The sequence below is a fragment of the Gorillibacterium sp. sgz306347 genome, from assembly GCF_059735245.1.
Window position 1 is genome coordinate 57,672 of record NZ_JCAPET010000016.1, and the last position, 42,041, is coordinate 99,712.

The following is a 42,041-nucleotide window of genomic DNA, read 5'->3' on the forward strand; positions in this document are numbered from 1 at the left end:
GCTCACGCCGCTGTCCGTCCTGAACGACGGTCCGGACGAACGCCGCTGGCAAGAGGCGGCGCTTCCGGTCATCCATCATTTTCCGGGGAGATACGATTATGTCCTTGTATAACATGGTGAAAGCAATCCGACCGCTGATCGACACGCGGCCGAAGCACCGGCTCGCCGGCTTCGTCTGCATGCTGGGGGACGTGTCCTGCGCCCTCGGCCAGCCGCTTCTGTTTGCGCGCATCATCGACCGGGTGCTGGTGGACGGCCATCACAACGAGCTGCTGCCGCTTCTGGCGCTGTCGCTGCTGCTGGCCGCCGCCTCCTCCGCGTTTGCCGTCGGCCGCTGGACGGTTTTCAGCTACCTCGACATCCGCAACACGATCGACATCCGCGAAGCGCTCACCCGCCACATCCGGAAGATTCCCATTCGCCACATCGAGCAGGGCGGCTCGGGCAAGTACCTGGCGCTGCTCGGATTCGATACGGCGACCTTTTCATTCTTCTTCAACAAAACGCTGGTCGACATCATTTCCCAGCTCATGATGATGGGCGTGGCGCTTGGCATTTTGCTGTACGTGGACTGGCGGCTTGCCATTCTGGCTTGTGTCAGCACGGTGCTCATTCTGCTGGTTCCGCCCATGTTCCGCAAGGTCATCCGCCGTTACGCGGAGCAGGTGCGGACGCACAACGAGTCCATTGGCGGGCATCTGGTCGAGTGCATTGACGGTTCAAAGGAAATCCGCCTGTTCGGTCTGGAAAAATGGGAAGAGGCGCGCAACGCGAAAATGTATCGGGGGCTGGTGAAGGCAAGCTTTTCCGAAACCCTGTTCCGCTCCTCCATGAACCAGGCCAGCGCCCTTATTATCGGAGTGATCATCGTGCTGACTTACGCCATGGGGGGACGACAGGTAATCGACGGGAGTATCTCCATCGGGATGCTGATCGCTTCGATCTCCTACCTGAACAACGTGCTGAATCCGATCCGCGCCATCGCCGATTCCTATGGCGAAATCCGCCGCGCTGAGGTAGCGGCGGACCGCATCGGCGAATTTCTGCGGACGCCCGTCGAGGAAAGCTTTGCCCTTCCGCCGGCCGGTCCGGCCGCGCAAGAAGCGGCCCCGTCCGTGGACGCCTCACCGGCGGAGGAAGGGAACCCGGCCGTATCGGTACGCGAGCTGTGGGTGGCCGGCGACGGGAAGGACATTTTGCGCGGCGTTGAATTCGACGTGCCGAGAGGCCAGACGGCCGCATTTGTCGGGCGCAGCGGCTCGGGCAAGACGACCCTCTTCAAAACGCTGCTCGGTCTTGTGCAAAAACAGGAGGGCCAAATTGAATTGGACGGTGCTTCGCTGGACGGCATTTCCCGGAGCGAAATCAACTCCCGCATCGGCGTCGTATTCCAGGAAACGTTTCTTTTCAAGGGCACGCTGTTCGAAAACATTGCCATCGGAGACCTGGAGGCAACCGAGGAGGAGGTATACGCGGCGGCATGCGGGGCCAACCTGAAGGAATTTATCGACGAGCTGCCGCAGGGCATTCACACCCCGGTCGATTACAAAGGGGCGCAGCTTTCCGGCGGCCAGCGGCAGAGGATCGCCATTGCGCGCGTTCTGCTCCGCAAGCCCGACATTCTGGTGCTGGACGAGCCGACCTCCTCGCTTGACAACATTACGGAAGAAGAAGTGCTGAAGACGCTGCGCGAAGTGATGAAGGGAAAAACAATTCTGGTCGCCACCCACCTGCTGGATACGATCCGGAAGGCGGACCGCATTTTTGTGCTTGACGGCGGCCGCATCATCCAGCAGGGAACGCACGAGGAGCTCGCCATCGATTGCGAGCTGTACCAGTCGCTGCTTTCGGCCCACGACGACCGGGAACGCGCGCTGCCCGCTTAACGATAAACTGGGCAATACCCAGGAAAGGAGGCCATGCATGCAAACCGGTTTCACCGCAAAGGACGATACCCCCGAGTTCCGGCTGCATCAGCTTGCACCCATGGAATGCATCGCGTCCTGCATCATGACCGCGATGGACATGAAAGGGAAATCCCCGGACTGGTATCTGCTTGATTACTGGAACATCAACTATTTTTTTCGTGTGCTGGTTTCCAGCAAAAAGGGAATGAACCTGAAAAACCTGAGGACGCTCTACGGAGTCGAGGTGACCTTTACGAAGACCAATCCGGCCGACTTGTCCCGCCGGTTCGCCTCCGGCGGCCTCGCACTTCTGGACTGCAAGGCGTCGCGGCTGTCGTTCTTTCCCAAATCCATGCTGAGCTACGACGAATCCGGCTTTACGCACACGATTCTGCTCTGCGCCTACCGGGAGGAGGACGGCTGCTTCCTGACCGTCGATCCGGTCGCCGGCTATCAGGGCTGGTTTCCCGAAGCCGAGCTTCGCAAGGCGGGCACCTACAAAGGCGAGCTGTATGTGCATACGCTCCAGTTTGCGCCTGAAGCGCCGGCGCCCGATTCGCGTGCTCTGTTCCGGTATGCGGCGGAAAGCAACCGCGATTACTTCGAAAACGCCGACGCCCGCAGCGGACGAAACGCGCTGAACGCCTTCAGCCGCGATCTGGAGCAGGGGCTCGCGATGGAGCGGCCCGCGCTAACGGCATGGATCGGACAAAACATCGTGACGGTCTCGTCCATCATCACCATGCGGCGAAAGGTTTGGGAAGCGATCGCCGGGCTGGGCGCGATGTCCGCAGAAGAAACCGCCGGGCTGAACAGCCTGTTTGAGGAAATCATCCGGCAGTGGACGCGCTTCAATTACCTGCTCGTCAAGCTGAAGGTCGCGCCGGGCGAAGAGCTGGTCCGGCAGATCGGCCGCAAAAACGAAGACATCGTCCGGGCCGAGCGCGCATTTTTGGCTCGTCTGGCCGAGGCGGGAGGCGGATTCGCTTGAACGTCTTTTTGTGCACCATTTCCTTCCGCCACGAGTTGACCGACTTCGCCGGCTTGACTTCGTTTGCGCGGGACGCCGGGTTTCACGGCATCGAGCTGTGGGGCGTTCACGCCCGGTCCATGCTGGCGGCATCGCCCGAACGCACCGCCGCCCGCGTGAACGAGCTGTACGACAGCGGGTTATCCGTCAACATGATCAGCGATTACTTCCGGATGGCCGATGCCGCTGTCCATGGTGAAGCCGCAGCCGAGGAGGCGGACCGGAAGGAGATCGCGGCGAAGATTGCGGAATGGCGGGAGCTCGGCAGCTTTTACGGAACCGGTCATATCCGCGTGTTTGCCGGAAGCCGCGCCAGCGCGGATGCCCCGGACGCTTACCGTGAGCGGTGCGTCCGAATGCTGAAGCAGGCGGCGGAAGGACTGCTGGACAGCGGCATGCGGCTCGTCGTCGAAACGCATCCCAATACGCTGGCGGATACGCTGGAGAGCACGGAGCGTCTGCTTCGGGAGGTGGGGATGCCCAACCTGCGCGTCAACCTGGACGTTTTGCATTTGTGGGAAAGCGGCACTGAACCGATGGCGGGGTACCGCGCTCTGGAGAAGGACGTCTATCACCTTCACCTGAAAAATATCGTCTCCGAAGCTTATCTGTCCGTCTTTGAGCCCGGCAACGTCTATTCGCCCTTCGGTATGCGGGACGGAATCGTTCCGCTCGGACAAGGGAAGATCGACTACGCCCGTTTCCTGAACGCGCTGGCCGAATTGCCGTCCATGCCCGGCATGTCGCTGGAATGGTTCGGCGAAAAGCCGTTCCGGTATTTGCACGCCGAGCTCCAATGGATCAGGGAGCTTCGGAACGTCACTTCCTCTTGAAAGCGGGTGAATGAGAATGCAACCGGATTGGGAATCGTTTTTCCGGGAGACGGCGGTAACGGAACGCGGCGTCTGGCACCTTAACGGAGGCGAGCTGCAAAGGACGGACTATGGGGCGCTTTACGAGGGCGCTCTTGTCTGGGCCGAGGTCCTGCGCCGACGTTTTTCGAAAAAGGGTTCTTTTGCCGGCGTCATTTGGCTGGAGCAGACGCCGCTGTGCTTTCAGGCGTTTATGGCCGTCGTGCTGGCCGGCGGCGTCGCCGTGCCGGTTCATCCGCGCGGCACTCTGGCCGAAGTAATGGAAATTTGCGGCTTTGTCGAGGCGGAAACCGTTCTGGCTTCGCCCGCCCGCCGGTCGGAGCTCGAGGCGGCGGCCCATTCCGGTTATCCGCAAACGATGTTTGACTGCGGAAGCGGGTCGCTTTCGGAGCGTCCGTCACAGCCGGAGGAGGCAAGCCGGCCGGCGCGTTTTGCGGAAGGAACCTCCGTGATCTTTCTGACTTCCGGCTCGACGGGGAAGCCGAAAGGAATTCAGCTCGGCGCAGCCAATATTCTATCCAACGTCCGGGCGATCCAGGGCTACATCCGGCTGACCGGCGACGACCGTGTGCTGTTGACCAAATCGTTCGGGTACTGCTCAACCATAACCGGCGAATGGCTGGCGGCGCTCGGCGGCGGGTCGGATATCCTGTTATTTGACGGGATTGTCCATCCGCTGGAGCTCGTCCGCCTGATCAAAACGCACCGGGCGACCTTCCTGTGCTCCGTGCCGTCGGCCGTGCAGCCGTGGATCGGCTCAAGCCACTGGAAACCGGAGGACCTCGCCTCCCTCAAGCGGCTGCTCCTCGTCGGCGGGGGAGTTCCGAAGGGGATGCTGGGCACGCTGAAGGAGCGGCTTCCCTGGATCGAGATTATTCCCGGTTATGGCTTGACCGAGGCTTCTCCCCGCGTCGCTTATTTGCCCCCCGGCTGGGTGGAGGCAAAGCCCGAATCCGCCGGAATCCCCGTGGAGGAAACGGAGGTTCGCGTGCTGACGCCGGAAGGAGCCGCAGCGCGGCCGGGCGAGCTGGGGGAAATTTACGTCAAGGGCCCCGGGGTCATGCTGGGCTACTACCGGGACCCGGAGCGCACGGCCGCTGCCCTTACCGGACACGGCTTGCGCACCCGCGACCTGGGCTGGATGGACGAGGACGGGTTCCTTTACGTCACCGGCAGAGCCGATACGGCATTGAACATCGGCGGGCACACCCTGTACCCGGAACAGATCGAAGCAGCGCTGGCGGGCTGCCCCGGCGTGGCGCAGGCGGGCGTGACCGAGCTTGCGGCCGAAGCGGGAGCCCGGCTTGTCGCTTTCGTCGTGCCGGGTGCGGGAGCGGCGGAAGCGCCGGCGGAGCTGACAGGGAAGCTTCAGGACTACATGCGGCGGACGATGAATGTCATGTACCGCCCCCGCGACATCCGCGTGGTATCCGCGCTGCCCGCCACCCGCTCAGGCAAGCTGGACCGCGCTGCATTGCGAACGTTGGCCAAGGAGGGAAGTACATATGGAACCGAAAGCAGAATCGGTTGAGCAGGCGGTTCGGGAAATCGCCGCATCCGTCTGCCGCCAGCCGGCGGAACAGATCGCGATGGACAGCCGCCTGAACGAGGACTTGGGGTTTGACTCCGTCCAGTTCATGGAGCTGTTGGCGCTCCTGGAAGAGCAATTTCCGATCCGGGTGGACATCGACGACATCCGGCCGGAGCTGTTCCGCACCGTAGACGCGGTGGCGGAGTTTGTGCGGGAGCGGCTGCCTCATGATTGATCCCGTAAACGTGAGACTGGCCCGTCTCGCCGAGCGGCTGGTGGAGGAGCATCCTTTTTACCGCGCCTACAGCCAAAGCTTTGCCGGCTTTGCGTCCCTGCCGGTCATCGACAAGAAACGGATCAACGAGAACCGAAGCCTGTTCGTCCCGGAAACGGGGAACCAAGACCTGGTGGAATCGTTTACCTCCGGCAGCACGGGAGAGCCGTTTCGCGCCGTAAAGACGAAAGCCGAGCAGATGGCCCTCTCCATGGCGATTCAGCGGAAACGCCGGGCCTGGGGACTGCCGCTGCGCTACAAAACCGTTCTTATCGGCAATTCCGCGGCGATTCATCCGAAAATGCTGGCCAAATACGCCCAGGACATCCTGAACACATCGCCGGATATGATCCAGGGCAGAAGCTCGATCCTGTCCCGGCTGGCGGAGCTCTTCCGGGAGCGGGGGCTTGCCGCCCCGCCTAACCTGAAATTTGTGCAGGGGTGGGGCGAGCATGTCTTTGAGTCGGACCGGAAAACGGTCGAGGAGTGCTTCGGCGTTCCGCTGGTCGATTATTACGGCATGGAGGAGATCTGGATGATCGCCTTCACAAACCGGCAGGGCCGGCTCGAGGTGGACACCGATCACGTTTATGTGGAAGCGGTCGATCCGGGAACGCTTGAGCCGGTGGAGGAAGGAGAATACGGGGAGCTTCTCGTCACTTCCCTGGTGCTGACCTGCATGCCGTTTGTCCGTTACCGGACGGGCGACATCGGCCGGATCGTCCGGGACCCGGAAACAAATGCAGTCATTGTGGAGCTGCTGCCGTTCCGCAGCTCCCAGATCCGGCTCCCGGGCGGCCGTGTGCTGAGTCCGTCCGTTTTGCGTTACCTGGACCGGTTTTACAAACAGCTGGCGGATGAGGTGGGCCTACGGCAGTACCAGATGATTCAGGAGGATTACACGGCGTTTCGCCTGAAAATCGTATCCGACGCGATGGAGGAGGCGAAGCGGGCCGATATTGCGGAAACGCTAGCCCTCCAGCTTCGGCAGTGCCTGCTGGTTGACAGTCTGACCATTGAAGTCGAGGCGGTAGCGAGCATTCCGCCCCATCCCAAAAGCGGAAAGCTGCATCCGTTTCTTTGTCTGATCAACGAGCCGCAAACGGCTCCGCAATAACCTCATGAAGGAGGCCGAAAGCCAATGCTGCAAACCCTGGAGCTGCAAATTCCGAAAAAATACCATCACGGCAACCAGGTCATGGACTGCTACACCACACTGGTCAGCTCGTTTTACGCGTCCGTGGGGCTGCCGTACCAGTGGCTCTTTTGCAACAACTGGTCGTTTTATTATTTTTCCCCGCAAGGGTTGTTTCCGTATCCGTACATCAAGCGGTATCCGCTGGAGGAAACGATCGCCGAGGTGTTCGGAACCCCGCAGATAACCTACAACCAGGTTCCGATGATGGAGCTGGTCGGCAAGCCGCGCGGCCCCGAAAGCTGCCTGGTACTGTTTATCGACGGCTGGTACATTCCGTGGTCCGAAAGCAATTCCCGTACGCACGAAGCCCATTTTCTCGCGACGGCGGGCTACAACGAGCAGACCAATCAGGTTTACCTGATCGATCTGTTTCCGCATCCGTTTGAAGGCTGGTTTGATTACGACACGCTCCATATCTCCTACGTTTCCAACGGCCGTTATGCGTTCGAGCTGGTCAAGCCCGACCGGTTCGAGCCTTCGCCCGAGCTGGCCGCGCGCAAAGTGGCCGAAGTGGTGGAGCGAATCCGGGGGGCCAACCATCCGGAAGCGCCGACGGGGCTGTTCGGCATCCGGAAATTCATGGAGGACATGCAGGAGCTGCGGGAGCACGGCACCGTTTATGTGGATTCCTGGTACAAGCAGCTGAAGGCGCTCACGGACGCCCGTCTGCTTTATATCGAATTTCTGACCTACCTCAACACGGAGAAAAAGACGCCGTTTTGCGGCGAGATCGGAAGCACGCTGACCGATCTGTTCGACAAAACCATCAGCTCGTGGAACACGCTGCGCAACCACCTCATGCTGACCAAAATTAAAACACGCTACGAGCCGGGGAAATTCAGCGGCAAAATCCAGTCCATCCTTGACCTGGAAGCGCAATGCGCCGATGAGCTGGAAAAGCTGGCAAGGAGGGTGGGGCAGCTTGGTTAAAACAGCCGACGCCTACATGATCGATCTGGGAGAGCAGTTAAACTGGAAGATCGTCAACTGGCCCCCGCTGGACGACGACATCCGCATGGACCAAAGCGATTCCAGCCTGCCGGGCCCTGTGCTGCCAAACGGCCAGACCGTCGAATTCGACGGGGTTCCGTTTTATTTTCCCTGCACGGACAAAGGAAAAAACGATGTGCTCTCCTGCGAGGAACAAACCATTGAAATTCAGGCTCCGGCGGTGTACCGCCGGATGTCGGTGCTCGGACTCGCCGTAAACGGGTCCTTTAGCGAGCGGGTGACGGTAACCTACGCAAACGGAGAGACGGAAGACGTTCGGCTTTATGTTTGCGACTGGTACGACAAAGCGAAGTTCCCGGCCGGTGAGTATCCGTTCGGGACGAAGCCGGTGATCGACATCCCGTATCACCACCGGCGCGACATCGTTATGAACCAGCTGACCAGTATCTGGATGTATTCCTCGGAGCTCGGGACGGAGCAGCGCGTAGCCAGCATCCATTTTCCCGACAATCCGTTCATTTACTTGTTTTCGCTGACGCTTCACAATTAAGCCTTCCCGGTCGTAAACAACAGGCAGCCCGCCGGGCTGCCTGTTGTCATTGCCATTCCTTGCAAACGTCCACCCAGGCTTTGCCGCCCGCGTATTCCTCGATTTCCTCGCAGGTCAGCTCGATCGCCGAGTTCGAGCTGCCGCAAGCCGGATACAGCGTTTCAAACCGCCGCATGGACACATCCAGGTAAACCGGCAGTTCGTTCGCCAGCGCAAACGGACAAACGCCTCCGACGGCGTGGCCCGTCTGCTCCAGCACCTCCTCGGGGCTCAGCATCTTTGCTTTGAGGCCAAGGGATTGCCGAAACTTGGCGTTGTCAATCTTGGCGTCTCCCGCCGCGACCACAAGCAGGGCTTGTCCGTCCGTCCCGCGAAAAGACAATGTTTTGGCAATGCGGGCGGGAATAACGCCAAGCCGGTCCGCCGCCTGCTGCACCGTGGCGGTCGGTTCGTCAAATTCCAGAATGTCCTGCTCCCGGTTCCGGGACCGGAAGAAGGCTTTCACTTGCGCAATGGCCATCTCGCCCATCCTTTCCAAAAATACGTTTTTCCCAGTATAGCGGGAAGGGGGATGCGGCTCAAGTGAAAAAAAGAGCAGAACCGTTTGTTCCGCCTCGGTTCGCTGGTTTTGACTTCCCGATCCTCCGCGATTAAGATGGAACTGTCTTTGGCTTTTTGGACCGGCTTTCGTCGATACAGCGGACGATGATGAAAACGAGGTGACCCGTAGAGATGACAAAAGCGCGTATAACGGCAATCGGAACGTATGTCCCGGAAAAAAAGCTGACCAACGCGGACCTGGAGGCGCTGGTGGATACGAATCACGAGTGGATCATTCAGCGGACGGGCATCGAGGAGCGGAGGATCAGCGCGCCGGACCAGTTTACCAGCGATTTGTGCGCGGAAGCCGCACTTGACCTGGTGCGCCGGTACGGCAAGAGGCTGGATGACGTGGATTTTGTGCTGGTTGCGACCAGCACGCCGGATTATTATTTTCCGAGCGTGGCGGCACTTTTGCAGGACAAGCTGGCGCTGCCTGCGGCAACCGGGGCGCTTGACGTGAGCGCGGCCTGCTCCGGCTTTGTATATGCCCTGCAAATGGCATACGGACTGATCGCCTCGGGGCTGCACCGGAAGGTCCTGGTGTTTGGCGCGGATGCGATGTCCAAAATCACCGACTACACCGACCGGACCACCTGCGTGTTGTTTGGAGACGGAGCGGGGGCGGCTTTGGTAGAGGCGGATGATGCGGTTTCGGGCTTCGCCGCGTGGCATACGGCAACGGAGGGAAGCGGAGGGAGCCATGTTTATTTGCACGGTCCCGGCAAACGGGCTGAAGGCGAACGCCGGGAAACACTGGTGCAGAACGGCCGGGAGGTGTTCCGCTGGGCGGTGCGCAACGTGCCCGAAGGCATTGCCGAGCTGCTTCGAAAAGCGGAGCTGGACGGAGGGCAAATCGACTGGTTTGTGCCCCACAGCGCCAACCTGCGGATCATTGAGCCGGTTTGCGAACGGACCGGCCTTGCGCTGTCACGGACTCTGTACAGCCTTGTTACTTACGGCAACACCTCGGCCGCAACCATTCCGCTGGCGCTCGACCAGGGTGTCCGGGACGGAAAGGTAAAGGAGGGAGACCGCGTGCTGCTGTACGGGTTCGGCGCGGGGCTTACACAGGCGGGAACGGTGTTGAACTGGGCGCCTGATCCGGCTGTGGAGCGGTAATCAGCCGGCGGAGTCCCCTTTTGCGGGAAAGGAAAATCATGCCTGATGCTCCGCCGGTTCGGCAAGCAGGGAGCGGACGAGAAGGTCAAAAGCCGCTTTCACCAGCTCGTCGGGCTCCGTGCCGTGAATGTTGTCCAGGTAATGCTTCTTTTTGCGGGCGGTTGTAAAAACGCCGATCATGCTGGACCAGAGGACAAGCGTCGTTTTGGTCAGGTCGATGTCTTTGCGAATAACGCCCTTTTCCATCCCTCTTTGAAGCGTTGCAGTGAGCATGCCGAGAATCTCTTCTCCGAGCGCATAGCATTCCTCCCGCGCCTCGTCCGGGATGCCGGCCTGAAAATCGACTTCCCCGTTTTCATAGTACATAATCGCTTCAAAATAATCGGGGTGCTCCAGATTGAACCGGTACAAGGTGGAAGCCAGCATATCAAGCTCCGCGATCGGACCGGACGAGCCGTCCTGGAGGACGTTATCCACCAGCATGTCCAGCAGATGCTTGTACCCGCGAAGCATAATCTCGAAGTACAACTGCTCCTTGCTGCTGAAATAAGCGTACAGCGTCCGCTTGCTGCATTCCGCCTCCCGGGCCACGTCCTCCATGGTCGCATAGCGGTAGCTTTTGGTGAAAAAGACCCGTTCCGCCGCGTCGACGATATCGTTGCGGCGGACTTCCTTTTCTTTGTCCTTCCGTTCCTGTCCCCCCATCGGGTTCCCTCCGTTTGCACGTATCTGTTTCCCGGTATACGACCGGTTTACCTGGGGCGAATGTAACGCGGCCGGGCGGTTTTGTCAAGCTGCAAAGTTTTTAAAGCGAAAGGTGCGAAGTTGACAGCCTGCTGTCCGCATCCGGCTGATAAAGTGAAGGCTGAAGAAAGCTTACGATACAGAAGGAGTTGAACCGTTATGGCGGATGCCCTCAAGGACATTTACGACGAGGCGTTTTTGCGCGGCTTTGGAGAACGGATCCGGACGGCATGGAGCCGGTTCGATGCGGACGGGTTCGCCGCGGCAGTCATGGAGGAGCCTTGGCGCGATATGGCTTTGAATACGCGGATCAGGAGGGTGGCCCAAACGCTGGGCGACTTTTTGCCGCAGCAGTATCCGGAAGCGCTCCGGATTTTATATGAAGTCAGCGGCGCTTGCACCGGTTTTCCTTATCTGGTTTTTCCGGACTTCGTAGAGGTGTTTGGTCAAGAAGAGAAGGACTTTGCGCTCTCCATGGAAGCGCTGGAGCGGTTTACCTCCGGCTCCTCCTCGGAATTTGCGGTGCGGCCGTTTTTGCTGCGCGACCCGGAACGGATGATGAAGCAGATGCTGGCCTGGTCCGTCCATCCCGGCGAGCATGTCCGCCGCCTGGCGAGCGAAGGCTGCCGGCCGCGCCTGCCCTGGGGACAAGCGCTGCCGATGTTCAAGCGCGACCCTTCCCCGATCCTGCCCGTTCTGGAAAATCTCAAAGCGGACCCGTCGCTCTATGTCCGCAAAAGCGTGGCGAACAACCTGAATGACATCGCCAAGGATCACCCGGATGCGGTGCTGGCCCTGGCCCGCCGTTGGCAGGGAACGCACCCGGACACCGACTGGATCATTCGCCATGGCTGCCGGACCTTGATTCGGGCGGCCAATGCCGACGCGCTGGCTTTGTTCGGTTATGCGGAACCGAACGGCGGGGAACCGCTGGCGGCAGCCGCAGCCCTGACCGCGTTGCCCGGCGAGGCGGCAATCGGCGGCGAAAGCCGGCTTTCGTACGAGCTGCGCATCCGGGAAGGAGCGGCAGTGCGCGTCCGCATTGAATACGGCGTCGATTTCGTGAAAGCGCGCGGCCAAACCTCGCGCAAGCTGTTTCTCCTGTCGGACAAGACGGTGCCCGGCGGCGCCCGTTTGTCCGGCGCGAGGACGCACTCCTGGGCGGACCTCACGACGCGCCGGCATTACCCGGGCGAGCATCGCATCGCGCTGCTGGTCAACGGCCGGGAGGCCGCCTTCACTTCCGTCCGGCTGACGGAGACGGATGCCGACCGGGGGAACCCGGCCGGCTGATGGAGAAGCCGGGACATGCCCGTTCCGCTCCCGATGGTTCAGGGGAGCGGGCGGGCTATTTTGTTTGCCGGCGTTATGTTCGTTTCCGCAGGAAAAATCGGGTAAAATGGAAAGCAAATGCCGACAAGCAAGTGAGCGGCTGATACAGAGAAAGCGGAGGAACCGAATGAGCCACCCGAACCTGGAGGATCTGCTGCGGGAAGCCGAGGAATTTGTCCTCGCGTATTCCCGCGAACAAAACATCCCGGAGGAAGCTGCTGCGAAGCGTATTGCCGGGATTCAAGAAGAAGCAGCGGAGCGCGGCGTTTACACGCACACCGCCGATGAACTGGCCTATGGAGCCAAGATGGCTTGGCGGAACAGCGCCCGCTGTGTGGGCCGCCTGTTCTGGCCGTCGCTCACCGTGCTGGACGAAAGAAGCGCGGAAACGGAGGCGGAGGTGGCTGCAGCACTGCTCCGCCACATTGAGGCGGCGACGAACGGGGGCCGGGTGCGCCCGGTCATGACCGTTTTTGCGCCGGAGGAGAACGGCGTGCAGCCGGTGCGCATCTGGAACCACCAGCTGATCCGCTACGCCGGCTACGAGACTGAAGCCGGCATCGTCGGCGATCCCGCCTCCGTTGCCTTTACCCGCGAATGCCTGAAGCTGGGCTGGAAGGGGAAGGGCACGCGTTTTGATGTGCTGCCGCTGGTGATTCAGCTTGCGGGAAGGGACCCGAAGTGGGTTCCGATTCCCGAGGCGCTGATGCTGGAGGTTCCTCTGGCACACCCCGAGAATGAAGCCTTTGCAGACCTTGGCCTGCGCTGGTATGCCGTCCCGATGATCGCGGACATGCGGCTGTCGATCGGCGGCATTCATTATCCGGCGGCTCCGTTTAACGGCTGGTACATGGAAACGGAGATCGGCGCGCGCAATCTGGCGGATACCGACCGGTACAACCAGCTTCCCGAGGTGGCCGGCTTGTTCGGCCTGGACCGGTCCACCAACACCTCCTTGTGGAAGGACCGCGCCCTCGTCGAACTAAACCGGGCGGTTCTTCACTCCTTTAAGCAGCAAGGCGTCAGCATCGTCGATCACCACACGGCATCCGACCAGTTCATCCGGTTTGAAAAGCAGGAGAAAGCGGCCGGCCGTGAAGTGTCCGGGCGCTGGTCATGGCTGATTCCGCCGATGTCTCCGGCGACTACGGAAATTTGGCGCAGCAGCTACAAGGATTTGAAGCTGAAGCCCAGCCTGGAGTACCAGCCGGCTCCTTACCGCACGGAGGCCGAAGCCGCCGGCGTGCATCTGGACGCGTTTGCCGGAGCGGCGGCAGGCGGAGATGCGACTGCTTCGTCCGGCTTGGAGACGGCCGCCCCGCGCTGTCCGTTTCACTAAGGGGACGGGTAAGAAAAATGGCTAATCCAGGTATAAAGGTGATAAGTTTGAAGCAGACCATATATTGGTCTTGGATCTTGAAAAACCAAGCAAGAAAACACCGCCTACTAAACCGAAAGGAAGAAAAAAATGAAGCCTGTGATAGTAAATAAACAATTAAATAAAAGCATTTTATGGAGCGGTTGTATACTTGCATCCGTAGCACATGCAATAATGGTTGCTCACTATCCTGAATTATCGTACGAGCATTCATGGGATGGAGAAAACTATAGTGTTGTTGATGGTTCGGGAGGCAGAGGGACTATTTCCTTCAAGGGTAGCTACTTAGTGGGGGCGTTTCGAAATGACAACTTTACTCGAACAGATATCCCCACAGCAATAGATTTTTTTACTGGTGCACCGAAGGAAATACTTGAGTTAGCTAAGAATGAGACTTTAGAATACCTACTTGAAGAAAATGAAGATGGTACGACTTCACCATCTATCACTACTGCATTTTGGGGTGATAATCATACTATTACTTCAATTGATAATATCGTAAGAATTGTGCAAGGCGGTGGTTATTTATTAGAGAGACATTTTATGGAGAGTGATTCTGCAATTGATTCTTGGCGGGATTATTATGAGATGACTTCTGAACAAGTAGAATTGTTAAAGTCTATCTATACCAGGAAAGTGAATAATCCTGATGAAAACATCACGTTGACAAAAAGAGAGATTGAAATAATTGGAGCAGAAAGCCCCGAGGGTTTGAATGAAAGTATGGCTTCGTTTGAGGAAATTGGGATATACTGGGGGATATAATCTGATTCCGTGGCTATCCAGTGCCGAATGAACTCATCATTCAACCAATAACAGACTTAACCTATGTAATACCTGTTATGAAGATTTCTCGATTTCGGTAGTACGCACATCAAATGAAATACGCCACTACGATAGGGAAGATGAGAAGGTAATTTGCCGCGAGCATTCTCGCAGGAATCACGCCGACCCTGCGGCCGCGAGGCCCATATACAGTTGACCAATCCTTATCCAACAAGCTGGCTCCCCCGAAGAACAAGACCATGTGTATCTGCCCTCCCCTCGCTGAACAAGCTGCCTGATGATAGAATGGTGGTAGTTGGAAAAACAGACCGCCACCATTCTTTTAGCGGGATTTAGCTTTACCACACAGGGGGAAGGAACAAGATGAGGTCAATTCTGATCGCCGAGGACGAAACGGACATTCGGCGACTGCTTAAGCTTTGCATGGAGGAGCGGGGGTACCGCGTGCTTGAAGCGGAGGACGGGCTGGAGGCGCTTCGCCGGTTCGAACGGGAACCGGTTGATCTGGCTCTGCTCGATGTCATGATGCCCCGGATGGACGGGCTGAACCTGCTGCGCGAAATCCGGAAAATGAGCCGGATTCCCGTTCTGCTTCTCACGGCGCGCAGCGAAGATATCGACAAAGTGATCGGGCTGGGCATGGGCGCCGACGATTACATAACGAAGCCGTTCAGTCCGGCCGAGCTGGGAGCACGGGTGGAGGCCCAGTTCAGACGCCGCCACGTTTACGACGCTTCCTCCGACAACGTGCCGGACACCATCCGCTGCGGCGATTTGGAGCTGGACACGGCCGGGGGGCGGCTGTTCAAGAACGGGCGTCTTGTCCCCCTGCTGCCAAAGGAATACCGGCTGCTGGAATGGCTGATGCGGAATCCCAACCGGATTTTTACCAAACGAAAGCTGTACGGCGCGGTTTGGGACGATGAATACGGCTATGACGACAATACCGTCATGGTGACGGTCAGCCGGCTTCGCGGCAAGATCGAAACCTGTCCGCAAGAGCCGGAGTATCTGCTTACCGCACGCGGACTGGGCTATAAGCTTCACATGCCGGAGCCGGAGCTGTGAGGCGGCAGAGAGTGGCCCGCCGGCTGCTCCGGCAGTACCTGGTCGTTTTTCTTCTGACGACGGTCATCGCGGTCGCAACCGCCATCGGACTGCTCGGCATGAACCGGCTTCAATCGGACGAAAGCCCTTATCAGCGCCTGTCCGCGGACCATTTGATGCGGGACGACTTCCGGCTGATCGAAACGGCCGAAGTGACGGAGGCGGGCGGAGGAGTGCAGGTGATCGACGCCGGGTACCAAGTGGTGCGGTCGGAAGGACGCAATCCGCTTCCTTCCGGGGCCATGACGCTGGGACAGTGGACCGATTTTATCGCCGGCACCGGAGGCTCCCGGGATATGGTAACCGTTGCCTACAACGAGGCCGAAAAGTTTTGGCTGGTCGTCTCCCTGCCGATCAAGCTCAAGCTAGCCCTTTCCGTCAACGCTTCCTCCGACACGCTTGCTTCGGACCGGACGCTTCAGCTGCTCGGATTTGTCGGAGCGGGCTATTTGCTGGTCCTGCTGGCGAGCGCTTTTCTTTACGCGCGACTGTCGTCGCGCAGCTTCGTCCGCCCGCTTCGGGAGCTGGCGGCCGCTGCGGGAAGGCTTCGCAACGGGGAGTATAGCGCCCGTGTTCCGGTCGGAGGCGCGGAGGAGTTTCGCGAGGTACAGCTTGCCTTTAACCATATGGCCGGCAAGCTGCAGGAGGAGACGGCCTCGAAGGAGCAAAGCGAAGCCAACCGGAAAAGCCTGATTCTGGATTTGTCTCACGATCTGAAAAACCCGCTGTCCAGCATAGCCGGGTATGCGGAGCTGAACCTGAAAGCTCAGGAGCGCGGCAGTTCGGCCGAACAAACCGACTACGCCAAAATCATTCTGGAAAACAGCCTTCGTGCGAATGAACTGATCGAAGGGCTCTTCGAGCTGTCCCGGATGGAAAGTCCCGCCTTTCATCTGGAGGCGGAAGAAGGCGATTTGGCGGAATTCTTGCGGGAAGAGCTTATCGGGATGCTGCCTGCGCTGGAGGCCTCCGGCTTGGAGGTCCATATCGCCATTCCGGATCAAGAAGTGGCGCTCCGGTTCGACCGGCGGAAGATGGGGCGGCTTTTGGCCAACGTTTTTTTCAATGCCATGATGCATCACGGGCCAGAAACGCGATTTGATGTCGTTTTGGAGGAAGGAGAGCGGGAGGTGCGGCTGCTTTTTGCTAACGGCGCGGCCGGTCCGCAAGCTCTCCCGGTCGGGGAACAGGCCGGACTGGACCCGGCGGGCAGCGGCCTTGGCCTCACGATCGTCCGGAAAATTGCCGAACTGCACGGCGGAACAGCCGATTCCCGGACCAAGGGAACCCGGTTTGAGCTGCTGCTGCGGCTGCCGAAAATGTAAGGCTCCTGTAAGCTTCCCGAAAGCCGGATGAAAGGCGCTCCGTGTTACGATTTGGAAGGCAAATCGAATGCACACGGAGGATGAAACGGACATGGGAGCGGAAACACGGGAAAATAAGAAGCCGAAAAAGCAGGAAAACCCGAAGCGTCGGGAAAAACGCGTCTTTGCAGAGCGGGTAACCGGGCGGCAGTCCGCACTGGGACTGGTCTATTGGTTGTTATACGGGCTTGGCCTTGTGGGCGTGCTTTATGCGCAGCCGGCCGTACTGCTTTTAGAGCGGTTGGGCGTGAGTCAGGAGGCGCAGCGGTCCGGGACGGCCATGCTGCTTGCCCTGCTGTTATATGCCGTAATGATTGCATTGAATTTCCGGCTGTTTCGGGAGGCTGCCGGAGCTTTCGGGAATCGGTGGCTTGCCAATGCCGGGTGGATAACAGGCGGTTTTGCAGCCAATGTTGTCCTGAATGGCATTGTGATGTCCGCCGTGATGCAAATGCTCGGATTTTCGTCCGGTTCCGCCAATGAGTCGGCCATGCAGTCTTTAAGCGGCAGCATCCCTTTGTTATTTGCCATCGGCGCTGTGTTTGTCGGCCCGGTGCTGGAGGAACTGATTTACCGTGGGCTGATTTTTCGAGCCTTGCGCGGGAGAAGCTTAACGCTGGCTTATGCCGTGTCGTCCTTGCTGTTTGCTTTTCAGCATGTTCGCGAGGCGGTTGTGGGGAAGGGGGATTACGCGGAGCTTTGGCAGATGATTCCCTACGCGGTCACCGGTTTTCTGTTTGCATTTCTTTATGAACGCAGCAGAAACCTGCTCGTTCCCATCGGCGTTCATATCGCCAACAACCTGCTGGCTGTGGTCCTCTATCACCTCCAATAGAAGCCGTGTTTTGAAAAACCGTTTCCGTTCCGCTGCGCGGTGGTAAGGTTGAGTAAGACCAAGCGTGCATAAGGAGGAGAAACAGCATGAAACGGACATGGCTGATGTTGGCGGGGCTGTCCCTGGCTTTGGCGGGCTGCGGGGAGGACGAAAACAACCTGGTTCCCTCTCCGCAACCGACTTCAACCGCTTCGCCGGCAATGCAATCCCCGCTCCCGAGCGGGACGGAACCGGCTCCGGCAGAAACCGGAGCGGAGGAGCTGACCGAGGAGGCGGCACGGGAAACGCTGGCCCGTTACGAGCAGGTGTTCCGTGATGTGATGAACGAGACCGGGGAGGAGGAGCGGATCGGCTCCTACGATTCGGCATCGGCGGTCGTGGACAAATTCCGGCAGGCCATGACCGAGGATTGGGCGAACCGGCTGGCCGATGTTTATCTGGAAGAGCGAAACGGCGGGGTTTACATGGTTCCGACGGAAACGCCGCTTTGGCTGGAGCCGGACGGTCCGGTATCCATACAGCCCGTTAACGAAGAAGAATATCGCGTAGCCCAAGAGCAAACAAGCGACCTGCGCGGGCATATCAATGCGATGTTTACGCTGACCCGCGAAGAGGGAGCATGGGTGGTTTCGGCGGTGGATCAAGAACAATTGAATTGAAAATGGATGAAAGCCTGACGCAACCGTCCCCCGTACGCGGGAGACGGTTTTTCATTTCCCGTACGCGGAGAGCGGAGTGTGTGCAGTTGGGAAACAACAGTGCTAATGGAATATATTCCTTGCCAACCGTGTTCGTTCCCCTTATAATCGAGCCAGCTTTCTATTTGTGAAAGGTTGCTCAAGGCCGGACAGCCAAGCAACTGAAAGGAGTCGCTTATGGAGGAGATTCGATTCAGCGCCATCTTGTATCGGCAGCTGGAGCCGGTTTTGCAGATGCTGGAGCGGCAGGTATGGGAGTGCCCCGATTCGATCTGGCGAAACCGGGAGCTGAAATACTGGAAGCACAACCTGCACGCGGCGACGGGGATTGCATTCTGGCTTCGCCAAAAGGACGAGCCGTTCGTTCCGCCGAGCTTCGGCCGGGACATCAACCCGGATTTCGAGACGCCCTGCGCGGATGATCCGACGCGGGAGGAAGCAGCCGCTTATGTAGCCGAAATGAAGGCCAAAGCGCACGCTTTTCTGGACGGACTGGAAGACGAGGGGCTAAAGTCTCCAAGCGACGTCTATCAGCCGATAACCAGGGCCGACACGGTGCTTATGCAAATTCTCCATATCCAGCATCACGTCGGCTATTGCAACAGCCTTTTGACCGCTGCGAAAGAGAAGCCGGTTTCCTGGATGGGATACGGAGAATAAAAGCCAACCGGGACGCTCTTGCCTCCCGATAGACAAGAGAATACAATGAATTAGACGATGATCAAATTCTGACGGCATTCGGGAGGCGCAATGAACGTAACGATTCAACCCGGCTTGGACCCGGTCTTTGAAACAATGGGCTTGTTGTACATCAGCCATCACGCCGAGGAACAGAAACGGGAGACCGTGAAGGAACTGTCGGAATTCGGCATGGACGGAGAAGCTTTTTACAACAAACACCTGAAGCTCTTTGACAGATACGTTCAAGCCTTTCAAAAGCATAAAACGCCGGGCGAAGAAGACGAACGCTTCTATTTTGAAGATCCCGACCATTCTTTTTTTGCGGCGCTCCTGATCATGCTGTGCAGCAATCCCGGCTGGCTGGACGATTTAACGCAAGTCACGGAGGATGACATCCGTCTGGAGCTGCTGAACAGCCTGCGAAGCGAAGAAGATGGGGAGGTCGCTTCCCCTGAGCGTGTTTCGCTTGATCAGATTCGGACGTTGGATGACCAGGTTGCCTATTTAGACAACGGACCGCTAGCAGGATTGCCGGGCGCCAAATGGAAGGTAATGCTCATATTCCAGCACCCGCGGGAACGGATTGCTCCGCTGGTGGAGATTGTAAAGCGCAACCTGCCGGCTTTCCGCAAAGCCGAGCAGGAAATCGCCAAGCCGCTGGCCAGGCAGCTCGCCAAAATCGAAGAATCGGTAAGGAAGCGAAACGACGAGCTGTTCAGCCGGTTTCTGGAGCTGTTTGCCGAGAATCCGGTGATTTATCCGTGTCTCGCGATGCCGCTGGGCCAACTCATGTTTGCCTCGCGTTGTTATTATGGCCTGTATGTGGACGAGCTTCCGATGACAGGCCGCAGCGGGCGGGACGGACAGGAAATGCTGCTAACGCGGCTTAAAGCCTTGAGCGACAAAAGCAAGCTGCAAATTCTCGGTTTGCTGAAAACAAGCCCGATGTACAACCTGGAGCTGGCCGGGAAGCTGGGCCTTACGGCTGCCACTACCTCCCATCACATGAATGTGCTGCTGGCGAGCGGACTGGTGAACATCGACAAAACCAACGGAAGAGTATACTACCGTCTGGACGAGAACAGCATCCGAGGCTTCCTGAACGAACTTGAGCGCTATTTGCTGTAAGGAAACGCTGCTTCCCGCCGCCTTTAAAGGCGGTTTTTTTATGTGGGTTAAAATCTATCGAATTTAAGACTTTTCAACCTCCATATATTTACAACATTTGGCACATATGCTATATTTGACGTGAAAGCGCTATCATAAGTTGGTGAATAGCGTAATTATTTATCTATTTTCCAAGGAAAGGGATGAGATTAATGAAAAAATTGCTTAAGAAGGCAAGCGCATTTCTGCTGGCACTTACACTGCTGCTTGGTTTGATGACAGCGCCTGTTCATGCGGACACCGCACTTTTCACAATTGAAGGCGAAAACGCCCAGCTCAGCTCCGATCTTCAAGTGGCGACCCAGATTTACGGACAACCCAAGCCCGGATTCACCGGAACCGGATTTGTCTGGATGCAGAATTCCGGCACCATTACCTTCACGGTAACGGTTCCGGAAACCGGCATGTATTCCATCTCCACCCGATACATGCAGGAGCTGAGTCCTGACGGCAGGCTTCAATATTTAACTGTTAACGGCGTTACCAAAGGGTCTTATATGCTGCCCTATACAAAAGCGTGGTCGAACTTCGATTTCGGCTTTCACAAACTGAAGCAAGGAAGCAACACCATCCAATTGAAGGCCGGCTGGGGCTTCGCTTATTTCGACGCCTTCACCGTGGATTATGCCGATCTTGATCCGCTGGAGGTGCAGCCTGTCCTCACCGATTCGCAAGCTACCCCGGAAACCCAGCTTTTGATGAATTACTTAACCGAGGTATACGGCCACCATATTATCTCCGGCCAGCAGGAGATTTACGGAAGCGGGAACAACGGCAATTACGAGCTGGAATTTGATTGGATTCATGATTTATCCGGCAAGTATCCGGCCATTCGCGGCTTTGATTTTATGAACTACAATCCGCTTTATGGTTGGGAGGACGGCACAACCGACCGGATGATCGACTGGGTGAACAACCGGGGCGGGATCGCGACAGCGAGCTGGCATATCAATGTGCCCAAAAACTTCACCACCTATCAGCTTGGAACGTTTGTAGACTGGAAGGACGCTACCTACAAGCCGACCGATACCAATTTTAATACGGCCAATGCCGTCGTTCCCGGAACGAAAGAATATCAATACGTGATGCTGACCATTGAAGATTTGGCGGAACAGCTGCTCATTCTGCAGGAAAACAAAGTGCCGGTTATTTTCCGTCCCTATCATGAGGCGGAGGGCAACGGCGGGCTCAACGGCGAAGGCGCATGGTTCTGGTGGGCTTCCGCAGGCGCGGAAGTGTACAAGCAGCTTTGGGATCTGCTTTATACCGAGCTTACGGAAACGTACGGCTTGCATAACCTGATCTGGACCTACAACAGCTACGTGTACAGCACTTCCCCCGCCTGGTATCCGGGCGACGATCAAGTGGATCTTGTCGGCTACGACAAATACAATACGGTTTACAACCGTTATGACGGTTTGTCCGGCGTACCCAACGAGGATGCCATTACGTCTACTTTCTATCAGCTGGTGAATTTAACCGACGGCAAGAAAATGGTGGCCATGACGGAGAACGACACGGTCCCGAGCCTGCAGAATCTGACGGAGGAAAAAGCGGGATGGCTGTACTTCTGCCCCTGGTACGGGGAGCATCTCATGAGCACCGCCTTTAATTACCCGGCCACACTCAAAACGCTTTATCAAAGCAATTATGTCATCACGCTGGACGAGCTGCCCGATTTGAAGGTGGACGATCCCACCCCCAATTCTTCCATCACACCAGTAAATGTCGAATTTGACAAATATGCGCCCAATCAAAGCGACAAAGCCGTAACCGTAACTTTGAACGGCAATACGTTAACCGCGCTCCGGGCAGGCGCCAACGCCTTGACTGTGAACCAGGATTACACCCTGAGCGGAAGCACGCTGCTCCTCAAAAAAGCATACCTGGCTCAGCTTCCGGTTGGCGAGCATTCGATCGTCTTTGATTTTAATCAAGGAAAAGATCCCGTATTAAAAGTCAAAATCGTGGATACAACGCCGGGCGCCGCGATTTCGCCCGTGAATGCCGCGTTTGATAAAGCGGTTAATCTGCAGCAGGATATTTCCGTATCCCTTACCTTAAACGGACAACAGCTTGCAAGTATTACGAACGGAGCTTACACGCTTAAAGCGGGCCAGGATTATACCGCATCGGGCACGGCTGTTGTTTTGAGCAAATCCTATCTTTCTACGCTGCCGCTTGGGCAAAATGCGATCACGTTTCATTTCAGCGGAGGAACGAACCCCGTTCTTACCGTAAATGTGGCGGACAGCAGCGTTCCTTTGCCGGCCGGAGACTTGACGATCCAAGCCTTCAACGGCAACACAGGCGCCTCCACCAACGGAATTTCGCCCAAGTTCAAGGTCGTCAACACCGGTGATTCTCCGATCCAGCTCAGTGATGTAAAACTCCGGTATTACTATACGATTGACGGGGAAAATGCACAGAGCTTCTGGTGCGACTGGGCGAGTGTCGGCGCAGCCAATGTCACCAGCAAATTCGTAAAACTGGCGACTCCCGCTGCCACAGCCGATTATTATCTGGAAATCGGCTTTACAAGCGCAGCCGGAACGCTGAACCCCGGCCAAAGCGCCGAAATTCAGGCCCGTTTCTCCAAGACCAACTGGTCCAATTACAATCAGGCGAACGATTACTCGTTTAAGGCATCCAGCAGCCAGTACGTCAACAACGAACAGGTTACCGGTTATACGAATGGACAGCTTGTATGGGGGATTGAGCCGTAAGGCGGGCGGGAAGCAAAAACGGGCTGGGTCGGGGGACTCCTCCGCTCCGGCCCGTTTTATTTTGTTTGGAAAGAAAGAGCGCGGCCGCCGTCACAGGTTTCGCATATGACCAGATAATTAGAAGTTCATCAAAAACATTTGACGATATTCGATTATTGTTTTATGATTTTCCTACAAGTTAGATCATAATCTAATATGTAGGAGGAACATCTTATGAAAGAGGCACTGCGAAAAAACCGGCTCCTGCTTGCCGCAACGGTAGTGTGCAGCATTGTTACATCAGCGGCGGCGGTATTGGTCGCACTCATTCTTCAGAAAGTGATTGATGCGGCTCTTCTGGGAGATATGGAGACGTTTTGGCGCATTCTTTTATGGTCGGCCGGATATTTGCTGCTGCTCGGTTTGTTCGGTTATCTCTCTTCCGTGAGCGGAAAAGCCCTGTTCCGCAACATGACGGTATCACTGCGCAGCGGCGTTTTTCAGGGTGTTTTGAACCGGAACGCCGACGAATTCGCCTCCGTCAATACGGCGGACTATCTTTCCGCCCTCACCAACGACATCAAGCTGGTCGAGGAAAACTATATGGTACCGCTGCTCCAGACGCTGCAGAACATCGTCATTTTTCTTTCCTCTCTCATCCTGTTGTTTTACTACAGTCCGCTCGTGACGGGCATTTTGCTGGTCTGTATGGTGCTGATGTTCGCGGTACCTTCGTTATTCGGCAAGCCGCTGCAGGTCCGGCAAAACGCCGTTTCCAGCCAGATGTCCGTTTTCACCGGAAAGCTGAAGGATCTGCTTCTCGGGTATGAGGTCATCCAAGCATTCGCCATGCAAAAAAGGAGCGAGCGGCAGTTCCGTGTTCAAAACCGTGCGGCGGCGGACACCAAATTCGCGGCGGACCGGCTGCTTGCCTTGAACGAAAGTTTATCCGAGATGCTGGCCTACCTGACCCAATTCGCCGTCGTTTTTATCGCCGCTTATCTGATTATCACGGGCAAGCTCTCGGCCGGTATGCTGGTGGCGCTGGTCCAGCTGAGCGGCGGTTTTGTCGGCCCGGTGCTGGTCATCATGCAGAGCATCCCCAAAATGCAAGGAGCCAGGCCGGTGCTGGAGCGGCTTGGGACCTTATCCGATCATGCGGAGCGTTTGTTTCCGGGGAACAGCAAAGCGACGTTTCACACCGGTGTGGAGGCGCGCGGCTTATCGTTCGCTTACCGCGAGCGGGATGTGTTGTCCGGCATCGATCTGGACCTGCGAAAGGGAGGGAAATATGCGCTGGTGGGGCAAAGCGGCTGCGGGAAATCGACGCTGGTCAAGGTGCTGACCGGCAGCTATGGCAAATACCGGGGGACGGTGGCCTACGACGGCGCGGAGCTGAGAGAGCTGGACCCGAACGGGCTGAGGGAATTAACCGCATTCATTCATCAAAACGTATACCTGTTCGATACGGACATCCGGCATAATATTTGCCTGGATGAACCGTTTTCCGAGGAAGCGGTCCGGCAGGCTGCCGAGCAAAGCGGCATGCTTCGCTTCCTGGATGAGCTTCCCGCCGGACTGGATACGCCCGCAGGAGAAAACGGCGCCGCTCTTTCAGGAGGCCAGCGCCAGCGGATCGCAGTCGCCCGGGCGCTCATCCGCCGCAAGCCGCTGCTTGTTCTCGATGAAGGCACCTCCGCGGTCGACCGGCAAACCGCCTATGAAATCGAAAGCCGGCTGCTGGAAATGGAAGAGCTGACGCTTGTCACCATCACGCATAACTTGAGCGAAGAGCTGCTGGGCATGTACGATCAAATCTTTTACATGGAGGAGGGCCGTATCGTGGAAAGGGGAACGCTTTCGGAGCTGCGGGAGCGAAGCGGGGCCTTCCGCCGGTTTTTTACGTTGCAAAAGGAATCCGCCTGACCCTCCCGGTACCTTTGATGCACAGAACAGCAGGTGCGCAATATGGGAAAATGAGGATTTCGTTTCTGGTATTTGATCTTCTTTTTTGCTACCCTTTTAGGGATGTGAATGAAGGAGAGAGAGAGCCAAGTGAAAAAAATGAAATTTTTATCCAAGCTGATCTTTTTTGTGCCGTTTCTTATTATCAGCATACTGGTGTGGAACGATTACAGCGACCGGGTGAAGGGAACGGAAAGCCGCTTGCCGGAAGTGCGCCATCTTTTTTATATGGAAGACGGCAAACGGCTGGCTAGCATAACGGACGGTGCCGACGGCTTGCAGGCAACTCTGTACGATACGGAAACCCGGGAAACGCTGGCGGAGGTCCCGCTTCGTTCCGACATTCACCGTCAACTGATCGCCTCTTATCAGAAGGGCAAGCTTGTTGTCGCAACGAACGACACCGGGAATACGATGTCGGTCTATGTCATCGACCCTGACGGCCGCGCGGAGGAACTGATAGAAAGTAGGGTCTGGCTGTCGGGTTTTCTTGATTCGGAGGCGTTCGAGTGGCGAGGGCGGCTGTTTTTTGCAAACGAAACGGAGAGTCACGCGGTAAACCTGGGAGTAGTCCGGAATGCCGGCTTGCAGCTTCTGAATCTGAACGGCTGGAGCGGTCTTCCATCCCGTCCGACTCGCATCTCGCCGGTATCCGGAAGCTTCCAAAACGAATGGGCCGTCCCTATGTACGAGGTCGATCTGAAAGACGAACGGCAGGCGATTGTCAGCGGTCTGCTGACGGAAGCAGATGAACCGGCTGTGCTGCTGGAGGACCCCGATGAGACAATGTTCCAAGCGCAGGAACGGGCAGGCGCGGCATTTGCCAAACGGTTTGGTTTGAAGGCGGACCGGCTGCTTCGCGAGGATAGCAAGTTCCCCGGCCAGGTCCGTTTTTACAACGCGACTACCGGCGAGGACGGGGAGGTTCTCCAGACTCCGCAGCCGGTCTACCAGGCAAAACTTTACCTGTTGAACGACGAGGAAGTGCTCGTTGCGGGTTCCTCCGCCGAAGACGAAGCAAACGGCACACTTCTCGGTTATCTTTACAATGAAACGAGCCGGAGCTTCACCGACGCCACCCCGATCTTGAGCGGATTAGCCTATGAAGATCTTGATAGCGGCGGAGCCCGGTTCTACAAGGAAAACGCGAGTGGAACGCTGTATTATGCCCAGAAGGAAAAAGCGGCCGGTCTGCTGAAGCTTGCCGACTCGACGAGCGCATTTATCACCGCAGAAGAAGCAAAGCGCTGGCAAATGGGCGAGGGAGAGGACACCATCTCGCTGCGGAGCTTTTTGGCCTATGTAAAGGAAGGCGGACCGCTGGTCATCAACTGGATCGTCTGGCTGTTCATCCCGTTCCTTCCCGTTGTCATCCTCTTCTTTAGTTCGCTTTACCTCCGAAGGCAAAACGCCAGGCAGAAGGCGGAGGGCGTCCTGCTGCAAGGCACGATTGCAGGCGCAAAGGAAACGGGAATGTACATCAACAATCAACCCCAGGTGGAATTCACGGTGCGTTTTCAGGATGAAGGGCAGACCAAGGAAGTGAAAATCAAGAAAGTGGTATCCTTTTTGACTTCCGTGGAGCCGGGAGCCCCCGTCTTGATCTCCTATATCCGCCGGACGGGCAAAGCCGTGTTTGTAACGGACGAAACCATGCCCCCGCCGCCGGAGCCGGAATTTATCCGTGGAGCCATCCTCAAGCGTATGGAAGCTATCGGAGACGCAAAGCGGGGAAAGGCGCTCCTTCTGCATTTTGAAGCGGAGGGGCAATCCTATTCCGTACCTGTCGTATGTGCGCCGGGCTTTCACTACCGTGAAGGAGAGAAAGCCAATCTGATGCGGACGGAGGGGGTGGTTCGCCTTTTCAGCTACGGGCGGCTGATCGAGTACAAGGAAGCCGGGCAGCTGGAGCTTGACGGGCAAATTACGAGACTTGAGGAGTTTCCGGTCCGTACCGGCAGCCGGCGGCTGCTGCTGATGGAAGCTTTGGTCACCGGCGGTCAAACAAGCGTCCGGAAAACCTCCAGCCAATTCGTCCCCCTGGATATGCCCGTGTCTGTCGGAATGACGATTCCCGTCCTGGCCAACAAGGAGGAATACGCAAAGGAAGTGCGTCTTCTGAAAAGCAAACAGGGAGGCGCAAAAGTGATTTCGGTGACGTTTAAGGGAACATTCGGCGAGCGTCCTCGTGCGGAGATTGTCGTCGAACGCGGCGGGACGGAGTACCGGATCGACCAAACCATCGAGCCGCTTTACGGCGTAGAAGCCGGAGACGAAATCTGGATCGCGTATGACGAAAACAGCCGGGAGGCGGTCTTGTTGAATTATGCCGTCCAATGAGCCGATTAGTCGGAAAAGCAGAAAGCGGCCCCATTGAGGGGTCGCTTTTTATGCAGCGGATTTCTTTCAAAGTGCAGGAGAAAAGTTGGATGAAAGAAAAAAATACACGCAAAAACGTTAACAAAAGAAATATTTTACAGTGCTCAACCTGAGTGATATACTATAAATTGTAATAATATTCATAATATTCTATAAGAACGGGCGGTGATGCTTCCAAGCGAATGGTGGCATTTGTCGTTTTACGGAGGACGGAACTCGTCTTTGCATCAGTCCACCGGCAGGAGGAAAGGCGGAGAAGCAGGAGCAAAAGTGTAAGCGTTCCCATTGCCCCCGGCTTTGCTGAGGCTGATACAGAGCGGCACCGCGGAAATGCTGATATTGGCCGTTTTTTGCATTACACGATGGAGATTTCAAAACAGTCAAGGAGGAATGGAAATGCGATCCATGAAAGCCTTATTGTCTGCTGTCATGATGCTCAGTCTCCTGTTTGTTTTCGCCCGTCCCGCTCATGCACTTTCGGTTGTCCAAGCCTATAATCAGCCCTTGACGCTGACGGTTCAGCCCGGGGAGATGCGTCCGGTCCTTTTTGTCCCGCCCGGCGGCCATCCCAATGCCGTTTTCGCCAAGATCGAACAAGCCAATCCGTATACCGCCTCCTCATTGAACGGGGACGCATACGTTATGTTTAACGGCAAAGAGCACGCCTGGATGGGTAGCGTACGTGGCGAGCTCGTCCAGCAAATCACGTTTAGCTATTACTATATTAATCCGGGCTTTAACGATATGCTTTATCTGCGGAATTCGGGCACACAGCCTATCACTGTAACCGTTACGTTTACAAAGCCTTGATTGTCCGCTCCGACTCGGAAGGAACCCGCAAGCCGGAGACGGACTTGCGGGTTCTTTTGCTGCTGCCGGATGGCTCAACGGAGCTGCGGCCGGTCCTTTTTCCATTTTCGGATTTTGCCGCGAAACGATTTAAACGGCGCAGCCGAATTGATGTGAATCCAGCGGGCCATCGGCCACTTCGGATTGTCACCGGTCCATTTGCGCACGCCTTGCACAAACAGCTCCCGTTCGCTTAACGTGCCGATCCACTTCAGCCACGATTGCTCGGCTTCCCGGAACCGGCTTCTCAGCTCGCTTAAAGGAGGGCCGGAAAACCGCTCGTAGAAGGACTGATACAGCTCCCCCAGCTGATTCCATTTGTAACCCGGCGCGGGCATCTCCGGAACGGCCCCGGCCTGCTCTTCCTTTTCCCACTGCATGACCAATTCAAGCCAGCCGAGCTGGTAAGCGATAATTTCACGGGGGGTTCGGTCCGCGCCCGGCACCCGGATATCCGCCTCCTCATCGGCAATCCCGTCGAATTCCGCATCCAGCTGCAGGTAAGCTTTATGGATCGCTTCGGTTAGTTCTTCTTTTGTCGAATACTCATAGCTGGCCAATGGCCGTCACCATCCTTTATGTACTATCCCGATTATACCAAGAGGTGAGGACAACAGGATGTCCGGTTTCCCTCCAGGTTTTTTGTGTTCTCCTAATCCTTTTGTTCTTGCATACACGGGCATTTTTACAAAAGGATGACAAAACCCCCTGGAGTTTCCGTTAGAATAGGAGGATAGAAAAACCGTTTGGACCAGGAGGAACTGATGGCGTACTCAATTCTCGTTGCGGAAGACGACCCGTCCATTGCAAATCTCGTTCAACTGGCATTAACATCATCCGGTTACCTCTGCGAAGTAGCGCACGACGGAGAGACCGCGTCGTCTCTTGGCGAAAAGGTCCGCTTTGATCTGGCGCTTCTTGACATCATGCTGCCCGGCATGGATGGTTATCAATTACTGGAGCTATTTAAAAGAAAAACAGTGCCGGTCATCTTTCTTTCGGCAAAAACAACGGTGGCCGACAAAGTAAACGGGCTCCGCTGCGGAGCGGAGGACTACATAACCAAGCCGTTCGACGTACTGGAACTACTGGCAAGAGTGGAAACGGTGCTGAGGCGGTTGCATCCGAATCACGCACGCGAGATCGTCATAGGCGGCGTGAAGATCAATTTGGACAGCCGGCAAGTGTACCGGGAAGGCCGGCCGGCTGTTCTGACACCCAAGGAGTACGAATTGCTGGCTTTTTTCCTGCAGCATCCGAACATCGCCTTTTCCCGTGAGTCTCTGCTGAGCCGGATTTGGGGATATGATTATTACGGGAGCACGCGGACGGTGGATACGCATGTCCTGCAGCTGCGCACCAAGCTCGGGCTGGCCGACGTTATTCAAACGGTGCACAAAGTCGGCTACCGTCTGGAGTATCCCTTATGAATGGGACCGCCTCCCCGGGAGTGAAGCTCTGGCTGCGGCTGTATGTGCCGGCGGCTTTGCTGGTATTGGTCCTGATGACCGGAATGGCCTTCCGGATTATGGCCGTGTCAACCGGGCGCAGCTTGGACCGGGAACAGGCAAACGCGCTGGAGCAGCACCGCATGCTGGCGGATTCTCTCGTTTTGCATGCCGAAGCGTTGGCGGACACTTATGGGCTGGATGCCGCACACGGGCCCGAACTGATTAAGAAAGCGGTCCGCCATTACGCCCGATTTTACCCGGATCAGGAACGTTCAATCGCGATGACGGATGAAAGCGGGCAAGTGCTCTTCAGCAGTATGGACCTTGAAACCGCCGCACTCATGGGACTTGATCCTCCAAAGGACGGAAGCCGCAGCTTTGTTTGGCGGAAAAAGGGGGCGGAAAGCTGGCTTTACGTTTCCGGCTGGATCGAAACCGGAGGCAGGCGGTTCCGGCTGGACTGCGCCCGCAATACGACGGAATTCCTCCGCCTCCAAAAAGCTCTTGGCACCGAAACGGCCGCTTGGCTGTCGGCGGGTATGCTGGTGCTCGCGGCCGGACTGTTCATGCTGATCCGCAGGGCGCTTCGCCCGCTGGCGGAGCTGAGAAAACAGGTTCGCCTGGTTGCGGGAGGAGAGCAGGCAACGCCGGTATGTGCGGAGGGCGGGGATGAGCTGGGCGAACTGGCGGCGGAGTTCAACCGGATGACGGATGCGGTCCGTTCCCGGACCGAAGCCTTGGAACGGACGGTCAAAGAAAGAGAACTGTTTATTGCAAGCGTGGCCCACGAGCTAAAGACACCGCTCACTTCCATCATGGGGTACGCGAGCCTTATGCAGCATTACGATTTAAAGAAACCCGACCGGGACAATGCGCTGGCTTTTATCCGCCGGGAAAGCGAACGGCTCGACGCCTTGTCGGGCAGCTTGATGGAGCTTTTTAATCTGGAAAACGGAAAAGCGGCAAATCTGGAGGACGGCGAGCTTTCTCTTCTGGCGGAGGAACTGCATGACCGGTTCCGGTTTCTCCTGGCGGGGAAAGCTCAGCGGCTGGAAACCGGACAATTCGCCGGGATGGTTCTGGCGGACCGGGAGCTGCTCCTGGTGCTGCTGGGAAACCTGATCGACAACGCCTCCAAAGCTTCGCCTGAGGGATCGGTAATTACGATGGAAGCGTACCGCGAGCGGGAGGACATCGTTCTTTGCGTTTCCGATGAAGGAAGCGGCATACCGGCAGCCTATACGGAGCGGGTATTCGAGCCGTTTTTCACCCTGGACCCGGCCAGGGACCGGAACCGCAGCGGGCATGGACTGGGTCTCCCGTTATGCAGGGCGATTGCAAGAGCGCATCGGGGCAGCCTTGCGCTCGGAGGGCGACCGGGAGGCGGGACACGGGCTTGCTTGCGGCTTCCGGCCGCGGAAGTTTTGCAAAACGCTGACAAAACCCCCACGGGATCTTGACCTGCCGGTGGTAGTCTGGTGAAGCCGGACATCCGGAGGTCCGGAATACGGAATTTGGAGGAATGAGCATGCAAAAAAACTGGAGGTCCGTCCTGATTCTCGCGGGAATCGGCGCCTCGGTGGCCATGTCCAGCTTTGGCTTGTCCGTTTACGCGCAGTCAAACGTAGACAGCAGAATGAACGTAGTTGGCACACAGTCCGCCGCTGTCCGCCCGGACACGGCCGCCGCACCGGAAGGAAAAGAGGCTCCGCCTGCACCGGCGGCCAGCCTGTATGTTCCCGAGTCGGCTCCGATTGCCGAAGGCCGGCTGACGGCATACCGGGAGCAGGCGGTTGCCGGGTTTGCAGGGCAGCACATGGCGATTCCGCAAACCGGCTACACGCTGGAAAGCCTGCACTACCCGGAAACGAAGGAACTTATCCTGATGTGGTACCCGGAAAGCTGGGATTCGGCAGCGGAGCCGGAATTGACGGGCGACATCTATACGGCCAAGTTCGCGGATGCAGAACCGGAGCTGGGGAGCGGCGCTTTGGTTTCGCTCCGGAAAACCAGCAATGTGCAGGTGATCCGCAGCGCCGACGAGAATACGCTGCGCCTGCATTTCCGTTAATCCGCCCCGCCAAAACAGCAAACGCTCCCCGGACATGACGGTCCGAGGGAGCGTTTGTCATCCGGGCCGGATCGTGAGGACTCACATGGAAAGGGCTTTGTTTGCCATTCAGATTTCCACAACGGCTCCGTAATAGGCGGAGCGAAGAATTTCCTTCAGGTCCGCAGCGGATGCCGGGCGGGGATTGCTTCCGGTACACGGGTCCTTTTCCGCCTGCTCGGCGATAAAGTCCAGGCTGGCTTCAAAGGTTTCTTCGGTAACGCCGTAATTCCGGAAATTGACGGAAATCTTAAGCTCCCGGTTCAATTTGTCAATCGCCTCAATCAGCGCGGCGACGCATTCGGCATCGTCTTGGCCGGAAAGGCCCAGGCTCCTTGCAATATCCGCATAACGCGCCTCGCTGACCTGAGCGTTAAACCGGATCACATACGGAAGCAGAATGGCGTTGCAGCAGCCGTGCGGGATTTCGTACTGCGCGCCGATCTTGTGCGCCAGGCTGTGAGCGATGCCGAGCAAGGCATTGCTGAACGCCATACCGGCCAAACATTGCGCCACATGCATCTCGGCGCGCGCTTCGGTGCTGCCGTTGTAGGAATCGGTCAGATGGCGGAAAATCATACAGATCGCTTCCTTGGCCAGCGGATCGGAAAAGCTGGAGCGCGCCGTGGCGACGTAGGCTTCAAGAGCATGCGTAAGAGCGTCCATGCCCGTGTGCGCCACCAGAGTCTGGGGCATCGTCTCGGGCAGGGAGCTGTCCAAAATGGCAATATCGGGCGTGATTTCAAAGTCGGCGAGCGGATACTTAACCTTGTTGAAGTAGTCGGTGATGACGGAGAAGGCGGTCACTTCAGTGGCGGTTCCGCTCGTGGAGGGGATGGCCACGAAGATCGCTTTTTTGCGCAGCTTCGGCATGCTGAACGGTTCCTTGATCTCTTCAAAACTCAATTCGGGATACTCATAGAACACCCACATGGCTTTGGCCGCGTCGATCGGGGAGCCGCCTCCGATGGATACGATGACATCCGGCTGAAACTCCTGCATGGCCCTGGCTCCGGCCATAACGGTTTCAATGGAGGGATCGGGCTCGACGCCTTCGAACAAGCGAACCTCCAGTCCCGTTTCGTTCAGGATGGTTTCCAGCTTCCGAAGAAATCCGAACTTTTGCATGGAGCTTCCGCCGGTTACGATGATGGCTTTTTTGAATCCTTTCAATTGCCGTAACTCTTCCATCGCATTCGGTCCGTAATAAATATCCCGCGGCAGGGTAAACCTTGCCATGTCGATCGACCTCCGTCTCAAAATTTTCCAACAAGTCTATTATAAGACGCGAGTAGAGGACAAAGACGGCAAGAATTTGACGGATTCGTTATAATTTTCACAAGCGGCTGACAAGGAAAGCGGAGGCCGTTTTACGGCGGCTTTCATGCTATGATGGGAGAGAAGGGAGCGCAGGGCTCCATGGAAAGGCTTGCCGAGGACCCGACAATCCGGTGCACCAACTGTCGGACCGGCAGACGCGGCTTTTGGTAATGTTGACTGTGAAAGGAGGGAATGGCTTTGAACTTGCTTGAAGACATGAACAAGGCGATGGCGTACGTGGAGGAAAAGCTGGCGGATGAAATTGATTTCAAGGAATTGGCGAGACGCGCGCTGTGCTCGGAGTATCATTTCAAGCGGATGTTTTCCTTTCTCGCCGGGCTTCCGCTGTCCGAGTACATCCGGCGGAGGCGGCTGACGATGGCGGCATTCGACCTGCAGCAAACGGATCTGCGGATCATCGACGTTGCGGTGAAATACGGCTATCAGTCGCCCGATTCCTTTGCCAAGGCGTTTCAGCTTTTTCACGGCGTCATGCCTTCGGAAGCCCGGCAGATGGGCCGGCCGCTCAAAGTATTCCCGCGCATGACCTTTCAGTTGACCATCCAAGGAGGAACCGAAATGAAGTATCGTGTGACGGAAAAAGAAGCGTTCCGGATCGTCGGCCTGCACAAACGGGTGCCGATCGTTTTTCACGGCGTGAACCCGGCCATAGCATCCATGTGGCAAAGCCTGGACATGGAGACGATAACCGAGCTCAAAGGACTCTCGAATATCGAACCGTCCGGATTTGTAAGCGCATCGGCGAATTTCCCGGAAGGCCGCATGGAGGAAAAAGGGGAACTGGATCATTATATCGGTGTAGCGACGACAAAGGAATGCCCGGATCGTTTCGCCAAGCTGGAGGTCCCGGCGTCGACCTGGGCGGTTTTTGAAGCGGTGGGCCCTTTCCCGGAAACGCTGCAAAATGTATGGGGGCGGATTTACTCCGAATGGTTCCCGTCCTCCGTCTACGAGCAGGTTAATGGACCGGAAATTTTGTGGAACGAAAGCAAGGATACGACCTCGCCGCAATACCGGAGTGAAATCTGGATTCCGGTGAAAAAACGGGAGACAGTGCTTTAAGAGATATGAGCAATTTAAAAAAGTCTATCCGTTTGCCGCGGATAGACTTTTTACGATGAGACTAGCATGGAAAATGTAGCAGGAGGCCGGTTTACCGTCGCTTTCGATTGTCCGATGTGAACGATTTATTTGCCGCAGCGGCAGCTTTGCGAGGAATTTGGCTTTCCGTGTCGAATGGATACGGTGGAAACCGCTGCATGCCGGCGAGGAGGGGAACGGCTTTGTTTCATCCATGGAGTCTTTTAGTACCGCTTGTGATCTTGCTGCCCAATCTGTTTTTTTTCAAGTCCGAACCGCGCCATATGCCGGCCGAAAAGGCCGCGCCTCACCCGACGTTATCGCTCGCGGAGGGGCTTGGAAGGGCGGGGGTTACGCTGATTCCTTTGTTTTATGCTGTTCAGCTGCGGGAATGGTACGATATGCTGGCCTTGGCCGGGATGGCGGCCTCGCTTTTTCTGTACGGTTTGGGCTGGGCCCGGTACTTTCGGGGGGACCGGGAGTACAAGCTGCTGTTCGCGCCCTTGCGGTCGATTCCGGTGCCGATGGCCGTTTTTCCGGTTGTTTATTTTGCTTTTTCCTCGGTAGTTCTCCACGCTGTCCCCATGCTGATCCTAAGCGCGGTTTTTGCGGCTGGCCATATCCCGAACAGCTTGCGAGAATATAGACGTTTGGAAAACTAACGGTACCGGTTACGAATACATACGCTTATCAAACAGATAGAGAGGAACACGAAAAGGAACGCAGCCCGGCGCGGGCGGGCGGTTCCTTTTTTATTGGTTGGCGGCTTCTGAGCATCCGGCGCTGGGGGAGTGAGACTTGAGGACCACAGTCAGACGGACACGTATAAAGAGTGCAATTGCGCATATTTGTAATGCAAAAAAATCCATTTGCGCATTCGTTGGAATCACAAAAAACTGCAAGAAAGAGCGACGAAAGTCGAGAATTTATAAAGTGTGCTTATTATATATAAGAATAAGTCGGAATGGAGGTATTTACTTCTTTCCCCATTCGTAACATACTAAAATTGGAATTTACGCAAACGCTTGCACAAACGCTAGGTTCTCTCTGTTAAGGAGGTGACGCAGAAACAAACCGGAACACAGAGGCCATTTTCATTCCCGTTGTAAAATGCCATTTCATTGCGCCAGGCTAGAGCGAAGAAAAGGAGCGTGTTTGTATGAAAAAGAAAACAAGCTATTTGTGGAATGTCCTATTGAGCCTTGCGCTGCTGCTTCAGGTGTTCGGTTCTTCCTATTCCGTATATGCGGAAGGAAACCGTACGGGCGAGGCGCCGAGCGCCGATGCGGCCGCGGCGGCGAATTACGGGCTGCCCGCTAGAACCCAGGACGGGGTGATTTTCCACGCCTGGAACTGGTCGTTTGACAGCATCACGAGCCAGCTTCCGGCAATCGCCGAGGCCGGTTACAAATCCATTCAAACGTCTCCCGTCCAACCCGCCAAGGAAGCGCTGACCGAAGGCAGCAAATGGTGGGTGCTATATCAGCCGGTCGGCTTTTCCATCGGCAATTCGCAGTTGGGGAGCCGGGAGCAATTCAGGCGTTTGTGTGAGGAAGCCGAGAAATACGGCATCAACATCATTGTGGACGTCATTGCCAATCATACCGCCAATGCGGGCGGAGGCAGCCTGCAATATACGCCTGCAGCCAATGTCGACCCCTCGATCCGCAGCAATCCTCATTTCTGGCATGAAGCCAGAGGCGTCGAAAATTGGAACAACCGGTGGCAGGTGACCCAATGGGGCATCGGACTGCCCGACCTGAACACATCAAACCAGGAGCTTCAGGACAAAATCATTGCGTTTCTGAACGACGCGGTCCGTCTTGGAGCGGACGGGTTCCGGTTTGACGCCGCCAAACACATTGAGCTGCCGGGAGAAGACGGCGGGTCTAATTTTTGGACACGGGTTTTGGGGTCGCTGCAAAACCGGCAGAACCTGTTTCTTTACGGCGAGGTGCTTCAGGGCGGCGCGGACAATTTCGCAGGGTATGCCAATTACATGAATTTGACCGCCTCCAGTTACGGCCACAGCGTCCGGAGCGCCGTCGAAAGCAAAAATACGAATAACGCCAAGTTTTATAACGCCAATAATGTAAGCCCTTCCAAGCTGGTGACCTGGGTGGAATCCCATGATACGTATGCCAACGACAGCAACGAATCCACCCATCTGAGCGACTGGCACATTAAAATGGGCTGGGCTCTCGTCGCATCGAGAGCAGAAACGACCTCTCTGTTTTTCAACCGGCCGGCGGGCGGCGGCAAGTTCGCGGCCAGACTGGGCGATCCGGGCAATACGCTTTGGAAGGACCCTGATATTGCGGCCGTCAACGATTTTCATAACGCCATGGCCGGACAAGGAGAGTATTTGCGGACGCAAGGCAACGAAATCATGCTGATCGAACGCGGCGCGAAGGGAATGACCATTGTCAATCTGGGCGGGCACGCCCGTATTCAATCGCCCACGGGGCTGGCAAACGGCACTTACGTCAACAAAGCGGCGGGCGGCGGCACGTTTACGGTACAAAACGGCACGATTACCGGAGACATCGGCGGAGGAAAAATCGCGGTTCTATACGAAGCTTCCGTTCCCGGCCCCTCGGTCTCGATCGATGTGCCGGAGGGAGCGTTCTATACCGATTCGCTGGCCGTCAAAATGACGTTTGCCAACGCGCATCAGGCCAGCTATACCCTGAACGACGGGGTCCCGGCCGCCTTCCAGTCGGGCCAAACAATTCAAATCGGTGCGGGCGCGCCTTTTAACACCACATATGTTTTAAAACTGACGGCAACCGGGACGGCGGGCACGGCGGCGAAGACGTTCACCTTTGTAAAAAAAGATCCGGGCGCCGCTGCCCTGAAGGTTCATTATTATAAGCCTTCCGGTTGGGGCACGCCGAGCATTTACTATTACGACGACCGGATCGCTCCTGTAAAAGAAGGAGCGCCCTGGCCCGGCACGCCGATGAGGGAGGAAGGAAACGGCTGGTACTCCTATACCTTGACGGGCTGGGACCAGGCGCGCGTGATCTTTAACAGCGGCGGAAAACAGACCCCCGCTTCAAACCAGCCCGGGTATTTGGTAACCGCCAACGCCTGGATCAAAGACGGAGTTGTCACGGACCGCGATCCGGGCGGTCAAGGGCAGCTGGTTCCTGTTACTTTCCGGGTTCAAAACGCAGCAACCGTTCCCGGGCAAAACATTTACATCGTCGGGGACGTTACGGAACTCGGCGGCTGGAATCCCGCCTTGGCAGCCGGCCCGGCGGTCTGCCCGAATTATCCGGAATGGACGATCACCATTCCGCTGCCGGCGGGGAAAACCATTGCGTTCAAAGCCATCAAAAAAGACAGCGGCGGCAATGTCGTCTGGGAGAGTGGAGCCAACCGGAGCTTCACCGTCTCTGCGGGCGTTCCGGTACAGTTTGACTTCCGGAATTGATCCGCGAAACCGCTGATTTCAATGAAAGGACTCTATCTCTTCCATAAGAAGGGAGGGGGTCCTTTTCACTTTCCACCTGTAAAAGATTTCGATTGGCAATTATGCCGGACAGAAGACAGGAATACCTATATGTTCTCACTTAAACCAGTTCCTGATATGTTATAACAATTCTTATGTAAAAATTGTTCAGAGTTTGTTCAGAGGCGTCATGTATAATGGCAAAGGTTTCAAGACCACCAACATCATTGAGGAGGCACAACATGCATCACAGAAAGAAGCCGGCAGGCAAACGGTTGGTCGCATTGTTTTTGACGCTTGCTTTGATAGCAGGCCAACTGGCGGGAGTCGCCGGGACACGCAAGGCGGAGGCCGCGGATAACTACTATGCAGTATCCGAATATGTTTCGCTCGGCAACCCGGGTGGATTGGACGTCGATTCCGACGAAAATCTTTATGCCCTTTCTTCACAAAGCGCCATTATGAAGTATAACTCCAGCAAGGCGCAGTCGATTCTGAAAGATCCGCAAGGAGAATATTTTAACGATTTCATTGCTTATCAGGACGGCGTACTCTACACGGCCGGGAGATCCGGTTTCTTCAGCGATGAACTCAATTATTTTGTCTATCGTTATAATTATAACTTGTCGTCGCAAACGTCGGTTGTCACCACGCCGGACCGGATCGGCGGCATCCTCGTTTATAACAACAATCTCTATGTGTCTTACCCGGACAAGAATCAGGTTCGGAGATACCGGGTAACCGATATCAACTCCGCCGGCCAAGTGTTTGCGGGCGGCGGCACCTCCACCGTATTGTGGGGGTATGCGACGGATGTACAGCTGGCTGCTCCCACCGCCCTTGCGGCGGACAGCCAAGGAAACATTTACATCGCGGAAAGCGGTGCAAACCGGATTGCAAAAGTGGCGCCTAACGGGATCATCAGCAACTTTGCCGGAAACGGCGGCGCTCCCGAGGACAGGGACGGTTACGCAGCTTATGCGACCGGCATCGGCAGCCCGACGCTTCTTACGGTGGACAAGCAGGACCACATCTATTTTTACAGCCCGGATGACCGGAAGATCAAGATGGTAGACCGGTACACCGGCTCGATTTATACCATTTTGGGCAAGAACAACGTGGACGGCCAAGAAAATCCTTATACGCCCGACTTTAGTGAGATTAGTGGAATGGCCGCCAACTACAGCAATGACAACAAATTGTATATCAGCGTGCCCTATCAATCCTCCACAAATCTTGGAAACAAAATTTACACGATCAGCAAAAGCTCATACCAGCCTGCGCCGGCTCCTTCCGTCGTAAGTCTGACCGGGCCCGAGCCGGGCCATTACAAAGCGGGAGAGAAGCTGATCTTTAATCTGCACATGAGTGCGCCGGTCACGGTGCAGGGAGAGGTATTCCTCCAGTTTTATGCCGGAGGGCCGGATTCCATCCCGCAGGATGCGCGTTATGTCGGCACCGATCCCGAATCGGGGGCCTTGCAATTTGAATACACCGTTTCGGATTATCAGAACGGTCAAGTATATGCGATGCAATTGGTTTTGAACCAGGCGAACATTGGGGACAGCCAAGGACGCGAAGCGGATTTGACGCTGAACGGCGTTTCGCTGGACGGCATCATCCTGGACACGACCGCTCCCCAATGGGACGTTGACTATCCGAAAACGGATAATGATGTAACCCATAACAGCGCGACGGTCAAGGTTAAAATGAACGAGGACGGGAAGGTTTATTATAAACTGGTTCCCATGGGGCAGCTGAGCCCGAGCCCTGAGGAGTTCCTCCAAAACTACGACGGTTCCGTCGATGTCCTGTCCAACGAGGAAAAATCGGTTCCTCTGACCGGATTGAACCCGGATTCTTATTATGATGTTTTTTTTATGGGGACCGATAAGGCGGGCAATGCCACCCCGCACACGATTTATACAGGGTTTTTGACGAAGGGGCAGCCGGATCTTACCCCGCCCTCAGTCAATGTGGTAGCCTCCGAAAACAGCGGCATCTTCGGCAAAGGGCAGGACATTGTTTTTGCAGTCGGCTTTGACCGAGAAGTAACGGCTGCCGATGCGCCGAGACTGGAGCTTCAGATCGGAGATAAAACGGCTTGGGCTCAATACGCGGGAATTGAACCTCCGCCCTTTGAGCGGCTCCTGTTCCGGTACACGGTAGCGGAAGGAGACCTCGGACTGGTTCAGCCCGTAAGCTTGAACCAGGAGCTCGGGACGGTGAGAAGCAAAGCCGGCGTGAACGCCGGTTCGCAGCTGACCAACATTGCCATCAGCGGCATCCAGGCGGACGGTCAGGCTCCCGCTTTTGCAGCGGGCTATCCGCGGACGGATGGGAATTTGAACAGCGATCAAGCGCGCGTCCTGGTATCGTCCGACGAGCCGGGCACCGCCTATTATGTAGCGGTAAAGGATGGCGCGGCAGCGCCGACAGCCGAGCAAATCGTCAATGGGCTGAACGGCGACGGAGCCCCGGCGGCGCTGAAAGGCCAGTCGGAGCTGAACATCGAAAATTCGGCTGAATTTTTGATAACCGGACTTGAAACCAACGGGAATTACTCGGTTTATGTGGTTTTGATCGACGGCTTCGGTAACCGTACGGCCGTTCCCGCGATGACGACCATTCAAACCTCCGCGGCGCCGGCTCCGAAAGTCAGCGAAATCAGCGGCCCGGAATCCAGGAAATACGGCATCGGAGGCAGCATGCTGTTCCAGGTTGCTTTTGACAGCCCTATTGAAGTCACCGGCACGCCGGTCCTTCAGCTCAAAATCGGGGAAGGGCAAGGCACCACAGAATTTGTGAGCTGGGACCCGGTCACCAAAAAAATCTTCCTGACTTATACCGTAAAAGAAGGCGATTCCGGTGTCATTGCACCCGACAAGCTTGTGCTGGACAACGGGACGATTAAGAACAGCGCGGGCGTAGCGGTTGAAACCGCCGTTACCGTACCGCTGAACGGAGTGCTTGAAGCGGACGGCATCCGTCCCGAAATGGCGGCCGGGTACCCGCTTGAGGACACCGGAGCAACGCAAACGATGGCAAGAATGAAGATCAAGAGCAGCGAAAAAGGAAACTTGCATTTTGTGGCGCTGCCGCACGGCGCGGCAAAACCTTCGGTAGATCAAATTATTTATGGACAAGATGCAAATGGACTCGCGGGACCGGTCAGCGGAATGACGGCCGTGGAACAAGAGACGGAGCATTCCGTTTACGTGACCGGTCTGAAGGCGGACCAGAAATATGACGTCTATACGGTTTTGACGGATGGCGTATACAATCGGCAGGCTGAACCCAAAATGGTTATCCTGACGACAACGGAAGCGATCGACCTGGCCGCTCCCGCGATGAACTGGCTGGTCGGGCCTGATGCAGGCACGTATGGAATCGGCACCAAGCTGACCTATGAAGCCAAGTTTGACAAAGAGGTTACCTTAGAGGGACACCCGGCAATTTCTTTGAGCATCGGCGATCAAGTTGCATTCGCCAAATACAGCGGCGTCAACCCGATGACAGGAGGGCTGCAATTCACGTATACCGTGAAAGAAGGCGACATTGGCCCTGTTGTCCCCATCCTGCTGGAGCAAGCGGAGGGAAGCATCGAAAGCAAAAACGGCGTTCCCGCCAACGGCACTTTGGTTACTGATCAACTCAATGCGGTGCAGGCTTATGCCGTGAAGCCGGCCATGACGCCGGGCTACCCGAAAGCGGGCGGCGAAACAACGCCGGACGGAGCAAGCGTGCTGGTGCAGTCGGACAAACCCGTCACCGTATTTTATGTGGTGGTAACGCATGGATCCGGGCAGCCGACCGCTGAGCAGATCGAAAACGGCCTTGATGCGGACAATGAACCGGCTGTAAAAAGCGGAAGCATTCCGACGCTTGGGCTGGTGGAAGAAACGCTGACGTTAGCCGGTTTGCAGCCGGGGACAAGCTACGATGTTCATATCATAGGACGGGATACCTTCGGCAATCGGATGAATCCCGTCAAGTATGCAGTAACAACGGCATCCGCTCCGACGCCGACGCCGGTAGATCCGACGCCGACACCGGTGAATCCGACACCGACGCCGACACCGGTAGACCCGACGCCGACACCGATAACCCCGGCGCCGACGACGAACCCGTCCACGCCGACCCCGTCTCCGACGCCGAAAGTGGAGACGATCACGGTGGACGTGGAGAACGGCGGGACGAATGACGGCAGCGTCGTGGCAAAAGTGGAAATCAAACGTACGACCGACAGCGGCAATCGCAAAACCGACAGCATCGCGATCACCTCGGCGGACGCCGAGAAGCTGATCGGGCAGCTGAAAACCGAAGGCTCGAACGCCGCCCGGGTGGTTGTGCCCGATGCGGCGGACGAAGTAGCCGAGCAGCAATTGCAGCTGCCGCTTGCAGCGGCCTCGCTGCTGAACAAGGAAGGCGTAAGCCTGGAGCTCTTTACGCGCAACGCCAAAGTGAACGTGCCGGGCACGTCCTTTGCAGGCATCGCGGAGGACCTGTTCTTCCGTCTGGTGCCGCTGAAGACGGAAGCCGAGCGCCAGCAGGTCACCGAGCGGGCGAAAACCGAG

At 56.6% G+C, this 42,041-nt stretch carries 34 protein-coding genes (1 of these 34 only partly in view); 30 read left to right on the forward strand and 4 right to left on the reverse strand.

Annotation, left to right across the window (positions count from 1 at the left end):
- The 9 genes in view from AC6I6H_RS10705 to AC6I6H_RS10745 are tightly spaced (at most 37 nt apart) and all read left to right on the forward strand, a layout consistent with a single transcriptional unit that may run on beyond the window.
- Positions 1 to 112 carry the end of a glycosyltransferase gene (locus AC6I6H_RS10705; protein ID WP_497953755.1) on the forward strand. 1,328 nt of this gene lie to the left of the window's left edge, so the window shows 112 of its 1,440 coding nt (coding positions 1,329-1,440); the start codon falls outside the window, past its left edge; it ends in the stop codon at positions 110 to 112.
- Complete coding sequence (locus AC6I6H_RS10710) at positions 99 to 1,886, forward strand: ABC transporter ATP-binding protein (RefSeq protein ID WP_497953756.1); 1,788 nt, start codon at positions 99 to 101, stop codon at positions 1,884 to 1,886. Before AC6I6H_RS10705 ends, AC6I6H_RS10710 begins: the two co-directional genes overlap by 14 nt.
- Positions 1,887 to 1,923: 37 nt before the next feature.
- On the forward strand, positions 1,924 to 2,898 hold the full coding sequence (locus AC6I6H_RS10715; RefSeq protein WP_497953757.1) for a hypothetical protein: 975 nt from the start codon (positions 1,924 to 1,926) through the stop codon (positions 2,896 to 2,898).
- Positions 2,895 to 3,770, forward strand: a complete 876-nt coding sequence (locus tag AC6I6H_RS10720) for a sugar phosphate isomerase/epimerase family protein (protein WP_497953758.1) — start codon at positions 2,895 to 2,897, stop codon at positions 3,768 to 3,770. Before AC6I6H_RS10715 ends, AC6I6H_RS10720 begins: the two co-directional genes overlap by 4 nt.
- A 16-nt stretch (positions 3,771 to 3,786) precedes the next feature.
- Positions 3,787 to 5,340, forward strand: a complete 1,554-nt coding sequence (locus AC6I6H_RS10725; RefSeq protein ID WP_497953759.1) for a class I adenylate-forming enzyme family protein — start codon at positions 3,787 to 3,789, stop codon at positions 5,338 to 5,340.
- Positions 5,315 to 5,575, forward strand: a complete 261-nt coding sequence (locus tag AC6I6H_RS10730; protein WP_497953760.1) for an acyl carrier protein — start codon at positions 5,315 to 5,317, stop codon at positions 5,573 to 5,575. Before AC6I6H_RS10725 ends, AC6I6H_RS10730 begins: the two co-directional genes overlap by 26 nt.
- A complete protein-coding gene (locus AC6I6H_RS10735) occupies positions 5,568 to 6,731 on the forward strand; it encodes a phenylacetate--CoA ligase family protein (RefSeq protein ID WP_497953761.1) in 1,164 nt (387 codons plus the stop codon). Before AC6I6H_RS10730 ends, AC6I6H_RS10735 begins: the two co-directional genes overlap by 8 nt.
- Positions 6,732 to 6,755: 24 nt before the next feature.
- Positions 6,756 to 7,742 carry a hypothetical protein gene (locus tag AC6I6H_RS10740; protein ID WP_497953762.1) on the forward strand — a complete coding sequence of 329 codons (987 nt, stop codon included), beginning with the start codon at positions 6,756 to 6,758 and terminating at the stop codon, positions 7,740 to 7,742.
- Positions 7,735 to 8,313, forward strand: a complete 579-nt coding sequence (locus AC6I6H_RS10745; RefSeq protein WP_497953763.1) for a beta-sandwich domain-containing protein — start codon at positions 7,735 to 7,737, stop codon at positions 8,311 to 8,313. Before AC6I6H_RS10740 ends, AC6I6H_RS10745 begins: the two co-directional genes overlap by 8 nt.
- A gap of 46 nt (positions 8,314 to 8,359) precedes the next feature.
- Here AC6I6H_RS10745 and AC6I6H_RS10750 read toward each other — a convergent pair whose 3' ends face one another.
- A complete protein-coding gene (locus AC6I6H_RS10750) occupies positions 8,360 to 8,833 on the reverse strand; it encodes a YbaK/EbsC family protein (RefSeq protein ID WP_497953764.1) in 474 nt (157 codons plus the stop codon).
- Between the two features lie 212 nt (positions 8,834 to 9,045).
- On the opposite strand from AC6I6H_RS10750, the gene AC6I6H_RS10755 reads away from it, so the two are divergent.
- A complete protein-coding gene (locus tag AC6I6H_RS10755; protein ID WP_497953765.1) occupies positions 9,046 to 10,035 on the forward strand; it encodes a ketoacyl-ACP synthase III in 990 nt (329 codons plus the stop codon).
- 36 nt (positions 10,036 to 10,071) lie between these two features.
- Here the strand turns inward: AC6I6H_RS10755 and AC6I6H_RS10760 are convergent, their stop codons facing one another.
- A complete protein-coding gene (locus AC6I6H_RS10760) occupies positions 10,072 to 10,740 on the reverse strand; it encodes a TetR/AcrR family transcriptional regulator (protein ID WP_497953766.1) in 669 nt (222 codons plus the stop codon).
- Positions 10,741 to 10,938: 198 nt separating this feature from the next.
- Between AC6I6H_RS10760 and AC6I6H_RS10765 the strand changes: the two genes are divergently transcribed.
- The 13 genes from AC6I6H_RS10765 (at position 10,939) to AC6I6H_RS10825 (ending at position 27,986) form a co-directional block, all read left to right on the forward strand.
- On the forward strand, positions 10,939 to 12,072 hold the full coding sequence (locus AC6I6H_RS10765) for a DNA alkylation repair protein (RefSeq protein ID WP_497953767.1): 1,134 nt from the start codon (positions 10,939 to 10,941) through the stop codon (positions 12,070 to 12,072).
- Positions 12,073 to 12,238: 166 nt separating this feature from the next.
- Positions 12,239 to 13,450 (forward strand): nitric oxide synthase oxygenase, encoded by a 1,212-nt coding sequence (locus AC6I6H_RS10770; RefSeq protein WP_497953768.1) that lies wholly within the window; start codon positions 12,239 to 12,241, stop codon positions 13,448 to 13,450.
- A gap of 129 nt (positions 13,451 to 13,579) precedes the next feature.
- Entirely contained in the window at positions 13,580 to 14,254 is a 675-nt protein-coding gene (locus AC6I6H_RS10775) for a hypothetical protein (protein ID WP_497953769.1), read from the forward strand.
- Positions 14,255 to 14,638: 384 nt separating this feature from the next.
- Positions 14,639 to 15,343 (forward strand): response regulator transcription factor, encoded by a 705-nt coding sequence (locus AC6I6H_RS10780; protein WP_497953770.1) that lies wholly within the window; start codon positions 14,639 to 14,641, stop codon positions 15,341 to 15,343.
- The gene (locus AC6I6H_RS10785) at positions 15,340 to 16,707 is read left to right on the forward strand and encodes a sensor histidine kinase (RefSeq protein ID WP_497953771.1); all 1,368 of its coding nucleotides are present in this window, start codon (positions 15,340 to 15,342) and stop codon (positions 16,705 to 16,707) included. The genes AC6I6H_RS10780 and AC6I6H_RS10785 overlap by 4 nt, the downstream gene beginning before the upstream one ends.
- 91 nt (positions 16,708 to 16,798) lie before the next feature.
- On the forward strand, positions 16,799 to 17,581 hold the full coding sequence (locus tag AC6I6H_RS10790) for a CPBP family intramembrane glutamic endopeptidase (protein WP_497953772.1): 783 nt from the start codon (positions 16,799 to 16,801) through the stop codon (positions 17,579 to 17,581).
- 86 nt (positions 17,582 to 17,667) lie between these two features.
- Positions 17,668 to 18,240 carry a hypothetical protein gene (locus AC6I6H_RS10795; RefSeq protein ID WP_497953773.1) on the forward strand — a complete coding sequence of 191 codons (573 nt, stop codon included), beginning with the start codon at positions 17,668 to 17,670 and terminating at the stop codon, positions 18,238 to 18,240.
- Between the two features lie 216 nt (positions 18,241 to 18,456).
- On the forward strand, positions 18,457 to 18,939 hold the full coding sequence (locus tag AC6I6H_RS10800; protein ID WP_497953774.1) for a DinB family protein: 483 nt from the start codon (positions 18,457 to 18,459) through the stop codon (positions 18,937 to 18,939).
- Between the two features lie 90 nt (positions 18,940 to 19,029).
- Positions 19,030 to 20,088: an ArsR/SmtB family transcription factor gene (locus AC6I6H_RS10805; RefSeq protein WP_497953775.1), complete on the forward strand. Its 1,059-nt coding sequence runs from the start codon at positions 19,030 to 19,032 to the stop codon at positions 20,086 to 20,088.
- Between the two features lie 191 nt (positions 20,089 to 20,279).
- On the forward strand, positions 20,280 to 22,853 hold the full coding sequence (locus tag AC6I6H_RS10810; RefSeq protein ID WP_497953776.1) for a X2-like carbohydrate binding domain-containing protein: 2,574 nt from the start codon (positions 20,280 to 20,282) through the stop codon (positions 22,851 to 22,853).
- 213 nt (positions 22,854 to 23,066) lie between these two features.
- Positions 23,067 to 24,758: an ABC transporter ATP-binding protein gene (locus AC6I6H_RS10815; protein ID WP_497953777.1), complete on the forward strand. Its 1,692-nt coding sequence runs from the start codon at positions 23,067 to 23,069 to the stop codon at positions 24,756 to 24,758.
- A gap of 129 nt (positions 24,759 to 24,887) precedes the next feature.
- On the forward strand, positions 24,888 to 27,137 hold the full coding sequence (locus tag AC6I6H_RS10820; RefSeq protein WP_497953778.1) for a YncE family protein: 2,250 nt from the start codon (positions 24,888 to 24,890) through the stop codon (positions 27,135 to 27,137).
- Between the two features lie 435 nt (positions 27,138 to 27,572).
- Positions 27,573 to 27,986, forward strand: a complete 414-nt coding sequence (locus AC6I6H_RS10825; RefSeq protein WP_497953779.1) for a hypothetical protein — start codon at positions 27,573 to 27,575, stop codon at positions 27,984 to 27,986.
- A 74-nt stretch (positions 27,987 to 28,060) separates the two neighbouring features.
- Here AC6I6H_RS10825 and AC6I6H_RS10830 read toward each other — a convergent pair whose 3' ends face one another.
- Entirely contained in the window at positions 28,061 to 28,585 is a 525-nt protein-coding gene (locus tag AC6I6H_RS10830) for a ClbS/DfsB family four-helix bundle protein (protein ID WP_497953780.1), read from the reverse strand.
- A gap of 204 nt (positions 28,586 to 28,789) precedes the next feature.
- On the opposite strand from AC6I6H_RS10830, the gene AC6I6H_RS10835 reads away from it, so the two are divergent.
- The 3 genes from AC6I6H_RS10835 (at position 28,790) to AC6I6H_RS10845 (ending at position 31,547) form a co-directional block, all read left to right on the forward strand.
- Positions 28,790 to 29,455: a response regulator transcription factor gene (locus AC6I6H_RS10835; RefSeq protein ID WP_497953781.1), complete on the forward strand. Its 666-nt coding sequence runs from the start codon at positions 28,790 to 28,792 to the stop codon at positions 29,453 to 29,455.
- The gene (locus tag AC6I6H_RS10840) at positions 29,452 to 30,936 is read left to right on the forward strand and encodes a HAMP domain-containing sensor histidine kinase (RefSeq protein ID WP_497953782.1); all 1,485 of its coding nucleotides are present in this window, start codon (positions 29,452 to 29,454) and stop codon (positions 30,934 to 30,936) included. The genes AC6I6H_RS10835 and AC6I6H_RS10840 overlap by 4 nt, the downstream gene beginning before the upstream one ends.
- 68 nt (positions 30,937 to 31,004) lie before the next feature.
- Positions 31,005 to 31,547, forward strand: a complete 543-nt coding sequence (locus tag AC6I6H_RS10845; RefSeq protein ID WP_497953783.1) for a hypothetical protein — start codon at positions 31,005 to 31,007, stop codon at positions 31,545 to 31,547.
- A 108-nt stretch (positions 31,548 to 31,655) separates the two neighbouring features.
- Here the strand turns inward: AC6I6H_RS10845 and AC6I6H_RS10850 are convergent, their stop codons facing one another.
- A complete protein-coding gene (locus tag AC6I6H_RS10850; RefSeq protein ID WP_497953784.1) occupies positions 31,656 to 32,825 on the reverse strand; it encodes an iron-containing alcohol dehydrogenase in 1,170 nt (389 codons plus the stop codon).
- A gap of 279 nt (positions 32,826 to 33,104) precedes the next feature.
- Between AC6I6H_RS10850 and AC6I6H_RS10855 the strand changes: the two genes are divergently transcribed.
- The 4 genes from AC6I6H_RS10855 to AC6I6H_RS10870 form a co-directional block, all read left to right on the forward strand.
- Positions 33,105 to 33,989, forward strand: coding sequence for an AraC family transcriptional regulator (locus AC6I6H_RS10855; protein WP_497953785.1), 885 nt, complete (start codon positions 33,105 to 33,107; stop codon positions 33,987 to 33,989).
- A gap of 221 nt (positions 33,990 to 34,210) precedes the next feature.
- Positions 34,211 to 34,669, forward strand: coding sequence for a hypothetical protein (locus AC6I6H_RS10860; protein ID WP_497953786.1), 459 nt, complete (start codon positions 34,211 to 34,213; stop codon positions 34,667 to 34,669).
- Between the two features lie 497 nt (positions 34,670 to 35,166).
- Positions 35,167 to 37,446, forward strand: coding sequence for a carbohydrate-binding module family 20 domain-containing protein (locus tag AC6I6H_RS10865; protein ID WP_497953787.1), 2,280 nt, complete (start codon positions 35,167 to 35,169; stop codon positions 37,444 to 37,446).
- 260 nt (positions 37,447 to 37,706) lie between these two features.
- A partial coding sequence (locus AC6I6H_RS10870; protein WP_497953788.1) for a hypothetical protein occupies positions 37,707 to 42,041 on the forward strand: 4,335 nt, incomplete at its 3' end.

What these genes read in the sequence shown, in the direction of transcription:
- AC6I6H_RS10710 (WP_497953756.1), top strand. Translation starts at nt 99, where the DNA reads ATGTCCTTGTATAACATGGTGAAAGCAATCCGACCGCTGATCGACACG.
- AC6I6H_RS10715 (WP_497953757.1), top strand. Translation starts at nt 1,924, where the DNA reads ATGCAAACCGGTTTCACCGCAAAGGACGATACCCCCGAGTTCCGGCTG.
- AC6I6H_RS10725 (WP_497953759.1), top strand. Translation starts at nt 3,787, where the DNA reads ATGCAACCGGATTGGGAATCGTTTTTCCGGGAGACGGCGGTAACGGAA.
- AC6I6H_RS10730 (WP_497953760.1), top strand. Translation starts at nt 5,315, where the DNA reads ATGGAACCGAAAGCAGAATCGGTTGAGCAGGCGGTTCGGGAAATCGCC.
- AC6I6H_RS10735 (WP_497953761.1), top strand. Translation starts at nt 5,568, where the DNA reads ATGATTGATCCCGTAAACGTGAGACTGGCCCGTCTCGCCGAGCGGCTG.
- AC6I6H_RS10740 (WP_497953762.1), top strand. Translation starts at nt 6,756, where the DNA reads ATGCTGCAAACCCTGGAGCTGCAAATTCCGAAAAAATACCATCACGGC.
- AC6I6H_RS10750 (WP_497953764.1), bottom strand. Translation starts at nt 8,833, where the DNA reads ATGGCCATTGCGCAAGTGAAAGCCTTCTTCCGGTCCCGGAACCGGGAG.
- AC6I6H_RS10755 (WP_497953765.1), top strand. Translation starts at nt 9,046, where the DNA reads ATGACAAAAGCGCGTATAACGGCAATCGGAACGTATGTCCCGGAAAAA.
- AC6I6H_RS10760 (WP_497953766.1), bottom strand. Translation starts at nt 10,740, where the DNA reads ATGGGGGGACAGGAACGGAAGGACAAAGAAAAGGAAGTCCGCCGCAAC.
- AC6I6H_RS10765 (WP_497953767.1), top strand. Translation starts at nt 10,939, where the DNA reads ATGGCGGATGCCCTCAAGGACATTTACGACGAGGCGTTTTTGCGCGGC.
- AC6I6H_RS10770 (WP_497953768.1), top strand. Translation starts at nt 12,239, where the DNA reads ATGAGCCACCCGAACCTGGAGGATCTGCTGCGGGAAGCCGAGGAATTT.
- AC6I6H_RS10775 (WP_497953769.1), top strand. Translation starts at nt 13,580, where the DNA reads ATGAAGCCTGTGATAGTAAATAAACAATTAAATAAAAGCATTTTATGG.
- AC6I6H_RS10780 (WP_497953770.1), top strand. Translation starts at nt 14,639, where the DNA reads ATGAGGTCAATTCTGATCGCCGAGGACGAAACGGACATTCGGCGACTG.
- AC6I6H_RS10790 (WP_497953772.1), top strand. Translation starts at nt 16,799, where the DNA reads ATGGGAGCGGAAACACGGGAAAATAAGAAGCCGAAAAAGCAGGAAAAC.
- AC6I6H_RS10795 (WP_497953773.1), top strand. Translation starts at nt 17,668, where the DNA reads ATGAAACGGACATGGCTGATGTTGGCGGGGCTGTCCCTGGCTTTGGCG.
- AC6I6H_RS10800 (WP_497953774.1), top strand. Translation starts at nt 18,457, where the DNA reads ATGGAGGAGATTCGATTCAGCGCCATCTTGTATCGGCAGCTGGAGCCG.
- AC6I6H_RS10805 (WP_497953775.1), top strand. Translation starts at nt 19,030, where the DNA reads ATGAACGTAACGATTCAACCCGGCTTGGACCCGGTCTTTGAAACAATG.
- AC6I6H_RS10810 (WP_497953776.1), top strand. Translation starts at nt 20,280, where the DNA reads ATGAAAAAATTGCTTAAGAAGGCAAGCGCATTTCTGCTGGCACTTACA.
- AC6I6H_RS10815 (WP_497953777.1), top strand. Translation starts at nt 23,067, where the DNA reads ATGAAAGAGGCACTGCGAAAAAACCGGCTCCTGCTTGCCGCAACGGTA.
- AC6I6H_RS10825 (WP_497953779.1), top strand. Translation starts at nt 27,573, where the DNA reads ATGCGATCCATGAAAGCCTTATTGTCTGCTGTCATGATGCTCAGTCTC.
- AC6I6H_RS10835 (WP_497953781.1), top strand. Translation starts at nt 28,790, where the DNA reads ATGGCGTACTCAATTCTCGTTGCGGAAGACGACCCGTCCATTGCAAAT.
- AC6I6H_RS10840 (WP_497953782.1), top strand. Translation starts at nt 29,452, where the DNA reads ATGAATGGGACCGCCTCCCCGGGAGTGAAGCTCTGGCTGCGGCTGTAT.
- AC6I6H_RS10845 (WP_497953783.1), top strand. Translation starts at nt 31,005, where the DNA reads ATGCAAAAAAACTGGAGGTCCGTCCTGATTCTCGCGGGAATCGGCGCC.
- AC6I6H_RS10850 (WP_497953784.1), bottom strand. Translation starts at nt 32,825, where the DNA reads ATGGCAAGGTTTACCCTGCCGCGGGATATTTATTACGGACCGAATGCG.
- AC6I6H_RS10865 (WP_497953787.1), top strand. Translation starts at nt 35,167, where the DNA reads ATGAAAAAGAAAACAAGCTATTTGTGGAATGTCCTATTGAGCCTTGCG.